Source organism: Sphingobacterium composti (assembly GCF_009829075.1).
Taxonomy (GTDB): Bacteria; Bacteroidota; Bacteroidia; order Sphingobacteriales; family Sphingobacteriaceae; genus Sphingobacterium; species Sphingobacterium composti.
On record NZ_WUQZ01000002.1, the window covers coordinates 230,687 to 279,380 of the forward strand.

Annotated in this window: 45 protein-coding genes and 1 pseudogene (1 of these 46 only partly in view); 22 read left to right on the forward strand and 24 right to left on the reverse strand. The window is 34.8% G+C overall.

Translation table 11 applies throughout. The features are described 5' to 3' along the window. The 5 genes from ffh to GOQ17_RS02425 form a co-directional block, all read right to left on the reverse strand. On the reverse strand, positions 1-538 hold the beginning of the coding sequence (gene ffh, locus GOQ17_RS02405; RefSeq protein WP_159634250.1) for a signal recognition particle protein. Its footprint begins 806 nt before the window's first position; the window shows 538 of its 1,344 coding nt (coding positions 1-538); its start codon is at positions 536-538; its stop codon lies off the left edge, out of view. A 134-nt stretch (positions 539-672) separates the two neighbouring features. After that, positions 673-1,359 (reverse strand): zinc metallopeptidase, encoded by a 687-nt coding sequence (locus GOQ17_RS02410; RefSeq protein WP_159634253.1) that lies wholly within the window; start codon positions 1,357-1,359, stop codon positions 673-675. Between the two features lie 205 nt (positions 1,360-1,564). Then, entirely contained in the window at positions 1,565-2,155 is a 591-nt protein-coding gene (locus tag GOQ17_RS02415) for an RNA polymerase sigma factor (RefSeq protein WP_159634256.1), read from the reverse strand. Positions 2,156-2,417: 262 nt separating this feature from the next. Then, on the reverse strand, positions 2,418-3,689 hold the full coding sequence (gene glyA / locus GOQ17_RS02420) for a serine hydroxymethyltransferase (protein ID WP_159634259.1): 1,272 nt from the start codon (positions 3,687-3,689) through the stop codon (positions 2,418-2,420). A gap of 162 nt (positions 3,690-3,851) precedes the next feature. After that, positions 3,852-4,379 carry a DUF7935 family protein gene (locus tag GOQ17_RS02425; protein ID WP_159634262.1) on the reverse strand — a complete coding sequence of 176 codons (528 nt, stop codon included), beginning with the start codon at positions 4,377-4,379 and terminating at the stop codon, positions 3,852-3,854. A 100-nt stretch (positions 4,380-4,479) separates the two neighbouring features. Here GOQ17_RS02425 and GOQ17_RS02430 point away from each other — a divergent pair, with 100 nt between their 5' ends. Beyond that, complete coding sequence (locus tag GOQ17_RS02430; RefSeq protein WP_159634265.1) at positions 4,480-4,833, forward strand: HesB/IscA family protein; 354 nt, start codon at positions 4,480-4,482, stop codon at positions 4,831-4,833. A 59-nt stretch (positions 4,834-4,892) separates the two neighbouring features. On the opposite strand, the gene GOQ17_RS02435 is transcribed toward GOQ17_RS02430, so the two are convergent. From GOQ17_RS02435 to GOQ17_RS02445, 3 genes are all read right to left on the reverse strand, one after another. Then, positions 4,893-5,384, reverse strand: coding sequence for a hypothetical protein (locus GOQ17_RS02435; protein WP_159634268.1), 492 nt, complete (start codon positions 5,382-5,384; stop codon positions 4,893-4,895). Between the two features lie 3 nt (positions 5,385-5,387). Then, complete coding sequence (locus GOQ17_RS02440; RefSeq protein WP_159634271.1) at positions 5,388-5,675, reverse strand: hypothetical protein; 288 nt, start codon at positions 5,673-5,675, stop codon at positions 5,388-5,390. Positions 5,676-5,772: 97 nt separating this feature from the next. Continuing rightward, the gene (locus tag GOQ17_RS02445) at positions 5,773-6,876 is read right to left on the reverse strand and encodes a hypothetical protein (protein ID WP_159634274.1); all 1,104 of its coding nucleotides are present in this window, start codon (positions 6,874-6,876) and stop codon (positions 5,773-5,775) included. 194 nt (positions 6,877-7,070) lie between these two features. On the opposite strand from GOQ17_RS02445, the gene ileS reads away from it, so the two are divergent. The 6 genes from ileS (at position 7,071) to GOQ17_RS02475 (ending at position 14,042) form a co-directional block, all read left to right on the forward strand. Further along, entirely contained in the window at positions 7,071-10,484 is a 3,414-nt protein-coding gene (ileS, locus tag GOQ17_RS02450) for an isoleucine--tRNA ligase (RefSeq protein WP_159634276.1), read from the forward strand. A gap of 3 nt (positions 10,485-10,487) precedes the next feature. Next, on the forward strand, positions 10,488-10,874 hold the full coding sequence (locus tag GOQ17_RS02455; protein ID WP_132776186.1) for a TraR/DksA family transcriptional regulator: 387 nt from the start codon (positions 10,488-10,490) through the stop codon (positions 10,872-10,874). Positions 10,875-10,943: 69 nt separating this feature from the next. After that, positions 10,944-11,594, forward strand: a complete 651-nt coding sequence (locus GOQ17_RS02460) for a lipoprotein signal peptidase (protein WP_159634279.1) — start codon at positions 10,944-10,946, stop codon at positions 11,592-11,594. Positions 11,595-11,658: 64 nt separating this feature from the next. Next, entirely contained in the window at positions 11,659-12,600 is a 942-nt protein-coding gene (locus GOQ17_RS02465) for a M20/M25/M40 family metallo-hydrolase (protein WP_159634281.1), read from the forward strand. Positions 12,601-12,602: 2 nt separating this feature from the next. Beyond that, entirely contained in the window at positions 12,603-13,514 is a 912-nt protein-coding gene (locus tag GOQ17_RS02470) for an SDR family oxidoreductase (RefSeq protein WP_159634284.1), read from the forward strand. Further along, positions 13,515-14,042, forward strand: a complete 528-nt coding sequence (locus GOQ17_RS02475) for an acyl-CoA thioesterase (protein ID WP_159634287.1) — start codon at positions 13,515-13,517, stop codon at positions 14,040-14,042. A 194-nt stretch (positions 14,043-14,236) separates the two neighbouring features. On the opposite strand, the gene GOQ17_RS02480 is transcribed toward GOQ17_RS02475, so the two are convergent. The 5 genes from GOQ17_RS02480 to GOQ17_RS02500 all read right to left on the reverse strand — a co-directional run bounded on the left by GOQ17_RS02480 (position 14,237) and on the right by GOQ17_RS02500 (position 20,736). Continuing rightward, positions 14,237-17,416: a sensor histidine kinase gene (locus GOQ17_RS02480; RefSeq protein WP_159634290.1), complete on the reverse strand. Its 3,180-nt coding sequence runs from the start codon at positions 17,414-17,416 to the stop codon at positions 14,237-14,239. Between the two features lie 8 nt (positions 17,417-17,424). Beyond that, entirely contained in the window at positions 17,425-18,165 is a 741-nt protein-coding gene (locus tag GOQ17_RS02485) for a LytR/AlgR family response regulator transcription factor (RefSeq protein ID WP_159634293.1), read from the reverse strand. 158 nt (positions 18,166-18,323) lie between these two features. Further along, the gene (locus tag GOQ17_RS02490; protein ID WP_159634308.1) at positions 18,324-18,731 is read right to left on the reverse strand and encodes an EVE domain-containing protein; all 408 of its coding nucleotides are present in this window, start codon (positions 18,729-18,731) and stop codon (positions 18,324-18,326) included. A 47-nt stretch (positions 18,732-18,778) separates the two neighbouring features. Further along, complete coding sequence (gldC, locus tag GOQ17_RS02495) at positions 18,779-19,129, reverse strand: gliding motility protein GldC (protein ID WP_159634311.1); 351 nt, start codon at positions 19,127-19,129, stop codon at positions 18,779-18,781. Between the two features lie 242 nt (positions 19,130-19,371). After that, positions 19,372-20,736 (reverse strand): DEAD/DEAH box helicase, encoded by a 1,365-nt coding sequence (locus GOQ17_RS02500; protein ID WP_159634314.1) that lies wholly within the window; start codon positions 20,734-20,736, stop codon positions 19,372-19,374. A 131-nt stretch (positions 20,737-20,867) separates the two neighbouring features. Between GOQ17_RS02500 and GOQ17_RS02505 the strand changes: the two genes are divergently transcribed. Next, positions 20,868-23,009 carry a S46 family peptidase gene (locus GOQ17_RS02505; RefSeq protein ID WP_159634317.1) on the forward strand — a complete coding sequence of 714 codons (2,142 nt, stop codon included), beginning with the start codon at positions 20,868-20,870 and terminating at the stop codon, positions 23,007-23,009. 123 nt (positions 23,010-23,132) lie between these two features. Then, positions 23,133-23,312, forward strand: a complete 180-nt coding sequence (locus GOQ17_RS02510; protein ID WP_159634320.1) for a BF3379 family histone-like protein — start codon at positions 23,133-23,135, stop codon at positions 23,310-23,312. A gap of 80 nt (positions 23,313-23,392) precedes the next feature. Here the strand turns inward: GOQ17_RS02510 and GOQ17_RS02515 are convergent, their stop codons facing one another. Further along, positions 23,393-24,181 carry a GLPGLI family protein gene (locus GOQ17_RS02515; RefSeq protein WP_159634323.1) on the reverse strand — a complete coding sequence of 263 codons (789 nt, stop codon included), beginning with the start codon at positions 24,179-24,181 and terminating at the stop codon, positions 23,393-23,395. A gap of 14 nt (positions 24,182-24,195) precedes the next feature. Then, positions 24,196-26,916 carry an outer membrane beta-barrel protein gene (locus GOQ17_RS02520; RefSeq protein ID WP_159634326.1) on the reverse strand — a complete coding sequence of 907 codons (2,721 nt, stop codon included), beginning with the start codon at positions 26,914-26,916 and terminating at the stop codon, positions 24,196-24,198. A gap of 251 nt (positions 26,917-27,167) precedes the next feature. Between GOQ17_RS02520 and GOQ17_RS02525 the strand changes: the two genes are divergently transcribed. From GOQ17_RS02525 to GOQ17_RS16295, 10 genes and pseudogenes are all read left to right on the forward strand, one after another. After that, complete coding sequence (locus GOQ17_RS02525) at positions 27,168-28,538, forward strand: dipeptidase (protein ID WP_159634329.1); 1,371 nt, start codon at positions 27,168-27,170, stop codon at positions 28,536-28,538. Positions 28,539-28,642: 104 nt separating this feature from the next. After that, positions 28,643-29,389 carry a lysophospholipid acyltransferase family protein gene (locus tag GOQ17_RS02530; RefSeq protein ID WP_159634332.1) on the forward strand — a complete coding sequence of 249 codons (747 nt, stop codon included), beginning with the start codon at positions 28,643-28,645 and terminating at the stop codon, positions 29,387-29,389. A gap of 111 nt (positions 29,390-29,500) precedes the next feature. Beyond that, on the forward strand, positions 29,501-29,722 hold the full coding sequence (locus GOQ17_RS02535; protein WP_002996718.1) for a DUF2795 domain-containing protein: 222 nt from the start codon (positions 29,501-29,503) through the stop codon (positions 29,720-29,722). Positions 29,723-29,842: 120 nt separating this feature from the next. Further along, positions 29,843-30,784: a hypothetical protein gene (locus tag GOQ17_RS02540; RefSeq protein ID WP_159634335.1), complete on the forward strand. Its 942-nt coding sequence runs from the start codon at positions 29,843-29,845 to the stop codon at positions 30,782-30,784. Between the two features lie 40 nt (positions 30,785-30,824). After that, positions 30,825-31,277, forward strand: a complete 453-nt coding sequence (locus GOQ17_RS02545) for a hypothetical protein (protein ID WP_159634337.1) — start codon at positions 30,825-30,827, stop codon at positions 31,275-31,277. Positions 31,278-31,523: 246 nt separating this feature from the next. Beyond that, a complete protein-coding gene (trpD, locus tag GOQ17_RS02550; RefSeq protein ID WP_159634340.1) occupies positions 31,524-32,510 on the forward strand; it encodes an anthranilate phosphoribosyltransferase in 987 nt (328 codons plus the stop codon). Between the two features lie 37 nt (positions 32,511-32,547). Further along, on the forward strand, positions 32,548-33,168 hold the full coding sequence (locus GOQ17_RS02555) for a phosphoribosylanthranilate isomerase (RefSeq protein WP_159634343.1): 621 nt from the start codon (positions 32,548-32,550) through the stop codon (positions 33,166-33,168). Next, positions 33,165-34,349, forward strand: a complete 1,185-nt coding sequence (trpB, locus tag GOQ17_RS02560) for a tryptophan synthase subunit beta (RefSeq protein WP_159634346.1) — start codon at positions 33,165-33,167, stop codon at positions 34,347-34,349. Before GOQ17_RS02555 ends, trpB begins: the two co-directional genes overlap by 4 nt. Positions 34,350-34,351: 2 nt before the next feature. Next, complete coding sequence (gene trpA, locus GOQ17_RS02565) at positions 34,352-35,107, forward strand: tryptophan synthase subunit alpha (RefSeq protein ID WP_159634349.1); 756 nt, start codon at positions 34,352-34,354, stop codon at positions 35,105-35,107. A 335-nt stretch (positions 35,108-35,442) separates the two neighbouring features. Beyond that, a pseudogene (locus tag GOQ17_RS16295) lies at positions 35,443-36,026 on the forward strand (DUF5694 domain-containing protein). 40 nt (positions 36,027-36,066) lie between these two features. On the opposite strand, the gene GOQ17_RS02575 reads toward GOQ17_RS16295, so the two are convergent. Beyond that, positions 36,067-37,140, reverse strand: coding sequence for an endonuclease/exonuclease/phosphatase family protein (locus GOQ17_RS02575; RefSeq protein WP_159634352.1), 1,074 nt, complete (start codon positions 37,138-37,140; stop codon positions 36,067-36,069). An 81-nt stretch (positions 37,141-37,221) separates the two neighbouring features. Then, the gene (locus GOQ17_RS02580; RefSeq protein WP_159634355.1) at positions 37,222-37,722 is read right to left on the reverse strand and encodes a GNAT family N-acetyltransferase; all 501 of its coding nucleotides are present in this window, start codon (positions 37,720-37,722) and stop codon (positions 37,222-37,224) included. Between the two features lie 156 nt (positions 37,723-37,878). Here GOQ17_RS02580 and asnS point away from each other — a divergent pair, with 156 nt between their 5' ends. Both asnS and GOQ17_RS02590 read left to right on the forward strand, forming a co-directional pair. Next, a complete protein-coding gene (gene asnS / locus GOQ17_RS02585; RefSeq protein WP_159634358.1) occupies positions 37,879-39,324 on the forward strand; it encodes an asparagine--tRNA ligase in 1,446 nt (481 codons plus the stop codon). 101 nt (positions 39,325-39,425) lie between these two features. Continuing rightward, positions 39,426-40,046: an L-threonylcarbamoyladenylate synthase gene (locus GOQ17_RS02590; RefSeq protein WP_159634360.1), complete on the forward strand. Its 621-nt coding sequence runs from the start codon at positions 39,426-39,428 to the stop codon at positions 40,044-40,046. A gap of 42 nt (positions 40,047-40,088) precedes the next feature. On the opposite strand, the gene GOQ17_RS02595 is transcribed toward GOQ17_RS02590, so the two are convergent. From GOQ17_RS02595 to tilS, 7 genes are all read right to left on the reverse strand, one after another. Next, on the reverse strand, positions 40,089-41,210 hold the full coding sequence (locus GOQ17_RS02595; RefSeq protein WP_159634362.1) for a lipid II:glycine glycyltransferase FemX: 1,122 nt from the start codon (positions 41,208-41,210) through the stop codon (positions 40,089-40,091). 144 nt (positions 41,211-41,354) lie between these two features. Then, positions 41,355-42,248, reverse strand: a complete 894-nt coding sequence (locus GOQ17_RS02600) for an EamA family transporter (RefSeq protein ID WP_159634364.1) — start codon at positions 42,246-42,248, stop codon at positions 41,355-41,357. A 231-nt stretch (positions 42,249-42,479) separates the two neighbouring features. Next, positions 42,480-42,797 carry a DciA family protein gene (locus GOQ17_RS02605; protein ID WP_159634366.1) on the reverse strand — a complete coding sequence of 106 codons (318 nt, stop codon included), beginning with the start codon at positions 42,795-42,797 and terminating at the stop codon, positions 42,480-42,482. After that, positions 42,787-43,893: a DNA replication/repair protein RecF gene (recF, locus tag GOQ17_RS02610; RefSeq protein WP_159634368.1), complete on the reverse strand. Its 1,107-nt coding sequence runs from the start codon at positions 43,891-43,893 to the stop codon at positions 42,787-42,789. Before recF ends, GOQ17_RS02605 begins: the two co-directional genes overlap by 11 nt. 94 nt (positions 43,894-43,987) lie before the next feature. Continuing rightward, complete coding sequence (locus GOQ17_RS02615; RefSeq protein WP_159634370.1) at positions 43,988-44,305, reverse strand: DUF4834 family protein; 318 nt, start codon at positions 44,303-44,305, stop codon at positions 43,988-43,990. An 84-nt stretch (positions 44,306-44,389) separates the two neighbouring features. Then, entirely contained in the window at positions 44,390-44,869 is a 480-nt protein-coding gene (locus GOQ17_RS02620; RefSeq protein WP_159634372.1) for a hypothetical protein, read from the reverse strand. Next, positions 44,866-46,203, reverse strand: coding sequence for a tRNA lysidine(34) synthetase TilS (gene tilS / locus GOQ17_RS02625; protein WP_159634374.1), 1,338 nt, complete (start codon positions 46,201-46,203; stop codon positions 44,866-44,868). Before tilS ends, GOQ17_RS02620 begins: the two co-directional genes overlap by 4 nt. Positions 46,204-46,297: 94 nt before the next feature. Here tilS and GOQ17_RS02630 point away from each other — a divergent pair, with 94 nt between their 5' ends. Further along, positions 46,298-48,523 carry an OstA-like protein gene (locus GOQ17_RS02630; protein ID WP_236537026.1) on the forward strand — a complete coding sequence of 742 codons (2,226 nt, stop codon included), beginning with the start codon at positions 46,298-46,300 and terminating at the stop codon, positions 48,521-48,523. Positions 48,524-48,694 lie beyond the last annotated feature (171 nt).

Genomic DNA, 48,694 nt, shown 5'->3' on the forward strand with positions numbered 1-48,694 from the left:
TTTTACCTTCTTCGATCCCTGCTTTAGCAATAGCAATAGGGTCGGTAGAATTACGGTCTGTATATACAGGAACGCCTACTTGACCACCTAATACTTCCAATTGGTCAATAGCCGCAGGACGATAAACGTCTCCCGCAACCAATAATGGCTTTTTACCTTTAGTTGCTTTTAGATAGTTAGCCAATTTTCCAGTGAAAGTAGTTTTACCCGCACCATTCAAACCAGCGATTAAGATCACAGTAGGATTTTTGGATAAATCAAGATCTGTTACTGTACCACCCATTAAAGCTGTCAACTCATCATTCATGATTTTTGTCAACAATTGACCTGGAGAAATACTAGTCAATACATTTTCACCAAGCGCTTTTTGTTTTACTTCATCAGTAAAGCTTTTGGCAGTTTTATAATTCACATCGGCATCCAATAAAGCCTTGCGAATTTCCTTCATCGTCTCAGCGACGTTGATTTCTGTAATATTTCCTTGTCCTTTTAATACCTTAAAGGCTCTGTCTAATTTATCCTGAAGATTTGAAAACATAGTTAATCTTTTGAAATTCTTATGCTAAGCAACAAAGTTACAAAATTGCTTCGAAAGGATATTCATGCAAAACACAAATCACCAAAAAAGGGATAAAATATTTATCCCTTTCTATTATTTATTTACAAAATGTATTAATCTCTACGACCTAGCAATATACTTGCATAGTATAATAAAGTAACTAAGGCTGATAATGCTGCAATTACATACGTCATCGCTGCCCATTTCAACGCATCTTTCGCGCCATCATGTTCTTCTACGTTATGTGTGATATTTGCTGTGTTCAACCAAGCTAATGCTCTTTTAGATGCATCAAACTCAACAGGGAGAGTTACAAAACTAAATGCTGTATTGACCGCTAATGCCGCAACACCTATCTGTAGCAACAAATAATTCTCAGCAGAAAAAGCCAAAATAACCCCAATCATTAATGTAAAGGATGTAATTTTTGAAGCAATATTCACCATTGGAACCATTGACGAACGGAATTGCAACCACGAATAGGCTGTAGCATGTTGGATTGCGTGACCACATTCGTGCGCAGATACCGCAGCAGCAGCGACACTACGTCCGTGATACACTTCTGGACTTAAATTTACGGTACGATCTGCTGGATTGTAATGATCTGTCAATTGACCTTCTACCGAAATAATCTTTACGTCGTATATATTACTATCGTGAAGCATTTTTTGTGCAATCTCTGCACCCGAAAGACCCGAAGACAGGGGCATTTCTGAATACTTCTTAAACTTATTCTTAAATCTTGTTTGGACAATCATACTAATGATTCCAATACCTATTAATAAAACCCAAATTCCCATATCTTTTTCTATAATATTAGTGTTTCTATTTATTTACTTACCTCTATCAAATGCAATTCCAAAGCTAGCAAACAGCATATATGCATGTCATATTGACAAAAATCAATCTCAAATATAAAAAATTCAGTCAAAAATTCCACAAAATTAAAAGGCTTCTCTACATTAAATAAAGAAACCTTTTATATAACGAAAGTCAAACTTATCTCTATGTGAACTGAAAAGTAAGATTGTGCTCTTCGATCAATCTGCGCAAATTGCTTAATGCATATCGCATTCTACCTAATGCTGTATTGATACTTACTTCTGTCACCTCTGCTATGTCTTTGAAGCTCATATCACAAAAATGACGCATTATAAGCACTTCCTTTTGGTCATCTGGTAATAATTGAATTAATTTTTTCAAATCTACATCAATCTGATTTCTCACCATTTTACGCTCTGCATCATCATCCGCAAAATCCATTACCTCGAAAATATCATACCCATCACCAGTCACAACTGTAGGACTACGCTTTTCTTTACGGAAATAATCTATAACCATATTATAAGCAATACGAACTACCCAAGGCAAAAACTTTCCTTCTTCGTTATATCCACCAGATTTAATTGTATTGATTACCTTGATGAAGGTCTCTTGAAAAATATCTTCAGCGACAAATTCATCTTTTACACGCATATATATGGAGGTATATATCTTACTCTTATATCGATCTATCAACATCTTTAGCCCATTCTCGTCACCACTTGCGTACAGATGAATAAGTTGTTGATCGGTCATGTTATTTAAATTCTTCATAACAATTTCCTATTTAAGTTACAGCAAAAATTAAATTTAGAGTAAGCGTGTTTCGATAGGCGTTTATTTAATTTATCTTATGTAATTATTTATTAAAACTTATTTACCAATGGTATAAAATTACTGCAAATCCTACACAAATTCAAAGAGGTTAATATAGATTTAACATTTATTCACAACCAAGTTTTTGTATAATGAGAACAACAAAAAAAGCACCAAAGTTGACTTTGGCGCTTCAAAAAATTATTTAATTACAATATTCTTAATTATATAAAGGAAACTTAGCCATTAATTCTTTCACTTTATCGTGAATAGAATTTAACTGCGCGTCGTTACTACGATTTTGTAATGCTTCGTCGATTAATTCACCGATTTGAACCATTTCCCCTTCTTTGACACCACGAGTTGTAATCGCAGCTGTACCAAAACGAACACCTGATGTTACAAATGGTGAACGTGTATCAAAAGGAACCATATTTTTATTAGTAGTTATACCTGCTTTTCCTAATACCGCCTCTGCTTCTTTACCAGAAATATCTTTATTACGCAAGTCAACTAACATCAAGTGATTATCTGTACCACCCGAAATGATTTTGTAATCACGGTCAATAAAGAATTTCGCTAAAGTCTGCGCGTTAGCTTGTACTTGTTTAGCATATTCTAAGTATTCATCAGTCAACGCTTCCCCATAAGCAATCGCTTTTGCTGCAATTGTATGTTCCAATGGACCACCTTGTGTACCTGGGAATACGGCTAAATCTAACAATTGTGTCATAGTACGGATTTCACCTTTAGGTGTTTTAATACCCCAAGGGTTTTCAAAATCTTTACCTACCATGATCATACCACCACGAGGACCACGTAAAGTTTTGTGGGTAGTTGTAGTCACAATATGACAATGAGGAAGAGGATCAGACAACAATCCTTTAGCAATAAGACCTGCTGGATGAGAAATATCAGCCATTACTAATGCACCTATTTCGTCTGCCACTTTACGAATACGTGCGTAGTCCCAATCACGAGAATACGCAGAAGCACCACAAATAATCATTTTTGGTTTTTCGCGTAATGCAGTTTCTTCTAGAGATTCGTAGTCGATAAGACCAGTATCCTCTTTTACACCGTAGAATAATGGTTGGTAAATTTTACCAGACAAGTTTGCTGGAGAACCGTGAGTCAAGTGACCACCATGAGATAAATCAAGACCTAAAATCTTATCACCTGGTTTGATTGTAGCTAAAAATACAGCTGCATTCGCCTGAGCACCTGAGTGAGGCTGTACGTTCACCCATTCCGCACCAAATAATTGTTTTGCTCTATCGATAGCGATAGTTTCAATTTCGTCAACTACTTCACAACCGCCATAGTAGCGTTTTCCCGGAAGTCCTTCTGCATATTTGTTTGTTAACACAGAACCTGCAGCTTCCATTACTTGTTTACTTACAAAGTTTTCCGAAGCAATTAATTCGATACCTTCTTCTTGGCGTTTTAGCTCGTCAGCGATTAGATTAAAGATGGCTTGATCTCTTTCCATTTTACTTATATTATTGTGGATATGCGTAATATTTTATTTTGACGCAAATATACGATTATCTTATCTTTTTGATGAATTCTTTAACACTTCTTTTTAAAATGGAAGTAGAGTCAAAAAAATCCTCATTAATATGATTCAAATATTTAAAAAAGTAAAATTTAATTAGGCAGAAAGCTCTTTTTTAAGAATAACTTGCGCAGCTTCATATGGATTAACGTCCAATTCAGACACATGCTTGAGCACTATAGCCACATATTGATCGATTAAGGCATCCGAGGCTATGACTCTACTTGAATTTTTCAACAAAGAAATAGTACTATCTTTCAAATCCTTTATGATTGTCCAAGATGCATCCGTAACATACAGTTGTTGTGTAAAATTATGTTGATATTCATTTTCTATATCTGCAATTAACAATTGCTTGAATTGATCTATAGAAATATTTGGATTGTGATTACGTAGCATCACTTGGTATGGAGAGATTCTATGCGCAAACAAGATCAGGCGTTCGTAAGCTGCAAACTTAAGTTGTTGGTTGTTTTTTAATAATTCTTTATTCTGACCTATATCATTTACTTTAAGAAATAGATATTCGACTTTAGGCCATATGACATAGAAAGCCAAAACTAAAGCAACTAACACCCCAAATGTGATTACAAACAATTGTTTTAGCAACTCAACAAATTCCATATATTTATGTGTTTATAAATTGTCAAAAAAATTAAGGTTCTATTTAAACGCCTAAAAATATGTAATTTTGTTTAACAATCAATTCGGAAAGGATATTACTATGAGTACTGAAAATATAATAGCAACAGCGCCAGTTACTTTAACTAGTGGTGCAGTAGCAGAATTAAAAAAATTAATAGATCAACAAGAGTTAGGTCCAGATTTCGGTTTACGTCTAGGTGTAGAAGGCGGCGGCTGTTCGGGCATGAGCTATATTCTAGGGTTTGACCAAAAGAAAGAAGGCGATTCAGAATATGAAATCGAAGGCATTCGTGTATTTATGAATAAAGCGCACGGAATGTATTTAGCTGGGATGGAAGTAGATTTCAAGAATGGTCTTGATGCACGTGGATTTACATTCAACAACCCTAATGCAACGAGTACATGCGGTTGCGGATCTAGTTTCTCGGCCTAATTATTTTTATTTAACATACAAGAAAAGCACTTCGATTGAAGTGCTTTTCTTGTATATGATTAATTCAAAATTTGATTATAATAAACCAACTTACCTGAATTTGTAACGCCTTGAATGTTTATACGTTTACCTTTAAGTTCAAAAGGCAACTTTATTTGGGTCGTTCCAGTTTCTCCGTTCACAATCAAAAAAGGACTCCACCAGAGTGTCATTTTTCCAATCTGATCAAAAGTTTTCGGTTCTATATAACCCTCTATTTTTTCGTCAATAGCGTGATATTTCTTCAATTCATCTGGGGGAATTTCAACTAGTTGAATTCCTGCTATATGATCTGAATAGTTCTGATCATTAATAAGTCCCCCTATAGCACTCAAGTTATGGTACACCCGAACATACGCGATATTACTCATGAATAAACGGCTTACCTCTTCATATGTAGCCTGTCTACTATTTATAAAATAAAGCAGCCGATTAGGATAATTTCCAATAGCACCTCTTCTTGTATTAATCATCGGTAAATAATCAGCAAAAGAAACACTATACTTTCTCACACGTTAATCTTCCTGTAAAGCTATAATTTCAGAATCATTATTGAGATATTGATTCATTGGATCATATTTACGCACCAAATTAAGATTTCTTTGTCCCTTTACGGTCACTGTATCTATTGTATTTTCAAGATAAGAAGCATAATCATCGTATATAGGCAACCATTTTGCCTTTAATTGCTTACTTATCGAGAAATCTTCCCAATTGGGTTTATATATAGAATTTGGTGTAGTTATCTCTTTAAACTTATATGCAGTCGTAAATTTTAGTTTGTCCAATTCAGGATCTGCCATTCTTGTCTTGAGATACAAGTCACCAAAAAAAAGACATATTAGGAATTACGATTTCAAAATTATCATTCAGAGGAAATAATGCATATTTAGGATCATTTTAATTAGCTGCCTGTGAACTTACTGAAACGCCACGAATTATCGATCCACTGGACAAAATACCGGCCTTTCTTTTGTCATACCTTTTCTTATCGGAGGGCTTCATATCAATTTTTGCCTTCAGTGTCAGCATGTCTTCTTGTTTTACTTCAAGTAAGTTCGCTGGAATATTTTCCCATCGCCACTCCACTTGATTCACTTTGTCGGCCGAAGCCTTTACAGTATTAGGATATTTTCCTACAGCATTATTTTTTAAAACAATATCATTCCAAATATTGTGTACGGTATCGTAGGGTAATACCTCTTGGACTACAGAAAATGACAATGTAGCAACTTCTTCAGGAGGAAGCTGAATAGATAAACTTTGGTTTGAAACAGAAACTTTAGGCTCCAACAAAATATTATCTAAACCAATTAATGTTGATGCTCTTTCTATTTCATTATCAATCATATCGTAAATTCGAACCTGAAAAACTCCACTTCTAATATCATTTGTTGGAATAGGTATTTTCAACTTTTTATTTGATTCCAACATTACTTTTTGTTCAAATAAATTATCATTATTAGTCCGTGCTTTTATAACCAACTCCTTACTATCTGCACCATTCAGTATTACATTAAGAATATCTGGATTATTTTGATCGATCTTAATAATTCTATTTATTCTTTTTGAGATATGATCTACGTTTTCTGGACTATCATTACTATCAGGAGTATAAGAACTTTGAGCTACCGCAAAAGATCTATAATAAGCCAACTCTCGATTATCAACTAATGGTGCTGGATATACATTTAGCAATAAATGATTAGCTTTTGATTCTATAGGCAAATCAAAATCACCAACACCACCCCCCTCTGCTACAAGCACTACACTGGATTTAATTATTTTTCCACTCTCGTCAGCCCAGTCGAAATATAGATTCCGGTCGGAATGATCCAACAATCCATCTCTTAAAACATAGACTTTATACCAAACTATATCTCCAGGAAAATAGATATCACGATCAGTATGCACATAAATTTGAGGAAATGATTGCGCCAACGACTTATTCAACACAACAAATAACAGCAGCAGGATAGATAAAACACTTTTATAAAGATTCATTTATTACTTTAGGTTTATTTTATTTAACATAATTAAAAAACTTATTTAACCTAAAATTAATTAAAAATATTTAACAATGCATAACAACAAACCAATATTAATTTCCACTCACTTTGAACCACTATTTTCACCTTCCATTTTCAAAGTTATTTCGTTAAATTAGCGACCTTTGAAAAATTGATATAAAATACGTGATGTACAAGGAATATAAGCAGTTAAATTTACCGGAAATCGGCAAGGAAGTTTTAAGACGTTGGGGTGCGGAGGATATCTTCGCGAAGAGTATTTCGAATCGTCCTGCAAGCAAACCATACACTTTTTATGAGGGTCCGCCTTCGGCGAATGGTATGCCAGGCATTCACCACGTAATGGCTCGTACGATTAAGGATATTTTCTGTCGCTATAAAACCTTGAAAGGATACCAAGTAAAACGTAAAGGTGGTTGGGATACACACGGTCTTCCTATTGAGTTGGCTGTAGAGAAATCTTTGGGCATAACCAAAGAAGACATCGGCACAAAAATTTCTGTTGAAGATTACAATAATGCTTGTCGCAAAGAAGTCATGAAATACACAGACGTATGGAATGACTTAACAGAAAAAATGGGTTATTGGGTTGACTTAGAAAATCCATACATTACTTATCAAAACGAATACATCGAGACATTGTGGTTTTTGTTAAAGGACCTATACAAAAAAGGTCTTTTGTACAAAGGATACACCATCCAACCGTATTCACCTGCTGCGGGTACAGGTTTAAGTTCGCACGAATTGAACCAACCGGGCACCTACAAAGATGTGAAAGACACGACTATCGTCGCTGAATTCCGTCTGGACAAATCGCAAGTTCACCCGTTGATAAATACATTGGTCGAATCAGCTGATGAAGATGTGGCATTTATCGCTTGGACGACTACGCCTTGGACACTACCAAGTAACTCGGCTTTGGCTGTAGGTCCTAAAATCGAATACGTAAAAATCAAAACTTTCAACCAATACACTGGCTCTCCAGTTTCAGTTATATTGGCGAAAAACCTAATCAGCAAACATTTTAAAGCAGAAGGACAAAACGCTTCATTCCAAGATTACAAGGTAGGCGACAAAATCGTTCCTTGGGAACAAGTAGCTGAATTCACTGGTGCTGAATTGGTCGGATTACGTTACCACCAATTGATGCCTTATATCACTTCGGAGGAATTATTGGAAAAAGCTTTCCGTATAATCCCTGGTGATTTCGTGACGACAGAAGACGGTACAGGTATCGTACATATAGCACCTACTTATGGTGGTGATGACTTTAGAGTAGCTAAAGAAGCTGGTGTTCCGGCTATTCTAGTAACTGATGAAAACGGTAAAGAAATCCCAACAGTTGATCGCACAGGTCGCTTTGTAAAAGAAGTAACTGACTTCGCAGGTCGTTTTGTAAAAGAAGAATACTATTCAGCAGAAGAGCGTGCAGATAAAGAGTTCCGTCCGACGGATGTATTAATCGCTATCAAATTAAAAGAAGATAACAAAGCGTTCGACGTTAAGAAATACGAACACACCTACCCACACTGTTGGCGTACAGATAAGCCAGTATTGTACTATCCTTTGGATAGCTGGTTTATCAAAACTACGGCAGTGAAAGAACAATTGGTAGAATTAAACAAAACTATAAATTGGAAACCAGAAGCGACAGGTACAGGTCGTTTCGGCAACTGGTTAGAAAACCTAGTTGATTGGAACTTATCACGTTCGAGATATTGGGGAACACCACTACCAATCTGGAGAACCGAAGACGAGAACGAAGAAATCTGTATCGGTTCAATGATAGAACTGAAAGGATTATTAGAAGCTTCTTTGGAATCTGATGTACTTTCAGCAGAAGAAAAAGCTGTTAACAAAGAATATTTAGACAAATTCGGTTCGGATAATTTAGACCTTCACCGTCCTTATGTAGACCATATTGTATTAGTATCCGAATCAGGACAAAAAATGTTCCGCGAACCAGACTTAATCGACGTGTGGTTTGATTCAGGTGCGATGCCATATGCACAATGGGGATTAGATTACGACAAATTAGCGGCTGGCGATCCGCTTCCATTTAAATCTGATTACGATTCAGCATTTCCTGCTGACTTCATCGCCGAAGGTGTTGACCAAACTCGTGGTTGGTTCTTTACCCTTCACGCAATTTCGACAATGGTTCGTGGTTCTGTAGCTTTCAAAAATGTTGTTTCTAATGGCTTGGTATTAGACAAAAATGGTAATAAAATGTCTAAACGTCTTGGAAACGGTGTGGATCCATTCGCTACAATCGAAAAGTACTCAGCCGATGCAACTCGTTGGTACATGATCAGCAATGCATCTCCTTGGGACAACTTGAAATTCAACGAAGAAGGCTTGGACGAAGTTCGTCGTAAATTCTTCGGCACATTATATAATACGTACGCATTCTTCGCTTTATACGCGAACATTGATAAATTCAGCTACGCTGAACCAGAAATTGCACTTGAAAATCGTCCGGAAATCGACAGATGGATTATCTCATTGTTAAATACGTTGACGAAACAAGTGGACGAATTCTATGCCGATTACGAACCAACTAAGGCAGCTCGTGCTATTCAAAACTTTGTAGATGAGCACTTGAGTAACTGGTACGTACGTTTGTGTCGTCGTCGCTTCTGGAAAGGTGAATATACAGAAGATAAAATTTCGGCTTATCAAACTTTATATACTTGTTTGGATACTATTGCTAAATTAATGGCTCCAGTTTCACCATTCTTTGCAGATCAATTGTATTTGGACTTGAACAAAGCAACAAATAAAGAAAACTTCGAATCAGTTCATTTGGCTGACTTCCCAGTATATCATACAGATTTAGTTGACAAAGAGTTAGAAGAAAGAATGGCTTTAGCACAAGATATTTCTTCATTGACTTTGTCACTTCGTAAAAAAGTAGGAATTAATGTACGTCAACCATTGAGCAAGATATTGGTTCCTGTGTTGGATGCTGCTTTCCAAGAGAAAGTAGAGAAAGTGAAGGATTTGATTTTGTCGGAGACTAATATTAAAGACATCGAATTTATCACTGATACAACTGGTATTATCAAGAAAAAAATCAAACCTAACTTCAAAGCTTTGGGCGCGAAAGTAGGTAAAGATATGAAAGTCGTGAGTACGGCTATTCAGGCTCTTGGTTCTGATGATATTACAACATTAGAAAAAATAGGCACTTTAGAATTAGCAGATACGGGCTATACAATCGGATTAGAAGATGTTGAAATCATCGCTGAAGATGTAGCGGGATGGCAAGTGGCTAATTTGGGCAATCTGACAGTAGCTTTAGACATCAATATCACAGCAGAATTAAAGCAAGAAGGTATCGCTCGTGAGCTTATTAATCGTTTACAAAACCTGCGTAAAGACAAAGATTTTGAGGTAACTGACAGGATCAAAGTACAAGTAAGTAGAAATAATGAGATCGAAGAAGCTGCCAAAAATAATTTATCGTATATTTGCACCGAAATACTAGCTGATTCAATTGATTTCGTGGATATTGTAAACAATGGAGATTCAATTGAAATAGACGAAAATAAACTTGAGGTATTAATCGAAAAATATTAGATTATGGGAGAAAACACAGAGAAAACACGTTACAGTGACGTTGAGCTTCAAGAATTCAAAGGTATTATTCTTGAGAAATTGAGAATTGCTAGAGAAGAACTTGATGCATTAACCAAAACATTGAGTGGAGGTAATGCCAACGGAACAGATGATACCGCAGGTACTTATAAGACCCTAGAGGATGGTTCGGCGACTTTGGAAAAAGAGCAAACAAACCAATTAGCTGCTCGTCAAAAGAAATTTATTGACAACTTAGAAGCTGCTCTTGTACGTATTGAGAATAAAACTTACGGCATCTGTAGAGAAACTGGAAAATTAATTCAAAAAGAACGCTTGAAAGCAGTTCCTCATACTACCTTAAGTATTGAGGCAAAAAACAAACAATACTAAAACGAAATTTAAAAGCGACAGATAGCCTTTGCAATGCTTATATTGTAAAGGCTATTTTATGAAAATAATATGAAAGGCTACACGAAACCCTTAATTCTAATAACGATAATCCTACTAATAGACCAGATCTCTAAGTTTTGGGTAAAATTGAATATGACAATCGGCCAAGATTTTAAGATAATTGGCGAAAAAGTCATGATTCATTTCATTGAGAACCCAGGGATGGCATATGGCATGGAGTTCGGTGGTGAATATGGTAAATTGTTCTTAACACTTTTCCGCATTATTGCTGTCTGTGGGATCGGATACGGCTTACATTACATGATTCAAAACAAATACAATCGTGGTTTTATTTTAAATGTAGCTTTAATATTAGCTGGAGCTGTTGGAAATATTATTGATTCGGTTTTTTATGGTATAATTTTCAGTGAAAGCACTTATTTTGAAAAAGCTGTTTTATTCCCAGAGGCTGGAGGATATGCTTCTCTGTTTCATGGAAAAGTAGTGGATATGCTTTATTTCCCATTAATTAATGGTACATTTCCCACTTGGTTTCCAATTTGGGGTGGTGAAGATTTCTTATTCTTTAGACCAGTATTTAACGTAGCTGATTCTGCTATTTCGGTGGGTGTATTTTTAATTTTAATCTTTCAAAAAAGATATTTTAAAGAAGAACACCAAGAAAAGGAAACACCGCATAGCGAAATACGCGAAGACTAAACAAAGGGCTAGACATTGAAATCTAGCCCTTTGTTGTTATATTTACGACTCACTACATAATGTTATGAAAAGACATATTCTTCTATTCACATCACTCCTATTCCTTTTAAGTTTCAGACTTAGTGCGCAAGAAATTGAGATAAATCGTCTGAAAAAACACATTTACTTTCTTGCCGATGACAAGATGAAAGGACGCGTTACTGGCTCAAGAGAATTAGCGAAAGCAGCTACGTATATTGAAAAAGAATTTAAGAAATACAGGTTAAAGCCAGTTGGGACGAAAGGTTATAGACAAGCTTTTGAAGCAAAAGTAAGACGTGTGGTAGTACCCGATAGTATCCGTCAAGCAGAAAATATTATTGGATTTTTGGATAATGGTGCTCCATACACAATCGTTGTGGGTGCACATTACGATCACTTGGGACACGGTGATTTTGGTGGTACTCGGGATACTTCTCATATTGGTCATATTCATAATGGTGCAGATGACAATGCTTCTGGCGTTGCCGGTCTTTTGGAACTAGCAAGATATTATAGCTCCAACAAGATTAAAGAGCAGTTTAATATACTTTTTATTGCCTTTTCAGCGGAAGAATTAGGATTAGTTGGATCCAAGTATTGGACAGAAAATCCTACTCTTCCTTTGGACAAAATTCATTGGATGCTCAATATGGATATGATAGGGAGATATAATCCTGAAAATGGTTTAGCAATTATTGGCTATGGAACAAGCTCTAAGTTTCCAGCCATTTTTCACGGCATTACTAGCAATATTAAATTTAACACCAGTAGAGATGGCAATGGCGGCTCAGATCAGACTTCTTTCTACAAAAAAAACATTCCTGTTTTATTCTTTCATACTGGAGGACATGATGATTACCACAAAGCTACAGATGATGCAAACAAAATTGATTATGAAGCTTTAAAAGCAATTTTAGAATTAGAAATCAAAGTCATAAACAATTCTATGCTGAAAGATAAAATGGATTTTATTTGGACAAACTAACTATGCGCATACTACTTACTGGTTCTAATGGATTTTTAGGACAAAAATTTTGTGAAAAACTTTCGGAATATCCCAAGATAAATGCTGTTTTAGGCATTTCAAAATCTGAAAATAGAAACCCTTATTTGCATGAGAATACTTTCCAACAGCTTGATTTGATGAATTTCGAGGCTTTGGAAACAGTTATATCTAATTTCCAACCTACTCATATTTTACATACCGCAGCCATTACTGCTGTAGAAACTTGTGAAGAAAAACCTGACTTAGCGCAAAAAATCAATGTTGATTTATCAGTACATATTGCGAAAATAGCCCAACAAAAAAATATCCATTATACTTTTCTATCTACAGATTTTGTGTTTGATGGACTACATGGCCCATACCAAGAAACTGACGAAGTCAATGCTACAAACAATTACGGTCGAACAAAAATTGATGCAGAAAAATTAATATCAGCTAGCAATCCTGAATCGGCTATTTTACGTACCATCCTCGTATATGGAGCAATCCCAGATAAGAACAGAAGTAATTTAGCACTATGGGCGAAGAAACAATTAGAAAATGGTGCTGCCATAAAAGTTGTTTCTGACCAATGGCGTATGCCGACTTGGGTTGATGACTTAGCTGATGCTTGTTATTCAGCTATGCAAAAACAAGCATCAGGAATTTTTCATATTTCTGGCAATGAAATGATGAGTATTTTAGAAGCAGTAGAAGTAATAGCTGACACGTGGAAGTTAGACAAATCGCTTATCAACCCTATATCGGCAGGAGAAATTGGGCAAGCGACAAACCGTCCACTTAAGACAGGTTTCATCTTAGACAAAGCCGAACAAACATTAAACTATAAGCCAACTCCTTTTATTGTATCTTTGCAAAAGATTGAAGAACAATTAAAAAAATACAATAGCTAGATGGAAGCAAAAAAAGCACACGAATCCTATACCGAAATGAATGAGTTGGTATTGCCAAACGATACGAATACTTTTGGAAACTTGATGGGAGGCAGATTATTGTATTGGATGGACATTTGTTCGGCGATGGCAGCACAAAAGCATTGCAGCAATGTGGTCGTAACAGCTTCTGTGGATAATGTGTCCTTTAAGCGTTCCATCAAATTGGGCGAGGTCGTAACCATTCAAGCACAAGTAACTCGTGCTTTTAATACTTCGGTTGAAGTTCGTATGGAGATTTTTGCGCAAAACCTACCAAAAGGTACAAAAGAAAAAAGTAACGAAGCGTATTACACTTTCGTTGCGCTAGACGCTGAAGGAAAGCCTAAAGCGGTTCCTCAACTTATTCCTGAGACAGATAAAGAAAAACAACTTTATGATGAAGCACAACAACGTCGTGAACTTCGTTTAATTTTGGCAGGAAAATTAAAACCTGAAAACGCCACAGAATTGAAAAATGTAGTTGGTCTTTTCGACCATAAAGGATAAAATACTAGGGACATCATCGATGTCCCATTTTAATTGAAACCAACCGAAACAGATTCTGTGTTTAAAATTTCATAAAGAATATCGTTCATTTCCACGAATAATATGTCTGAAATCAGCTTTACCTTCGTTCAAAGCAGTTGCAACACGAATTGTCTACTCATATAACTGATTACTTTGTATATATTTATCATTCATTAAGAAAATGAAGCTAAAGGAAAGACCATGGTAATAACGGTTTTAAATTCAGATTCATCAGAATTATGCTTAATAAATATTCCATTATGAATATTATACCCTTCCTTATTCATCATTTTAAGCCTATTTTCTACACCTTTGATCCCAAATGAAGTCTTTTTAATAGATGAATTGGATTGATAATCAAATCCTACGCCATTGTCAGATACTGAAATAATGATATTTCCCTGCGATTCTTCTATCCGAATTTTGATGAATCCTTTTTTATCACTTAAGTGCCTAATTCCATGGTGAATAGCATTCTCAACGATTGGTTGTATAAGCATTGAAGGTATTTTGTCGCGATAGGTATTAATATTATTTTTTATTTCGATTGTATAATCAAACATATTGTCAAATCTTTCCCTCTCCAAATCCAAATATAATTGAACAAGCCCAAGTTCAGAATCAATGTTTACTCGCGCATGTTGAGAATTCTCTAATACTATTCTACTTAATGCTGCAAATTTATGAATGAGCTTGCTGGCTTTAATCTTATTATTTTCCACTACATAGGCTTCTATTGAGTTGAGAATATTAAAGATAAAATGTGGATTCATCTGAGATCGAATAGCCTTCAATTCACTTTCATAGAGTTTTTTCCTAAAATCTGCTTCAAGCTTTTCCTGCCGTTCAAATTCAATTTTCTCTGTTTGCTCCATTATCTTTTTCTCATTTTCTCGCAGCTCCTGCTTTAGCTTTTCATTAAAATCATGATGTAGTTTATTTACTTTTTTATGCTGAATAATTCGATAAAAAAGAAATCCTATGATTAACATAAATATAATTAATGCAACTAAAACTCTAAACAGCTTAGAATGATACCAAAATGCTTTTACCTCAATTGTGTATGAAGATGTATGATCGGACCAATTACCTTCCAGATCACCTATTTTGTATTCAAATTTATACTTACCTTCGGCAATATTGGTAAATATCGCTTGGTGAGAGTCATCGGCAATAACCCAATCACTATGTATTCCTACTAATTTGTAAGCAAAACGAATATTAGCATTTTTGAGGAGATCTGGGCATGCAAAATAGAATGCAAATGAATTTTCATCTGGCTCAAGAACAATATTTGATGAATTTAATTTATAACTGTAATCTTTGTTAAGAATTCTAAACTGACTTACTATAGGTTTTAGCTTTTTAATGTCTACTAAAGGCAATTTTTCTATAGCAATTTTTATCAAACCTAATTTTGTAATCCAGATTATTTGATTATCATGCAAATAGAAAGTTTTAGGCTTGTACTTATTTATTGGAAATATCATATCACCTTCTTCTAAATGTACAAATCGATTAACTGAGGTATTAAAAATCATTACTCCATCAGCAGTCTTCATCCAAATTCTGCCAAAAGAATCCGAAACTAATTCCGTAGGATATAACTTTTTTAAAGGATGAGGATCATGATAATGTATGAATTGTGGAATATCCTCTGTTATTATTTTGCCTATACCATTTGTACTACTCCCATACCAAAAATTATTGTTTTTGTCTAAGAGAAATGAAAGTATAGAATTAGAGCTAACAGTCTTTGAATTAGAAGGATCATGATGATAGTTTTCAAATACACCATTGATTTTATCTTTGACTTTGATCAAACCATATCCATCCATACCAAGCCACAGGGTATCATACTTATCCTTCCCGATGGTAATGACTTTATTATCAATTAAGCCATTAGATGTATTAAATAATTGCAATTCCTTAGATTGAACATTGTATTTATACACCCCTGAATTCCATGAACCTATCCACAAGTATTCTAAACCTTCAATACTATCTCCCAATATCGTATTACAATCTGCATAATCGAAGTTATATCGATTTCCCAAGATGAGTAAAGGATGTATGCGCTTACTTTGTATATCGACTGTATAGACTCCATTATCATAGGTAGATAAATATAATCTATTATTAACTACATTAACTTTACTAATATTAAGTCCTTTGGTCGAAATAGTATATAGTATTGATTTTAAGTCTGCGCTCAAACGACCTAATTGATTTTTACTTCTATACCACAGTTCATTATTTAAGGTAAATATTTCTTCTACCTCAACACTTAAGCGAATTAATTCATTAACAGAATTTAATTCATCTGCATAAAAATATAAGCCATCATTGGTAGCAATATAAGCACCATTAGAGGTAGGAATTATACGATTGATCTTAGTGGGCCGAGGTAGGTCTGGAGATATATCTTCCCATCTAATGTTTTTACTAGTTCTAGAACTTATATCATACTCATATAAACCTTTAGTAATATGTCCAATTAGTAGTTTATTTTTTCTTTCTAAATAACAAATATCCGATATAGCATTGTCAAAATGGGTATTATTCGAACCTATTCCTAACAAGTTTACATTGGAGATTTTATCCAAACTATATTCTAGACTTGATAAATTATGATCATAATAATTTAAAAAAACTTTATTTCCGACAAAAGCAAAGCTTGTGGCGCTGTTCTCTCCTTTATTGTACAGATTTATATTTCTTATGTTCTTCGTTTTGGGATCGTACACATAAAATCCATCATACCTTGTCCCTATCCAGATTAATCCCTTATTATCCTCCTGAATACTATATATTGTCTCATAGATATTTCTAGAAGATAGTCTTACATATTGTACAGAATCTGCTTTTGGATCATAATACTGTAATCCAGTCTCTTGTCCTCCAAAATAGACAATACCATTTTTTGAGGCAAATACTGCATACAATTCATTTTTAATAAGCTTTTTCACCCCCACCTTTGCCTTAAAGACACGTATACTTTCAGAAAGAGGTTTATTTCTATCATAGCAAACTAATCCTTCATTATGTGTCGCCAACCAAATTTTTGAGCTATTTGGATCTAAACTTATCGCTTTAAGGTCATTTATAAATTGATTATGAGGAGGTGAAAATTGCATATGATGAAAGCGAAATCCATCATAATTTATCAATCCTTTGTCGGTTGCCATCCACAATATTCCACGTGAATCTTGAACTGCATCACGTATTTTCTCAACAGGTAACCCTTCCCTTTTACCAAAATATTTGAAATTATAAATAACTTCTTGTGCAAAAACTTTAGGTGTATATAGCAGACATATCAAATAGATTATTAGACGAGATAATAGTGACATACTACATTTTATTGGGTGTAAAGTTTATCCAATAATAATTTTTTTTTTGACGGTGAAACCTCGATCTCTGATCCATCTACCAATTCCAATGTTCCGCCATCTCCTTTTTTATATCTAACGATAAAATCAAGATTGACTATAGAACCTCTATTCACGCGAAGAAAATTACCATCTTCTAAACAAGACTCAAATTCCTTCAACGTTTTGGAAACTATTATTTTCGATGAGTTTTCATCAAGATGAAAAATAGAATAATTACTCATTGCGACCACTTTTATAATATCCGTTTTTCTTACGAAATAAATGCCTTCGGCAGTAGGGAGTGCTAATTTAGAGCTTGAATTATTGTTCTCTCTGAGTAGATTGCTTTTACGTATCAAATTCTTTTGATTAATTCTCCTTTTCAATTTATCAATTGCAATTTGTAGTTCGTTAGGATTTACGGGCTTTAATAAATAGTCTAATGCATTTGCACGAAGTGCTTCAAGTACATATTCATTGTATGCTGTCACAAAAATTACCTCAAAATCAAAACTCCCCAATCGTTCTAAAAATTCAAAACCATTGATTTTAGGCATTTCAACATCCAAGAATAATACATCTAACTCAATTACTTTGATCTCATGCAAAGCCAATTCTGGTTGGTTGAATATTCTGACTATTTCAATCGACTCATTTAATGCATTAATTTTATGTGCGAGCAAAGAGCTACCCTTGGTTTCATCATCTAATACGACAGCTCTTATCATAATTGGTTAAATTAAAGTATACATCAATATAAACTTAATATTAATTTAAGAAATTATAAAATTGAATTAGCAAGCAAATACACTGAATGAGTGAACAGTATACTGGGGAGAGTAAACAAAAAAATCCTTAGTCTATACAACTAAGGATTTTTTTATGATTATCCATTGCCTAATTCGACAATACGGTCAAATTCTTCTGGCTTCAGTGGCATGACGGATAATCGACCTTGTTTGACTAAAGCTACATCTTGCAGTAATTCGTCTGCTTTAACCATTTCTAATGTAACAGGTCTTTTGAAAGTTTCGACAGGAGCTAAATCAACCACCACCCATCTTGGGTCTTCGGTCGTAGGATCTTGGTAAAATTCTTTCACGACTTTGGCCATTCCCACTACTTCTTTACCTTCATTACTATGATAGAATAAAACCAAATCTCCTTCTTTCATCGCTTTCATATTATTGCGCGCTTGAAAATTGCGAACTCCATCCCAAAATGTCTGTCCATCCTTATTGAACTGTTCCCAGCTATATTTGAATGGTTCTGATTTTACAAGAAAATAATTCATTTCAAAAAAGTAAAAAGTTAGAAATCAAAATTAGAAAATACTATGAATTAACCTTGTTGTTCCAAAACTTCCATTTTTTCGGCAAAATGCGCGCAGTAATCACGCAAATCACCGATTACTTTATCTGCCATTGGGTCACCTCCTGAAGCACGCAAAAAAGAATCGCCCATCGTTTGTAATGTCTCATAAAAGAAACGCTTCATTTCGTCATATGGCATATCTTTCGTCCACAAATCTATACGCATAGAGTTTTTATATTGCGCATCCCATAAAGCCAAAAACATTGCCTTTGCTGGTAAAGATTCTTCATTTTGACCATCTGTAGACGACCAGTTAATAGTATCAGGAACATTGTTTTCATCCAATGCTACATTCAATTTTATTTCTGCTGTTTTCATTTACTGTAATTTCAATATTATCATCAACATTCCTACAATCAGTATAAAAGCGATTTGTAAGAACCAAATTTGTTTCATCTCCTTAAAAATCAGCCTAAAGGCCAAATCAACCAAACTAATTACCACTACCAGCAACAATAACCATCCCAAGGAAAATATCCTTTCTTCGTCAGATTGCCATTCTGAAATGACCCAAACCAATATGACAGCTAGTGTGATATTTAGTGGAGTAAGTTTCAAGACTATGTGTTTTTAAATTTTTTACCCTTTTTCTTCACACCATCCTTATTTACAGGTTGACGCTTTAATTTACCTGCCTTTTTCTTTGCATTGATACGTCTAGTTTCCTCAATCTTAGCGGCATGCTTTTTCTCGTGGAAAGCTCCTTGGTAATCTGGATTATCCTTTTTCTTTTGGTTATCAATCTCACGAGCCATAGCTTGACGCTCTTCATAAGGTGTCTTTTCTACAAAAACATCCTCAGGCAATTCTGCTACAGGAATTGATTGTCTTATTAATTTTTCAATTTTAGCGACATAGTACAACTCACTTTCATTAGCAAATGTAATGGCATCGCCTTTTTGGAATGCGCGTCCAGTTCTGCCAATTCTGTGTACATAATCTTCGATAATAATCGGCACATCAAAGTTAATCACATGGCTCACATTCGATACATCCAATCCTCGTGCAGCCACATCTGTAGCGACTAAAAAGCGAATTTCTCCAGATTTGAAAGCATTAATAGAATTAATTCGAGTATTTTGACCTTTATTAGCATGTATTACTCGCACATTTTCAACACCATATTTTCGTTCTACAAAAGCATACACATTGTCCGCAACTTCTTTTGTTTTACAAAATATAATTACACGATGAAACACTTCATCATTTTGGAACAAATGCTGTAGAAGATTAATTTTAGTCTTGAGATTTGGTGCATGATACAAAACCTGAGTAACATTTGTAGCAGGGGTAGCCTGTTCCGTCACTTCTATTACAGTCGGAAAAGCTAAAAAGTCTCCCGCTATCTTGCGAACCAATTCACTCATGGTAGCGGAGAACAGTAAATTCTGACGTTTGCGCGGTACAACTTCCAAAATACGGTGTATCTTAGAAATGAATCCCATATCCATCATTTTGTCCGCTTCGTCCATCACCAAAAATTTCAGCGATTTCGTATTGATATGACCTTCTAAATACAATTCTAGAAAACGCCCTGGGGTTGCCACAATAATATCACAGCCTTTTTCCAATTGCTCTTTTTGTGTTTTAGGACCTAATCCACCAAAAAGTAATACAGTACGCAAATCAAGATAGGTAGAATAGGTATTGATACTTTCTTCGATTTGCATGGCGAGCTCACGTGTCGGCGTCAATATCAGTGCACGTGGGTCATTTCCTTGTGCATATTTCAACTTCATCAACATAGGCAACACAAAAGCGGCAGTTTTACCTGTTCCTGTTTGTGCAATCCCCATCACATCCTGCCCCGCAAGGATTGGTGTAATAGCTTTTTGCTGAATTTCGGTAGGTACTTCATACCCAGCCTCGGCTATTGCATTAAGTATTTGTTTATTGAGTTTGAAATCTTCGAATGATGCTTGCATTCCACAAAGATAGGCAAAAGCTCCGACTATGTGAGTTATTGAAAATCTACAAAAAGTAAAGTTTCACATAATACAAATTTTGTTTTACCAATGATTAAAACCAATTTTGTTGTTATAAAATGAAAAATTCGATGAAAAGATTAGTAGTATTAGTAGTACTATGTGTGTCGAGTCTGGCTACTATGGCAGATGAGGGCATGTGGTTCTTGATGCATTTGAAACGTCTCAACGAGGCCGACATGCAGAAAAAAGGGCTTAAATTAACAGCTGAAGAAATTTATAGCATCAACAACTCCAGTTTGAAAGATGCTATTGTGCAATTCAATGGTGGCTGTACAGCAGAAATCGTATCAGCGACAGGTTTGGTTTTCACCAATCACCACTGTGGATATGGAGCTATCGCTGAATTGTCAACTAAAGAAAATGATTATTTGACAAATGGATTTTGGGCAAAGAATCATGCCGAAGAATTAAAACCAAAATCTCTTTATGTAAGATTTTTCGTTCGCATGGACGACGTTTCTAAACGTATTTTGAGTTTAGTAAACGATAATATGTCGGAGAAAGAGCGTAACACCATTATTCAACAAGAAATTGCCAAAATTGAAAAAGAAAATTCAGAAAATGGCAAATACGCAGTTAATGTACGTTCGTTCTATAATGGCAATGAATTTTATTATTTCGTATACCAAGATTACCATGATGTACGTTTGGTAGGAACACCTCCAAATAGCATTGGTAAATTCGGTGGTGATACAGACAACTGGGAATGGCCTCGTCATACAGGAGACTTTGCTGTATTCCGTGTATATGCGGACAAAGACGGTAATCCTGCTGCCTATGCAAAAGAGAATGTGCCTTTGAAACCTAAATACCACTTACCTATCAGCTTGAAAGGATTTAAAGAAGGTGATTTTTCAATGATATTAGGATACCCAGGTCGTACAAACCGTTGGATGCCAGCTGCTGGTATTGACCAAAATGTACAATACGCATATCCAGCGTGGGTAGAAGCATCTAAAGTTGGAATGGATGCGATGAAGCGCCATATGGATAAAGACCAAACAGTAAATATCAATTATGCTTCGAAATATTCTGGCGTAGCCAATTATTGGAAAAATCGTCAAGGAATGATTGACGCTTTGACAAAGCACAAAACAGCTGCTACCAAACGTAAGGCTGAAAATAAATTCAAAAAATGGGCGAATAAAGCTGCAAACAAAGCACAATATGGTGATGTCATCAAAATCATCAACGATTATTATGCAGCGACTAATCTAAAAGCTAGACACGATAACTACTTAATCGGTATGATTCGTTCTTCTACTTTTGCTATGCTTCCATATACATTAGGTAACGGTTTATTGCAATATGCAGATGCAAATGAGGCTAAGCGCAAAGATATTGCTCCTCGTTTAGAAGCATTCATTGCGGGCAATTATGAGAAAGTGTATATGCCATTAGAAATTGATGTATTGGCTGAAGAATTAAATCTTTATGCGACTAAAGGCGGCAATGATATAGCTCCATATATTGCTGAATTGGCAATAGCTAATAATAATCAATTTGGTAATGTTGTGAAATCAGCTTTTGAGAATAGCATTTTTGGTTCGAAAGATAAGTTAGAAGCATTTATTGCAAACCCAGATGCTGCTACATTAAAAAATGACCCATTGTACAAAATTTCTACTTCGTTAGCGACTAAATACCGCGAAAAAACAGAAGCACAACAATTATCAGAAGATAATTTTCAAGCGGCTCACCGTAAATACATTGCTGGTTTCTTGGCTCAAAATCCAAAAACTAAATATTATCCAGATGCGAATAGTACGTTGCGATTGACATACGGAACTATTCGTGCATTACCTAAAGATCCTCGTAATGATGCCAAAATCAACAACTACACGACATTGGAAGGAACTATTGCGAAGTACAAGCCAAATGATGAAGAGTTCGATTTACCAAAAAGATTAATGGAGCTTCATGAGAAAAAAGATTATGGTCGCTACGCCGATAAAGCTGGTTATATGCCAGTGAATTTCTTGTCTGACCAAGACATCACAGGAGGTAACTCTGGTTCGCCTGTATTGAATGGAAATGGCGAATTAATAGGTATTGCATTTGACGGAAATATAGAAGCTATGGCAGGTGATGTTATCTTCGATCCGAAATTGCAACGTACTATTTCAGTAGATATTCGTTACGTGTTATTTATCATTGATAAGTACGCAGGCGCTCAAAATATCATAAATGAGTTAACAATAAGTGAATAAAGCACTACAAAATCACCTTTTTTTTGCTAAAAAGTGTGATTTTGTTGTTATTATGTTTTTTTGTTTTGTATATTTATTACATCTTAGTAAGATATAATAGAAACTAAATTATATTTAATAAAAATGGAAAACTACACTAAATTAAAAGATCTAGTAGCTTCGATCGAAGCTGATGCTGAAAAATTTTACAACAACGGTAACTCAGCTGCAGGTACACGTGTACGTAAAGGTTTACAAGAAATTAAAACTTTAGCGCAAGATATCCGTAACGAAATCACAGCTAAGAAAAACGAAGGTAAATAATCTTTATCTTTGTATACTGTTTTAACAGAAAAGGCTCACATATTGTGAGCCTTTTTTAATTATTGATATAATCAACTCTATTACATTAAGGCTAATTTCACCACGTAATCTACAGTAGCTTTATTCAAAAAATTACCGAATGCATCGGTCATCATCTTAGCAATTTCTGCACGACTCATCTTTTTTACCTTTGGATTTTCAACAGCCGCTTTATTTAATACAACATTATTCGAAATTTCCACTTTTGTTGCAAAGAATGAAACATGTTGACTTGGTACAACTAATCCCAAAATCAATCCTGGTAAACCGTTAATTGATTCAGGGCCACCATCAATTGGAATTTCATTTGCATAAAATCCTATCACATACGTTGAATCTTCAGTAATGCCGTTAGCTCTTCTACAATTATACCCTGCGATTTCGCGATATTCATCTGTAATAGTCCATTTGATTTTCTTCAATGTATCTTGTATAATGATTTTTTGCCCCACTAAATCATTATAACGTTTATACTCATTTGTACTAAGATTAGAATACGTTGAGGCTTCAAAATCTAGTGCCAACATTTGTATTATTTGCTTAATATTGGGATCTAGGTCTTGCTTCTGAGATTCAAATAATGTCTCATTTCCTTTAAATTTCATCGTCTTTTTCAAAACTACATTCTCAGGAGTTCTTGGCAACATTCCTTGCATAAAACCCTTTTGTGCCTCTTCAGCCTTTTCAATAAATTGTTTGCGAAGAATATTTTTAGTGTACATTGTCTTATCGTAATGCACAGTACCTTCTTCAGCGAACATAGCATATTGTGCGCTAGCTGTAAAACTCGAACCAAGTATTAATAGGGTGATGATATATAAATATTTCATTTTTCTTCTTTTAATTATTTAACGAGCATTTTGGTAAAATCCCACGACAATTTCAACATATAATATCGACGAATCGTATCGTAGCGTCTCTGCATGAAAATAGAATTTGTCTGCATTCTTGAATAACCTATGTTTTTATTAAGTACATCATTTATCACGAAATCTAAAATCAATGATTCATTTTTCAAGAATTTCTTACTCACACCTGGGTGTATCAAGAAGCGTTCAATTTTTTGGTCAAAAGCTGCTGTTGGTGCCTCATAAGAATAATCATAGTTCGTGTAAACTTTAAATGTCTTTGTGAAGAAATATTCTACACTTCCACCAGAAGTAAAGACAAAACCGTTATTATCTTGATCTGGACTTAGGTTCGAAGTCATTTGACGATATTGCGGGGTGAAACGTGTAGAGAAGTTAAATCCTGTTTTTGTTTCTCTCTTGATTTCATACGCCAAAGAATAATTTTGCGAGTTTATTTCGTTGGCTTCACCATTCACAAAATTATTATTTCTAGAGATGGTGAATGCTGGAGAAATAGAATTTTCTACGGCAAGTTCTTTATGCAATCTGAAAAAGTATCCTGAATATACGCTCCAATTCAAATTATTTTTTCCATTAACATTATCCCAACGGTAATAATTTACGCCACCATCTGTAGTAATATTTTGTACTATGGGATCTTTGGTCAAGCTAAATGAACTTCCCAAATACTTAAATTGATTGGACAAAATATTGAAACTATGGTAAAATGCATCAATTGAATTAGTAAAAGCAGGATTCAAATTTTCATTTCCAATATATTGATTTAACAGATCCGAGTTATTCAGAATTGGTTGGATCTGATTTAGCGTTGGTAATTGATTTTTACCATTATATGTTACACGCAAGCTTTTAGAATTCGAGATTTTATAACGTGTCTCCAAACTAGGATTATAGGTAAAGAAATTTCTTTTTATCGAGTTGTTAGAATAATTATTTACCTGTTGCAACTGATCGTCATTAAAATTGTTAGTCAAATTCACATTTAACTTTTCTGTATTATAAATAAGCGCAAGTTTATAATTATTACTAAATCTGGTATAATCGTAATTGCCACTGAAACTCTCATCCAAATCATTATATGCATTAGCCACACCTTTATTGAATGACTCTATCAACGATTCATTAGAAATACGATTCAAATCATAACCAATAGCCATATTAAATACTTTGGAAAGCGGCTCTGTATACGTAATACCTCCTAAAATATTACTCAAGCGTTGATCTGTTACTTTAAATTGATCAGTATTGATTGTATCCTTAATACCATTATCCGTATATATTAATGTAGAATTTAAAAACCCTTGTCCTGTTGTTTCTTCATTATTTGCACCTATATTCAAAGACAAAGATCTTCCTGCCTTTAGGAATTTTTTAGTATAAAGCGCAGTAAAGCCCATGTCATTTATCTTATGATCTTTATCTTCCTGGCTCATATTACTTGATAATAGATCTTGATTTGCGGTGAAATTTTGTGAATTAACAATATCATTACTCCATAACATTTTCTTGGCTGCTCTACCTGTCACAAGTAATTGATTCAATGAATCAATTTTTGTATCCAATCTGAAATTGATGCGATGTTGATCGTTATCTGTGTCTACTTTTTTATTTGTAATACTATTAATTACTCCTGACATGATTGTCTCTTCATTACCATCGGCTTGCAACTTCCCATACTTGTAACTTAGATTCAACTGGTATTTATCCCTTTTCCAACGATCATTAAAATTTACACCCGAATTAATTACACGAGGAATACCTACGACTCCTTGACCAGAAAATGGATCATTCACAACCATTCTTCCTCCATCGAAAGAAGCATCCACATCCACACCAAATTTCTGTGCGTCTTCCCAATTCAATGAAGTAGTTCCATTATTTCCAAATAAACCATATAAAGAGATTTTTTGCGAACCTTTGAATCTATTCAACATCAACTGTCCCATATAATACTCGTCTGTACCAGCTCCAGCCAAAGCCTTACCAAACATGCCATGCTTAGCGTCTTCTTTCAACTGTACGTTAATCGTTTGTTCTCGCACACCGTCATCTACTCCGGTACGTTCTGACTGATCAGACTTTTTCTCATACACCTGCACTTTGTCCACCATATCTGATCGGATATTACGTGTAACTAATGTTGGATCATTGCCAAAAAATTCCTCCCCATCTACTAATACTTTTTGTACAGTTTTTCCTTGTGCGGTAATTTTTCCTGAGGCATCGACCGTAATACCTGGTAATACTTTCAACAAGTCCTCTACTTTCGCATTCTTTTCTACGGTAAATTGCGAAGCATCATATTCTGTTGTATCCCCCTTGATAGTAATAGCTGCACGTCTTTTCACTACCACCTCTTCGATCAAATGAGCAACACTAGAAAGTAATATTTCACCTAAATCAGTGTTACTATCAGAGGCATTAATCTCTTGAAAAAAATCTGCATATTTAGGATAAGATACCATTACAAGGTGATCGCCCTGTGAAGGCTTTTTAAATTCAAAATAGCCATCTCCATCCGCACGCGTATAATCAACCAATAATGAGTCTTTAGCCTGCACAAGCATAATCGTAGCGTTTTTTAGTTTTACTTTATCAGTAATATCAAGTACGCGACCCGAAATTTTACTTTGTGCATAACTATTGAAGATGAATCCAAAAAACGTCAATAAAATAAGGAATGTACCCTTCATAGAATAATTAGTTAGAAAAATTTACTATAAAATAAAAAATTAGGTGTTTTTGCATATTCTTTACAAAGAAAATATTCTTAATTGACTTATTTGCATGAAATTTTGTTAATTAATTATAATCATCGGTAAAACCCGAATTTCAATCGGTAAAAGAAACCTTTTTAATTGTTGAATACCATTTAAGTTATTAGACTTTGGCAATGAAAGGTTATTACGCAAATATTCCCTACTTTTGTAAAAACGTTTTTATAATGCAAAACATCAAAGAATATGTAGAAGCGAACAAAGATCGCTTCTTAGAAGAATTATTTGAATTATTGCGCTTTCCATCAGTAAGTGCTGACCCTCAATATAAAGAAGGCGTGTTAAATACGGCTGAATTCGTAGCTCAAAAATTAAAAGATGCTGGTGCGGATAATGTAGAAATCTGCCCTACAGCAGGCTACCCTATTGTATATGGGGAGAAAATTTTTGACGCTTCTTTACCAACTGTATTGGTATACGGTCACTACGACGTACAACCTGCAGACCCATTAGAACTGTGGGATACCCCTCCATTCGAACCTACAGTACGTGATGGCAAAATCTACGCACGTGGTGCTGCGGATGACAAAGGTCAATTCTACATGCACGTGAAAGCTTTTGAATACATGGTTCGTGAGAATCAATTAGCTTGTAACGTGAAGTTCATGATCGAAGGTGAAGAGGAAGTGGGTTCAGAAAACTTAGGAATATTTGTAGCAGCAAATAAAGAGCGTTTGAAAGCTGACGTAATCGTTATTTCTGATACATCAATGATCAGCTTGGAGAATCCTTCATTAGAAACTGGTCTTCGTGGTCTTTCTTATGTAGAAGTAGAAGTAACAGGCCCAAATCGTGACTTACACTCAGGTGTATATGGTGGTGCTGTGGGTAATCCAGCTACAATTTTAGCACAATTGATTGCTTCTCTTCACGATGAAAACAATCACATCACTATTCCTGGTTTCTATGATGATGTGTTAGAATTGACTCCAGAAGAGAGAAAAGCATTAAATGAAGCTCCATTTGATATTGAAGAATACAAATCTGATTTAGGTGTTGGTGAATTGTGGGGAGAAAAAGGCTTTACACCAATCGAACATACAGGTATACGTCCTACTTTGGAGGTAAATGGTATTTGGGGTGGATATATTGGCGAAGGTGCTAAGACGGTTTTACCTTCAAAAGCTTACGCTAAAATATCAATGCGTTTAGTACCTAATCAAAATTCAGAACGTATTACACAATTATTCAAAAATCACTTCGAAGGTATCGCTCCGAAATCGGTAAAAGTAGAAGTAAAACCGCATCATGGTGGCGAACCTGTTGTTACGCCTACAGATAGCATTGCATACAAAGCGGCTGAGAAAGCTTTAGAAGAAGCTTTCAATAAAAAACCTATTCCTACTCGTGGTGGTGGTTCGATTCCAATCGTAGCATTATTCGAAAAAGAATTAGGAATCAAAACTGTATTGATGGGCTTTGGTTTAGATAGTGATAATTTGCACTCTCCAAACGAGAAATACGGCATCGAAAACTATTTGAAAGGTATCGAAACTATTCCATTGTTTCACAAATACTACGCTGAATTAAGCAAATAGTAAACAGCACACAATATTATAAGCAATAGGTCTAGAAAATTTCTAGACCTATTATTTTTCTATATATTCGTTTATAAATCCAAACTTGAAGTTTAAATTTTTATATGATAAGAATTCTTAGAAAAGCGCATACATACTTATACTTAGGTGCAGTTCTTCTGTTTTTTATCCCTTTCTATCCCTTTCTTTATTTTTTCACACAAAACCCTAATAAATATTTCAATCAGATTGTATTCTGCCGTAAATGGATTAGTTTATTATCAACTGGTATTGTAGGTATCCGTTTTCATGTGGAATATGAAGAAGAAGAAGTCGACTGGAGCAAACCCTATATCATTTGCCCTAACCACACCTCGATATTAGATATTACTGCGCTTACTTTTCTATGCCCCCAACCTTTTTCTTTTATGGGAAAAGTTGAACTTCTGGAAAATCCCGTAACAGCTGTATTTTTCAAAAGCATCGACATCACTGTAGACCGCAAAAGCAAAATTTCCGCATTCAAGGCATTTAAAAAAGCAGATGAAAGATTGAAAGAAGGTAAATCAATAGTCATATTCCCTGAAGGAAAAATTGATGACGAATACCCTCCTCGCCTACATGAATTCAAGTCTGGTTCTTTCAGATTAGCAATTGACAATAAGATTCAAATTCTACCTGTCGTCATAAAAGACGCTTGGCGAATTTTATGGGATGGCGGAATGACATATGGTTCAAGACCAGGCGTAGTACACATCAAAGTTTCAAAACCTATTGACACCGAAAAACTTACACCTCTACAACTTGATGAATTACAACATGTTGTCTTTGAAAAAATGCAACAGCATTGGCTTGAATCTAACGACGTGTAAATCAATAAAAAGCTTGTCTTTACAGATTAAAACAATTTGATAAATATTTGACTTGTTTATATTAAATATTATACTATTTTTGCGAAAAGTGAAATTTAAAATTGTAAGACTATGTATTGGACTCTAGAATTAGCATCACATTTAGAAGATGCACCATGGCCTGCAACAAAAGATGAATTAATCGACTATGCAATTCGTTCTGGTGCTCCTGTAGAAGTAATAGAAAATCTTCAAGCTTTGGAAGATGATGGCGAGCCTTACGAGAATATCGAAGAGATTTGGCCAGATTATCCAACGAAAGATGACTTCTTTTTCAATGAAGACGAGTATTAATCAAGTATAAAAATCGCACTCTTTAAGTAGTGCGATTTTTATTTTGTCCTAAACTACAGTATTTCATATTTCTGTTAAACGATTTTCGATTACCTTTGTCTCTATTAGAAAACAAAAGGTATGCAAAAGTCAGTTTGGATTAGCTTCTTCATATTATTGATTGCAAATAGTACGTATGCACAAAATTTTCCCATTAATGAAAAGCTCAACAATTCTACTCTTAGCATCCAACCCAAAGTAGGCTATTCAATTTCAAAGACTACATTTAATATTTCAGGTAATGAACTTGGCAAGAATCCTAATATACTTTCAGAACTGATTTGGGATCCTACAAATGCTTTGGAATTTGGGCTAGAAATGAAATTATCCCATAAAAAATTCGTTTTAAACGGGGAAATCCTTTTAAATAAAAACTTGAGTGGCAACGTAACAGACTTTGATTACGATGGTGATAACCGTACACAACCTTACACACAATTATACCTAAGTAATCATAAAGGCACAGGTCTTTCCATCAAAGTTCAGCCTGGGATTGACTGGAGTACGCAAGAAAACCTATCCTTTGTTACCTACTTAAGTTTTAATCATACCAGTCGTAGTTTGTATTTATTAAACGATAAGAATCGGAGAAGCAATGATAGAAACTATTTACCTGGACTCAATTCGTATTATAAATATAAATTCCCTAATTACGGTGTAGGTATGGCAATGGATTATGGGATTAACGAAAATTGGTCTACACAAATAGCCGTTGAAGGTTATATTTCCAAATATTACGCATATGGTAACTGGAATTTGATTGAAGATTTCGAGAAGCCTATTAGTTATGAACATAAAGGGAATGGGCAAAAGTTCTTCGCAACTGCTGGTTTTGCCTATGCACTATCGCCAAATTTAGGAATAGGTATGCAATATAGTTTTGGACATTTCAATTTACAAAATGGTAAAGACTATCTTTATACATATTCGGAAGGTACAAAAAGAACAAGACTAAACGATGCGAATGAAACAAAACATTCTTTTCTCTTGAACTTACGCTACAGTTTGCCATTTGGCAATTAATCTTTTCACCATTATCTAAGTCGAATCCAAAAAACAAAATATGCGCATACTGTTTATACTGCTCTTTTCTTTTCAAAGTATTTTTGTTTTTGGACAAGATTCAACCTCTATCAAAAAAGATGATGTAGAGATCATAAAAGAGTTTATCCAGGACTTGGCTAATGATGATATTAGAGTTGATGTGATCTTGAGTAAATACGTGATTATTGAAAATCCTAATGAAGAATTGTACGATTACCTAGAAGTAAGTTTGGATGAAATACGCATCAATCTGATGAGTAAAAAGATTGAAGATATCCAATATATTCCTTATGCTAAAATGCCACGCAAAGATGTACGTGATATTGATTTGGAAGATTTTGACAGTTCACGAATTTACTTTTTGTATTATAGAAATCGGCAAGTAGCGGCCATCTACTTAGAACAAGATAAAATCGCGTCATTTACGCTGGTTTCCAAAGGAAATAACAAAGCACATTTTGTGTTGTATTAAAATTAATTTTTCACAAAAACTCTTGACATTATTAAAAAGATAATATAGATTTGTTAGCAACAATTTAATAATGAATAAATTTGTATCAAATAAAGCATGGTGGTGGCACAACAATTAACGTTGTGGCAATCCCCTATTGCATAAATTTGTATACAATCAAAATATAATAGGCTTGCCAATAAGGTGAGCCTTTTTATTTGGCAATAACCTAAACTTATAAAAAACAAATATTCAGACCGAATCAGTATGAAAGAAATATTAAGGCATTTATTTGAATACAAATCTTTCTCACGTAAGGAAGCATACGAGATCCTAACGAATATTGCGACTGGAAAATACGACACACACCAAATTGCTGCATTTATGACGGCATATGGCATGCGAAGCATACGTGTAGAAGAATTGGGTGGTTTTCGCGATGCGATGTACGACCTGTGTCTGAAAATGGATTTTCAAGGTTATGATTTGATTGATATGTGCGGTACAGGTGGTGATGGCAAGAATACCTTTAATATTTCGACTTTAGCTTCTTTTGTTGTGGCTGGGGCAGGTTATAAAGTCGCCAAGCATGGTAACGTAGGCGTATCATCGGGTTGTGGTTCTTCAAATGTGATGGAATATCTAGGTTACCAATTTACTAACGACAAAGAAACCTTACAAAGACAATTGGACGAAGCAAATATTTGTTTCTTGCATGCTCCACTATTCCATCCTGCGATGAAAACGGTAGCGCCGATTCGTCGTGCTTTAGGAATTAAAACGTTCTTTAATATGTTGGGACCTTTGACTAATCCAGCAAATCCGAAATTTCAATCTGTTGGGGTTTTCTCGTTAGAATTAGCTCGTTTATACGGCTATTTATTTCAAAATACTGAAAAACAATATAGTATAATTCATGCTTTGGATGGTTATGACGAAATATCTTTAACAGGAGACTTTAAAGTCATCAATAATCAAGGAGAAAACTATTATTCGGTAGATGAAATTGGTTTTGAAGCTGTAAAAGCAGAAGATTTAGCTGGAGGTGATAATGTAGAAGAAGCATCGAGAATATTCAGAACAATCATTGAAGGTAAAGGAAATACCGTTCAAAATAATGTCGTATTGACGAATGCAGCTTTTGCAATTAAAACTTTCCATCCAGAAAAATCGTTTGGAGATTGTTACTACGAAGCCGAAGAATCTTTGTTAGGATTAAAAGCTTTGGATAGCTTGAAGAAATTGACAAAATAGCTTATTCTTAGACAGGCTCAGCATGACAGTTAAATACATGAAAAAAGATTTAAAAATAAAGGTTTGTGGAATGCGAGATGCAGATAATATCCGTCAACTTGTGACCTTCCCTATTGATTATATTGGTTTTATATTTTATGCTAAGTCTGCAAGATTTGTTTCAGAAAACCCTGAGATTAATATCCCCCATTCTATCAAAAAAGTTGGTGTTTTTGTCAATTCTTCTAAGGAAGAAATAAGAGCAAAAACTAAAGAATTTGACTTGCAAGTTGTACAATTACATGGCGATGAGTCGCCAGAATTCTGTCAAGAAATAAAAGATTTAGGTATTGAAACTTTCAAAGCTTTTGGGATAGATGAAGATTTCGATTGGACAACTATCGCTGCTTATGAAGACAAAGTAGATTATTTTCTTTTTGACACCAAAAGCAAACAATATGGCGGCACAGGTCAAACCTTCAAATGGGAGAAATTAAAAGATTATCCTTATCAAACACCTTACTGGTTAAGTGGTGGAATTTCGTTAGACAATATCGAAGAAGCTGCAAGTTTTGAAGACAACAGATTATATGGTTTGGATTTAAATTCTAAATTTGAAATCGAACCTGCATTAAAAAATATACAATCGTTAACACAAGCAATCTCTATTATAAAATGAGTAAATATCAAGTAGATAGCAAAGGATATTATGGTCCATTCGGCGGAGCTTACATCCCTGAGATGTTGTATCCAAATGTTGAAGAATTGCAAAATCAATATCTGCAGATTATGGATGCCCCTTCTTTCAAAGAAGAGTTTGAGCAATTACTAAAAGATTATGTCGGCAGACCTTCACCATTATATCACGCGAAGCGTTTGTCGGAACGCTATGGCGCTACTATCTTCTTGAAAAGAGAGGATTTGAACCATACTGGCGCACACAAAATCAACAATACCATTGGACAGATTTTGCTAGCACAACGCCTAGGTAAAAAACGTATTATCGCTGAAACTGGAGCTGGACAACACGGTGTGGCAACAGCGACAGTATGTGCGTTGAAAGGTTTGGAATGTGTGGTGTACATGGGTGAAATCGACATTCAGCGCCAAGCACCAAACGTGGCACGTATGAAGATGATGGGTGCGACGGTAGTTCCTGCGACTTCGGGTAGTAAAACATTGAAAGATGCTACAAACGAAGCGTTACGCGATTGGATCAACAATCCCGTAGATACGCATTATATCATTGGTTCGGTAGTGGGACCGCATCCGTATCCCGATATGGTTGCTCGTTTTCAATCTATTATTTCTTTCGAAACAAGAAAACAACTCTTAGAAAAGACTGGAAAAGAAACACCTGATATCGTGATGGCATGTGTAGGTGGTGGTTCAAATGCAGCGGGTATGTTTTATCATTTCTTGGATGAAGAAGGCGTAAAAATCGTTGCTGTTGAAGCCGCTGGTCATGGTGTGGATTCTGGGGAATCTGCAGCTACGACAGCTCTAGGAAAAGAAGGAGTTTTACACGGATCACGTCAGATATTGATGCAAACAGAAGATGGTCAAGTTATTGAGCCTTATTCAATTTCTGCTGGATTAGATTATCCTGGAATTGGCCCTCAACATGCTTGGTTGTTTAAATCAGGTCGAGGTGAGTATGTTTCGGCGACAGATGATGAAGCAATGCAAGCTGGACTACGCTTGACAAAATTGGAAGGTATTATTCCTGCTATTGAAAGTTCGCACGCGTTAGCGCATTTGGAAAAAATGAATTTCAAAGGTGATGAAACTGTTGTGATTTGTCTATCTGGACGCGGAGACAAGGATTTAGATAATTATATGAAGTATTTCAATTTATAATCATGCAATTAACAAAACATTCAAACGGATTGTTATCTATATATTTTACTGCAGGATACCCAACTTTGGAAAGTACCGTGCAGATTGCCAAAACTCTGGAAGAAGCTGGCGCAGATTTCCTAGAAATTGGATTTCCGTATTCTGACCCAGTAGCCGATGGTCCAACCATCCAACATGCTTCTGAAGAAGCGTTGAAAAATGGCATGACGCTAAAAATTCTTTTCGAGCAATTGAAAGATTTACGCAAACATGTGTCTATTCCTGTGTATTTAATGGGGTATGTAAACCCTGTATTGCAATATGGCGTGGAAAATTTCTGTAAAGCGTGTAAGGAAGTTGGCGTAAACGGAACGATTATTCCTGATTTGCCGATGTATGAGTACGAAGAATTGTACCAAACGGTTTTCGAAGAATATGGCATCAGCAATATTTTCTTAGTGACACCTCAAACATCGGAACAACGTATTCGCAAAATCGATGATTTGTCTACCAATTTCATTTATTTACTTTCGTCGAATGCGACAACTGGTAAAAACCTAGAAGTAAAAGATCAAGCTGAAGCGTATTTCAAACGCATAAAAGATATGGATTTGAAAAATCCATTTATTATTGGTTTTGGTATTTCAAATAAAGAAACCTTCCAAAAAGCTACCACTTACGCTAACGGCGCAATTGTCGGAACTGCTTTTGTTAAACTTCTAGCCGAAGAAAATTATTTAGATAAAATTCATGGTTTTATAAAAAGTATTAAAGGGTAATAAAAAAACAGTTTATTACTACTAAGTTAAACCTACTTAAAAGGATCAAGTCAAATTTTTTAATTGATCCTTTTTTTATTAAACCTTTTATAATTATGAAATATTTATTTACAATAGTCTTCATTGCTTTTATCAGCAATAATTCTCTTGGACAACAAGTCTTCAATTTTAAAACTAAATTTGACAATGCAATTCCAGTCTTGAATCTTGGTACTTTCCATATGGGGAATACATCAGATGCAAGCAAAGTTGAATTTGATGAAAATGACCAAAATAATATCAAACAAATTCATGAAATTGCCAAGCAAATTGCTGCCTTTAAACCAACAATTATAATGGTCGAGCAAGAGCCTAGATTTAATCCTACTTTAAAAGAAAAATACAATACTTATTTAAAAAACCCCAAACATAACTTTAATAATCCATCAGAAATTGAGCTCTTAGCTTTTGAAGTAGGTAGATTGAGTAATTCGCAAAAGATTTATGGAATAGATTACAAACTAGATTATTTTTATTCCATAGCCAATTACTTAAAGAATCAACAAGACTCTTTAACGTTGAAAAAATACAATGCGTTAGTAAACGAAAATTTATCTTTAAATAACATTAATCCAAATAACAAGAATGTTAAAGAACTCTTGTATTTAAATAATCAACCAGAATATTTAGACTTTTTAATAAATATTAATGCTGATTTGCTGACAACCATATCAGTCAGTAATTATAAAATTGGTGCTGACAAGCATCAAAATTTTATAACAGAAATTTAATGATGTTCGCAAATATGAATAATATTGCTGTTAATAAAGATGATAGAATTTTTGTTTTAATGGGAGCTACGCATACCGCATTTTTTAAAGATTTTTTAAGGCGTTCACCAAAATACAAAGAAGTAAGTGTTTTTGAGTATCTCAAATAATAATGACAAATAAGCCGAGAAATTCTCAGCTTATTTGTTCCTATTGATCTCTATTTTCACTTTCCTCTTCTTTACCTTCTTCGATTAATTCCTCAACTTCTTTCTTTTCTTCTATATCCAATGTTTTAACATCGTCTTCTTGGTCATCATTATTTTTATCGATATAGAATGTACAACACATCGGAAAATGATCGGAACCTATTGACGGTAAAATCTTCAAGTCATCAATAAAAACATCTGGGCTGTGGTACAATAAATCCAAAGGAATACGGAAAAACCAATAATTCGCATGAAAAGTAGCTAGATATCCGCGACCGTATCGTGCATCAATTAAGCCACTTGCTTTTTTGAATAAAATAGAAACTCGCGACCAAGCAACTGTATTAAAATCTCCAGTGATTACAACAGGTAGTGAATGTTTCTTCGCACGTTTAGCTACGCTTAATAAATCACCATCCCGTTCTTTGGAAGTTTCTTCTTCAGTCGGACTTGGTGGTGGTGGATGCACACCAAAAAAAATAAACCGATAACCATCCTCTGTTTCTAACTCAGCTTCTATACTTGGCAAATCATCTGAAACAAAATAATGTACTTTGATGTCATGCACTTTCAGCTTAGTATAAAAATGCATACCATAGGTGTTTTCTAAGGCGATTTCCTTGAAATTGGTGTATTCATCTTTTAATTCTTGAAATGCATTTTCCCAGTCTTTATTACTTTCCATTGTGAGAAAGACATCAGGTTGTTCTCTGCGTATCATGTCGACCAATCGATGATATTCATTATTAAATTGGTAGACATTTACAGAAATTATCTTTACATTTTTTGAGTGCTCGGCTGATACTTCGTACTTATTGTTGCGCCAAAATTTAGTGAATCGTATAAAAATATAGCAATTGTATGCAATACATATTAGCAACGCGAATAGAATAAAAATGGGGTAAGAAACATCCTTCCAGCAAATAATAGTTGCTATCAAAGTGAGTAATTGTAAAAACAACAATTGTGGACGTACAAAATCAGGAACACGAAATACCCAATGCTGATTTCGAATAAATGGTAAAATACTAAGTATGACTATTATTGATGTAACAACCCAAATTGTAGAATTCATATAGGAAACTTAAAAATGTATTACTTGCTGATTTTATACAATGTATCTTATTCTCCGAAACTATCTTTCACTATGCAAAGATTAATCCAAACATTTTTCAAAAGCCATACGCGCTGAATCTCTAATTATCACGTCACCACAATATTGATAACCTAATTTTTCTAAAATTCGCAACATGGCCATATTGTCAAAGTTAGTATCTACTCTAATACTAAAGATGTTTCTTGATTTTACTAAAGTCTCTATATGATGAAATAGTTGCGTGGCAATGCCCATACCTTTGGCGCGTGCCGCAGCCGCAACGCGATGAACGACCACATAATCTCGCTCCGTAAGCCATTTGCCTGTAATAGTTGCGTAATCTGGATCATCTTCAAAAATCACCGCTCCGTATGCCAATACCCCCTTTTCATCAGCTAACACATAAGCCCACCCCTTAGCAATATCATGATGAATGGTATCAGGATTTGGGTATCCATCTTGCCATTGCTTACTGCCATCTTGTTTTCGTCGCTCTATTGCGTATTGAAGAATTTCCCAAATTTCTTCCACTTCAGATTCTAATGCTTTCCTAAATTCCATGGTAGATTTTTATCAATTAAATTTTCCTGTTTTCTCCTGCTTTGAAGTTAATTAAAAGTTATTTGAGAACAACGAAAATTAACCTTTTATTACACGATGGAATAGCGTATTTTTGTAACTCTAAAAATAGCATTATAAAATTCCTAATACATAAAAATGGAACATACACGAATTAAAGAATTATTAAAATCCGAAGAATTTGGAAAAGAGGTTATCGTAAAAGGCTGGGTTAGAACTTTTCGTAATAATCAATTTATAGCGATTAACGATGGTTCTTCAATTAATAATATCCAGGCTGTAGTAGATTTTGAAAATACTCCAGAAGATATCTTAAAAAGAATCACTACAGGTGCTGCAGTTCGTGTAAAAGGAAACTTGGTAGAGTCACAAGGTAAAGGGCAACGTGTAGAAGTAAAAGCTACAGAAGTGTCAATTATTGGTGATTCAGATCCTGAAAAATACCCATTACAACCTAAGAAACACAGCTTAGAATTCTTACGCGAAATCGCACATTTGCGTGTTCGCACCGGAACTTTCAACGCGATTTTCAAAGTACGCAATGCCTTGTCATTTGCTATTCACAAATTTTTCCAAGAGCGTGATTTCTTATATTTCCACTCCCCTATTATTACGGGTTCGGATGCCGAAGGTGCTGGTGAAATGTTCAGAGTAACAACTTTAGATCCTATTAATCCACCGTTGACAGAAGATGGTAAAGTAGATTTCAAAGAAGATTTCTTTGGCAAATCAACAAACTTAACCGTTTCTGGTCAATTAGAAGGTGAATTAGCCGCTTTAGCATTTGGAAATATCTATACATTCGGACCTACTTTTCGTGCTGAAAACTCCAATACTACGCGTCACTTAGCTGAGTTCTGGATGATTGAACCAGAAATGGCGTTCTACGAGTTGGAAGATAATATGGACTTAGCAGAAGATTTGTTAAAATATGTTATCAAATATGCTTTAGATACTTGTCCAGAAGAAATCGAGTTCTTGAAAAACCGTTTATTGGATGAAGAGAAATCAAAACCTCAAGCCGAACGTTCGGAATTGAACTTAGTGGAGAAGTTAAACTTCGTATTGGAAAACAACTTCGAGCGATTAACTTATACAGAAGCTATTGATATTTTGAAAGCCTCTAAACCAAATCAAAAGAAACAATTCAAGTATTTGATTGAAGGTTGGGGAGCAGACTTGCAATCTGAACATGAAAGATATTTGGTAGAGAAACATTTCAAAAAACCAGTTATTCTAACGGATTATCCACGTGAGATAAAGTCATTCTACATGAAACAAAATGAAGTAGATGCACAAGGTCGTCATACGGTACGTGCGATGGACATTTTGTTCCCAGGTATTGGCGAAATGGTTGGTGGCTCTCAACGTGAAGAAAACTTAGAAAAACTATTGGCTCGTATGGCTGAGGTTGGAATCGAGCCAGAAGAAATCGAATGGTTCTTAGACACACGCCGTTTTGGTTCGGTACCACATTCTGGTTTTGGTGTCGGATTTGAGCGTTTGGTGTTGTTTACAACAGGTATGACGAATATTAGAGACGTGATTCCTTTCCCACGTACACCGAAAAACGCCGAGTTTTAAAAAAGAACATTATACAGAGAGAGTTGTTATTATAGCAACTCTTTTTTTATAATTGTAAAATAGGATTTTTACTTTTAATTTTAACTTTTTTACTTTAGTACATGCTTGTAAAAATATATAACGATAATCCGAATCCAAAAGCCATTGAACAGGCTGTTGAAGTACTCAAAAAAGGTGGAGTAATCATTTACCCTACCGATACGGTTTATGGTATTGGATGTGATATTACGAATCAGAAAGCTATAGAAAAGGTTTGTCAAATAAGAGGTTTAAAACCTGATAAAGCTAATTTGTCTTTTATCTGTTATGACCTTACAGACATTTCACAATATACAAAACCATTTGATACGACAGTTTTTAGGGTATTAAAAAAGGCTTTACCTGGACCTTTTACTTTTATCTTCAATGCAAGTGGGCAAGTTCCAAAGTTATTGAGTTCTAAAAAGAAAACTGTTGGTATTCGTGTTCCGGACAACAATATTGTTCGCGAGATCGTCAAACAATTAGGAAATCCAATTGTCACAGCATCAATTCATGACGAAGATGAAATCATTGAATACTCTACAGACCCAGAATTGATTTACGAAAAATATCAAGAAAGCGTGGATTTAGTAATTGATGGTGGTTATGGAGGCAATGTCGCTTCTACCGTTGTGGATGTCACCAACGGTGACTTTGAAGTAATCCGTGAAGGAAAAGGTGATTTAGATCAATATTTATAAAGAAAAATGGCTTGTAGAATTGTAGACTGCAAGCCATTTTCTTTATATGTGATAACTTTGATTTTGAAATTCCATAGCCGAATAATATTCGTATTTACGCTTATCTAGCGGGTAATCCCAACACCCCATTCGATGAAATATCTGGCCTCCAAAGCCAGACTTAAACCGATACAATCCATACATAGGATGTGCAGGGTCTGCATCTGGCGAAATGCCAAAAAAGTCGTATTCTGTACAACCTTTTTCTCTTGCTACTTGCATAGCTTTCCATTGCAACGCATACGTTCCCATATAGTTGCGGTTCTCTGTCGAAGAGGCTCCATATAAATATGTCGCTCTATTTGCAGAAATTACTAGAAACATAGCTGCCAATGGTTCATCTTCCATATAGGCCACTAGCATATACACATCAGCAGGAGAATCCGAATTATTAGCCCTTGCAGAAAGAACTATTTTGAAATAGTTAATATCATGCAGAAAGAAATTGTTGCGTTTAGCCGTTTGCCTATAAAGTTCATACCAAATTTCCAAACTTTCTAATCCCAGAGATTCAATTCGCACACCCTTACGTCTAGCCAAATTAATGTTATATCGGGTTTTTGATTTCATATTACCCAACAATATATCATCACTTTCACGCAAATTCATAAATATGGTATTCGATGGTAGAATATCAGTATTAGCTTTCCTTAAATTTCCAAATTCTGTATTAAAATTAACGCGCATTTCTTGCACTCTTTTAGAAGGAAGTCCAATCCAATTTCCGTGCAAATCATAGCAATCGTCTTCATTTGCCCACTGTGATTGCCACGACAAATCATAACGAATCATAATGCAACTTTTAGGTAGATAATGACGAAGCGCTTCGGAAAGCTGCTCTAAAAAATAGCCTTGTTGTTCTTCTGAAGGTTCAGTTTCAGGACCATAAGGCACATAAGCGATACAATTCTCCTTATCCAAATATTGAAGCATAATGAGAAAATCACCAACAACGAATACTTCATCCGATTCCTGACAATATATATCCTCTGCCTTTGTTCTAAAATTATAGGCTAAAGAATCTATTCCCTGTAGTTTCTTGACAGCTGACCAATAGGCGGTCTGTTGAATTATACCCGTTTTATAAAGATGACTATTGTCCTTTTGTTCCAAATTAGCAATCATGATAAATCACTTATTTTCAATATTTTAATAAAATTACAAATGGCACAAACATAGGAAATATATGCACACTAAAACAGCCCTAATTGTCATAATCGAGCAACAAGAGAATATTAGAAGTGTTCTAAATAATTATTTTAATGTTGATTATGATATTGTTTTAGATTTTCTTTGCAGATAAGCTACATTAAAAACAATAACCGCCAAAAAGATTAAGCCATAAGCTAATCCTTGCAAAAGCGTAATATCTTCTTTAAAGTAAAATACAGCCAACAAGAAAGAAATAATCGGATTAATATATAATAATACGCCAACAACCGATGAATCCAAACCTTTCAGTGCGTACATATTCAAGAATAAGGGTATAATGGTAAAAAATACGGCAATCAACAACACGTACTGATAAAATAGCATAGAATGCTCCACTAATTCACTAGCAGTCATTCCCAATGGAAGTAAAAACATTGCACTAATCAGAATGTGAAGAGTCAATGTGAAAAACTTATCTAGCTTTGTACTGGCCTTCTGAACCACCAAATATATGGCATAAGAGAATGCTATCACAACGCTATACAGCATATCCATAAAATGTCCATAAGACAATATCAAGCAACTTACCACAGACATACCTACCGCTATCCATTGCCCCATATTTAATCGCTCATTCAAAAATAAACTCGCCAATACAGTGGTGAGAATTGGACAAATGAGATAAGCCAACGAAGTAGCATTTACACTCACCGCATTCAGCACATAGATATACAAATACCAATTGAGAGCAAGTATTACAGCACTAAAAACTGTCGCTGAAATGATTTTTAAACGTTCTTTTGGGGCTAAAGAAACGATAATATTTATATTTTCCTTTGTAACCTTATATCGAAAAATAAAACTTATAAAGGCAATAATGATAGCAGCAAAAGCTATTCGATAAGTAAGTATATCAAGTGCTGCATAATCACTTAATGGTCTAAGCACTAAACTGAAAACACCCCATATTATAAACGAAAATAGTGCAGCAGCGTAATATTTGAATTGCATGAAAGTAGGTTATTCAGAGTGGATAAGAAAATGTGTTAATGCCCTCTTGCCGAGCAGGCAATTACTTTTTTCTGAAAAAAGTAATCAAAACCTCGTCGCTGAAAAATTTTGCACAACGTTATATCATTCCTTCCAATGCAAAATTTTATTAAGCGACATTTGAAGAAGGAGAAGTGATTGCATTCATTTCAAATTTAAAAACTTTGATCTTAAAGAAGCCTTATTATAAAGTTAAAGTATAACAAACTCTTCAACTATCACATGCCCGACATGTTCGTTGACACGACCGATAATTTGTCTACGGTTGATAGCTAATTCGTGTTTTACGACTGCAGATTCCACCTTCACGTACAGTTTCCTGTCTTTGATATAGATATGTTGCGTTCTTCTTGCGATGTATGGACCAATAATATCTTCCCAGAAAGTTACGACCGATGATTCCTCATATTTGCGACGCAAGCGGTATACTTCCAACCACTTTTCTACCGCTTGCTTCATGCTGATATCATCACGGGTCGGTATTTCATCCACTTTCTTCTTATATAACATGCGCTTGTCCTCCTTCGATATCAAATATACGGATAGGTTGTTGGATTTCGTCGAATATCTTTTGAATTCTGCTAGCGTCTGTATCGGTAATAAATATCTGTCCAAATTCATCGTCCGACACCATCTGCATCAGTTTTTTGGTACGTTTATCATCCAACTTGTCAAAGATATCATCCAATAACAACAAGGGTTTAAACTTATTTTGCTCCTGCAAATATGTGTATTGTGCTAATTTTAAGGCTATCAAAAAAGACTTTTGCTGTCCCTGCGAACCAAATTTCTTCAAAGGCATTTCGCCGTGAATCGTAAATAGCAAATCATCTTTATGAATACCCTGTGTTGTACGTTCTAGTATTCTATCCTTTTCTAAAGAAGATTCCAATAGTTGATTGAAATCAGCTCCATCCAATTGAGAATCATACAACAAAGTAACCTCTTCTGCGCTTTCTGAGAGGTACTGATAATGACGTTGGAAAGAAGGTGTAAAATTCTCCATAAACTTTTTACGTTTGTGGTAAATAACCTCTCCTACTTCCACCAATTGCATATTCAAAACTTCCAAAAGTCCAATATCGAAAACACCCTTTTCTTTGATGTTCTTCAACAAAGTATTACGCTGCAATAAAATCTTATTATAAGAAATCAGGGTATCTAAATAACGGTTATCCGTTTGTGAAATGACATTATCAACAAACTTTCTACGCTCTTCCGAGCCTTCTAGGATAATCAACGTGTCATTTGGCGATATCATCACCAATGGAAATTGACCGATGTGGTCTGCCAAACGTGGATAATCTTTCTTATTGCGTTTGAATTGTTTTTTCTGATTCTTTTTAAGGCTACAAGAAATAACATCTGGTCTTTCTTCCCGCTCGAATTCACCTTGCACCATAAAATATTCTTCACCCTTTTTGATATGTTGAGAATCAATCGGGTTGAAATAAGATTTGCAAAGCGATAGGTAATGAATCGCATCCAACAAATTTGTCTTACCTGCACCATTTGCACCCGTGAATGCATTCACTTCAGGCAAAAAAGTCAAATTCGAATCAGTGTAATTCTTAAAATTTAAAACAGAAAGTTGTTTCAACCACATGTTACAAAGTAAAAACTAAAAAAGTACAAGTCAAAAAAATAGGTTGATTAGTTTTAGACACTAACCAACCTATTCTCAAATCGAATATGAAAACCTACTTTACTTCTTCAAAATCAATAAATTCACCAGCATTAGAAGCTACTTTACGCTTTTCTTCTTTTGGTGGGACATAATCAACATGCAATTCACCAGTTGAATTTGTATTTCTTTGATTATTATCTTGATATGTCGATTGTGGACCAAAAGGATTACCTGAAGTATACGTATAAGTAAATGCGCCTTGTCCTTGCTGTGCTTTCTTCATCATGCGCTCCGCAAGTTTTTTCATTGCGAATGGTAATAATAAACGCATCGAAAATTTGAAAACATAGTAAAAGGTAATTACTCCTAAAATAAAATATAAAGCTGTCATCTGTATTATCTATTTAACCAAATATATTAAAAACGTCAAAAACTTAAGTCAACATAATGTCAGACTGAAATCTCTTAACATTATTTAAGACTTCGACTTTTGGATAGCGTTATACAATTCTTCTTGACGATGCGTACCAATGATGTACGTTAACCCATCTTTATCTGTCAGCCACACAGCGTCTTTTCCTCCCGAATAGAATCTTATTTTGCCATTTTTGTGTAAGTTGTACACTGGATTATTAAAGATATATGTGCTATATGGTTTCTTTTCGACAGAAACTATCGAAGACAAATCAATTTTTACCAATCTGGTAGACCACAATCCACTTAACACCACATTGCCATTGTATACATCAGTCTTGTAATGCACCAAGTACATCATCACGATGGACACCACAATAATACAACTCCCTACGATGAAGAAAAGTTGTCTCGACGGTAGATGGTCTACATTCAAGTAGTATACAATAAAACAAAACAAGGCCAAAGTCATGCGCACACTAATCCACGTCATGTCTCTTCCCAAAAATTGTCGCTCTACAAAATGCTTTTCTTGACTCATATCGTTCGTAAATTGCAAACTAATTTAAGGACTTTTTGTGTATTATCCCTAATCTTAAATCTTTCGTCCAAATGATAATTTACGACCCATATGATGCGCCCATCCCCATTGACTAATATAGGAACTTGCTTTTTATCCAAAATATTAATCTTTTTTTGAATAAAATAATCACTTAACTTTTTCTTCCCTTGCATCCCAAGTGGCTGAAAAACATCACCTTCTTCCCACGAACGGATCGTCAATGGATATATTACTTCATCAAAATCAACTTGCGCAACTCCTTTATCATATAAAACTTTTAAATCTTCGGAGATTTCAAAATTAAATTGATAATCATTCCACAAAACTTTAGTATCTGTTTCCTCAATTTGTATACCTTCATCCGTTTCGGATTTTTTTGATAGAATAACCGCCTCCCTATCCTTAACTAGAATATAATTTTCGGATTCAAATTGTCTACCCGATTCTTTATCTAAGCTACCCAATAAATCTTGTAGTACATTCTTTTTAAAACCGTATGGCTCTAACATAAAATACAATTCGTTCATAGAAAGCTTTTGAATTTCAGATTTCAGCATTTGCCAAGAATCTTTTCCACGCAGTATAAGTATCTCATTTCTCAAGCGACTTATGAAAGAATATAAAACTTGTTGGCTATCTCGAAATCGTTGGATGTTGTCATCCATAATGGTAACAAATTCGGGATTCAGCTTCTCAAATTCTGGTATAATATCTAACCGAATTTTATTACGGGCATACTTATTAGAAAAATTGGATGAATCATCTCGAAAAGGAATTCCTAGTTGCTGAACAAAATCGGTGATTTCTTTGCTTTGCAAAAAAAGCAATGGACGCACGACTTTTGAATCATTGCGCTTTGGAAGAATCCCTTGAAGCCCTTGCAAACCTGTTCCACGTGACAAGTTAAATAATACGGTCTCGACAGCATCATTTATATGCTGTGCTACCGCAATAACTTTACAGTTTCGTTTTGCTCGCAATTCCTCAAACCACGCATAACGTAATTCGCGAGCTGCCATTTGAATTGATATTTTGTTGGATTCAGCGTAATTGATAGTATCAAAATTTTTGACATGAAAAGCAATGGAATGCTCTTCTGCAAAATCACGAACTAATTTTTCATCAGCATCTGATTCATCGCCTCTAAGTTGGAAATTACAATGTGCTATTTCGATTGAAAAATTAGCTTTATGAAGCAACCATAATAAGAGCATAGAATCACGACCACCACTTACCGCAACAAGGATTTTATCACCCTGGCTAAACAGCTCATTTTCTTTCACATAACACTCAAATCGCTTGATAAGTTCCATCTACCAAAATTATGCATTAAAAATTGATTTTATTTAATACGAAAAATCAATGTCTTAACATTTTTTTGCTATTTAATTATCTATTTTTGCCTTCGTGAAGAAGTATATATCATTACTCCTATTTATCCTAACCGTACAAGTATTGTTCGGACAAATTCCTGCGCAAGTAAGTGAAGCGAACCGCATGAATCTAGTGTCGTCAAGCTCTGGTCGTATCAACGCCAAAACAGGGCATATGACATTCTATAACCCTGTTTATGAGCACAAAGGAAATACATTATCTGCGGACAGTGGATATATTTATGAGAATGAAATCAAACAACAATTTTTTGAAGCATTTGGTAATGTAGTCATTACACAACCATCTGGTACAGTAATATATTCTGACTACCTGCATTATGATGCGGCAGTGCAGCTCGCTAAATTGACTAAAAATGTGAGGTTAGTCGATAGAAATTCCGTTCTTACTACTAATTTCTTGACCTACAATATGCGTTCTAAAATTGGAACTTATACAGGCGGTGGAAGAATCGTAACACAATCCGACACTATTACTTCTCGTAATGCATTTTACTTCGAGAATACTGGAGATGCTTATTTTCGTCACAAAGTAATTGTACGAAATCCTTCCGTAAAAGTATACACGGACTCTATGCGCTACAACAGCATAAGCAAAGACACTTACTTTTATGGTCCTACGAATATCAAAGGAAATCAGCAAGAGAACCTATATACCGAGCGAGGCGTCTATAATACTGCAACAGGAATAGCAAATTTCAACAAGAACAATTTATATACAGAAGGAAGTCGTTTTCTTAAAGGTGATAGTCTACATTACGAGCGTGAATTTGGCATAGGCAAAGCGTTTCGAAATGTCGTATTCGTAGATACATTAGACAAGTTCTACGCATATGGCGGTAAGGGGGAATACCACCAAGGTGAAGAATCCATCTTGATGACTGATAAGCCATTTATCATTACAGTGGTGCAAAACGATTCGGATAGCATTGCTACAGATTCTACTGCTGTAAGACCTCCTATTATTGGCAAAGAAGGTAAAGAAGATAAAAAAGAAAAAAAACAAGAAGAGAAGAAATTAGCTCTTGATAATGACAATCTAGAAAGTAAAGCTAAGAATATTGATGAGGGATCAACGCTGACTATAAAACCTGAACCTAAAATAGATTCAGTATTTATGACTGCCGACACGCTCTACTCAAGAATGATCCTTGCCAAAGAATATAGGCCTTTGGACTTAAAATTAGATCGTAATGGTGGTCAAATGCTGGAAGAAGATGAACAAGACTATGGTGATGATGAAATAAGTGGGGACGAATTAGTTGATACAAAAACTAATGTCACGGGAAAAACTGAATCAGAAAGTGTCGGAAATACAGTTCAACAAAAACAGAAAGCAAACAAAACAACTTCCGAATCCACTCCAAAGCAGACGCAGAAACAGTCTATTAATAATAACGGTGAAGGAAGACACCACATAGAAAAAACTTTAAAAGCAGATTCAGTTCTACGTCAACGAGCTGTTGTTCCTATTGCAGGACATGCCGATAGCGCGATAAATAAAGCTTTAAAGATTGCACAGCAACCAAATATAAATGATGGACAAAATGATTCTACGCAACAAGCTTTATCTGACACTTCTCGCACTCGAATAGTCAAAGCCTACTACAATGTTCGTCTGTTCAAATCCGACCTCCAAGCTGTAGCAGATTCAGTATACTATGGTATGCAAGATTCGATGTTTAGATTTATGGGAAGACCAATGATATGGGCAAAAGATTCCCAAATATCTGCGGACACTATATTTATGCAAATCGTAAACCAAAAAATGGATAATGCATTACTGAAAGAAAATGCATTTATGGTGAATGCTTTATCAGATTCTACTAAGTTCAATCAATTGAAGGGGCGAAAAATAACAGCATTTTTTGCTAATAACAATATAGAAAGACTTTTTGTGGATGGTAATGCGGAAAATCTTGTTTTCTCAGAAAATGAGAAAACCAAAGTAATCACCGAAATGTTTCACGATCGAGGAGGACGAATCAAGGTTAGGATGGAGAATCGCAAGATAATTGATTATATAACAATTAAGAAAGTTGACCAAAAAGTTTATCCTTTTGCGATGGTGACGCAAGAAAATGAAATTCTTCCTGGTTTCATATGGCGACCGCAAGATCGACCAACTTCCAAAGAAGATCTGCTAAATCGAAAACGCGAAATTCCTAAAGAAAGTAATAAACAAGAAGATTCTAAAACTTTAGAAACTAAAGCTGAAGAAATAGAAACAGTAGACCAATAAATATTAAAAGCTTATCTATGATAAGCTTTTAATATTTATTGGTCTCTTGACTTTGGCTGTTTACTAGATATTTTAAAAAAATGCGGTGATTTTTGATTTATCGCATTTTTTTTATAACTTAACATCTAGTTAAACAACTAGATATGGGATATCCAACAAAAGTTCAAGTGA

Excerpts from the sequence above, each read along its gene's own strand:
- GOQ17_RS02410 (WP_159634253.1), bottom strand. The coding sequence starts at position 1,359 with ATGGGAATTTGGGTTTTATTAATAGGTATTGGAATCATTAGTATGATT.
- GOQ17_RS02415 (WP_159634256.1), bottom strand. The coding sequence starts at position 2,155 with ATGAAGAATTTAAATAACATGACCGATCAACAACTTATTCATCTGTAC.
- glyA (WP_159634259.1), bottom strand. The coding sequence starts at position 3,689 with ATGGAAAGAGATCAAGCCATCTTTAATCTAATCGCTGACGAGCTAAAA.
- GOQ17_RS02425 (WP_159634262.1), bottom strand. The coding sequence starts at position 4,379 with ATGGAATTTGTTGAGTTGCTAAAACAATTGTTTGTAATCACATTTGGG.
- GOQ17_RS02430 (WP_159634265.1), top strand. The coding sequence starts at position 4,480 with ATGAGTACTGAAAATATAATAGCAACAGCGCCAGTTACTTTAACTAGT.
- GOQ17_RS02440 (WP_159634271.1), bottom strand. The coding sequence starts at position 5,675 with ATGGCAGATCCTGAATTGGACAAACTAAAATTTACGACTGCATATAAG.
- GOQ17_RS02445 (WP_159634274.1), bottom strand. The coding sequence starts at position 6,876 with ATGAATCTTTATAAAAGTGTTTTATCTATCCTGCTGCTGTTATTTGTT.
- ileS (WP_159634276.1), top strand. The coding sequence starts at position 7,071 with ATGTACAAGGAATATAAGCAGTTAAATTTACCGGAAATCGGCAAGGAA.
- GOQ17_RS02455 (WP_132776186.1), top strand. The coding sequence starts at position 10,488 with ATGGGAGAAAACACAGAGAAAACACGTTACAGTGACGTTGAGCTTCAA.
- GOQ17_RS02460 (WP_159634279.1), top strand. The coding sequence starts at position 10,944 with ATGAAAGGCTACACGAAACCCTTAATTCTAATAACGATAATCCTACTA.
- GOQ17_RS02465 (WP_159634281.1), top strand. The coding sequence starts at position 11,659 with ATGAAAAGACATATTCTTCTATTCACATCACTCCTATTCCTTTTAAGT.
- GOQ17_RS02470 (WP_159634284.1), top strand. The coding sequence starts at position 12,603 with ATGCGCATACTACTTACTGGTTCTAATGGATTTTTAGGACAAAAATTT.
- GOQ17_RS02475 (WP_159634287.1), top strand. The coding sequence starts at position 13,515 with ATGGAAGCAAAAAAAGCACACGAATCCTATACCGAAATGAATGAGTTG.
- GOQ17_RS02480 (WP_159634290.1), bottom strand. The coding sequence starts at position 17,416 with ATGTCACTATTATCTCGTCTAATAATCTATTTGATATGTCTGCTATAT.
- GOQ17_RS02485 (WP_159634293.1), bottom strand. The coding sequence starts at position 18,165 with ATGATAAGAGCTGTCGTATTAGATGATGAAACCAAGGGTAGCTCTTTG.
- GOQ17_RS02490 (WP_159634308.1), bottom strand. The coding sequence starts at position 18,731 with ATGAATTATTTTCTTGTAAAATCAGAACCATTCAAATATAGCTGGGAA.
- gldC (WP_159634311.1), bottom strand. The coding sequence starts at position 19,129 with ATGAAAACAGCAGAAATAAAATTGAATGTAGCATTGGATGAAAACAAT.
- GOQ17_RS02500 (WP_159634314.1), bottom strand. The coding sequence starts at position 20,736 with ATGCAAGCATCATTCGAAGATTTCAAACTCAATAAACAAATACTTAAT.
- GOQ17_RS02505 (WP_159634317.1), top strand. The coding sequence starts at position 20,868 with ATGAAAAGATTAGTAGTATTAGTAGTACTATGTGTGTCGAGTCTGGCT.
- GOQ17_RS02510 (WP_159634320.1), top strand. The coding sequence starts at position 23,133 with ATGGAAAACTACACTAAATTAAAAGATCTAGTAGCTTCGATCGAAGCT.
- GOQ17_RS02515 (WP_159634323.1), bottom strand. The coding sequence starts at position 24,181 with ATGAAATATTTATATATCATCACCCTATTAATACTTGGTTCGAGTTTT.
- GOQ17_RS02520 (WP_159634326.1), bottom strand. The coding sequence starts at position 26,916 with ATGAAGGGTACATTCCTTATTTTATTGACGTTTTTTGGATTCATCTTC.
- GOQ17_RS02525 (WP_159634329.1), top strand. The coding sequence starts at position 27,168 with ATGCAAAACATCAAAGAATATGTAGAAGCGAACAAAGATCGCTTCTTA.
- GOQ17_RS02530 (WP_159634332.1), top strand. The coding sequence starts at position 28,643 with ATGATAAGAATTCTTAGAAAAGCGCATACATACTTATACTTAGGTGCA.
- GOQ17_RS02535 (WP_002996718.1), top strand. The coding sequence starts at position 29,501 with ATGTATTGGACTCTAGAATTAGCATCACATTTAGAAGATGCACCATGG.
- GOQ17_RS02540 (WP_159634335.1), top strand. The coding sequence starts at position 29,843 with ATGCAAAAGTCAGTTTGGATTAGCTTCTTCATATTATTGATTGCAAAT.
- GOQ17_RS02545 (WP_159634337.1), top strand. The coding sequence starts at position 30,825 with ATGCGCATACTGTTTATACTGCTCTTTTCTTTTCAAAGTATTTTTGTT.
- trpD (WP_159634340.1), top strand. The coding sequence starts at position 31,524 with ATGAAAGAAATATTAAGGCATTTATTTGAATACAAATCTTTCTCACGT.
- GOQ17_RS02555 (WP_159634343.1), top strand. The coding sequence starts at position 32,548 with ATGAAAAAAGATTTAAAAATAAAGGTTTGTGGAATGCGAGATGCAGAT.
- trpB (WP_159634346.1), top strand. The coding sequence starts at position 33,165 with ATGAGTAAATATCAAGTAGATAGCAAAGGATATTATGGTCCATTCGGC.
- trpA (WP_159634349.1), top strand. The coding sequence starts at position 34,352 with ATGCAATTAACAAAACATTCAAACGGATTGTTATCTATATATTTTACT.
- GOQ17_RS02575 (WP_159634352.1), bottom strand. The coding sequence starts at position 37,140 with ATGAATTCTACAATTTGGGTTGTTACATCAATAATAGTCATACTTAGT.
- GOQ17_RS02580 (WP_159634355.1), bottom strand. The coding sequence starts at position 37,722 with ATGGAATTTAGGAAAGCATTAGAATCTGAAGTGGAAGAAATTTGGGAA.
- asnS (WP_159634358.1), top strand. The coding sequence starts at position 37,879 with ATGGAACATACACGAATTAAAGAATTATTAAAATCCGAAGAATTTGGA.
- GOQ17_RS02590 (WP_159634360.1), top strand. The coding sequence starts at position 39,426 with ATGCTTGTAAAAATATATAACGATAATCCGAATCCAAAAGCCATTGAA.
- GOQ17_RS02595 (WP_159634362.1), bottom strand. The coding sequence starts at position 41,210 with ATGATTGCTAATTTGGAACAAAAGGACAATAGTCATCTTTATAAAACG.
- GOQ17_RS02600 (WP_159634364.1), bottom strand. The coding sequence starts at position 42,248 with ATGCAATTCAAATATTACGCTGCTGCACTATTTTCGTTTATAATATGG.
- GOQ17_RS02605 (WP_159634366.1), bottom strand. The coding sequence starts at position 42,797 with ATGTTATATAAGAAGAAAGTGGATGAAATACCGACCCGTGATGATATC.
- recF (WP_159634368.1), bottom strand. The coding sequence starts at position 43,893 with ATGTGGTTGAAACAACTTTCTGTTTTAAATTTTAAGAATTACACTGAT.
- GOQ17_RS02615 (WP_159634370.1), bottom strand. The coding sequence starts at position 44,305 with ATGACAGCTTTATATTTTATTTTAGGAGTAATTACCTTTTACTATGTT.
- GOQ17_RS02620 (WP_159634372.1), bottom strand. The coding sequence starts at position 44,869 with ATGAGTCAAGAAAAGCATTTTGTAGAGCGACAATTTTTGGGAAGAGAC.
- tilS (WP_159634374.1), bottom strand. The coding sequence starts at position 46,203 with ATGGAACTTATCAAGCGATTTGAGTGTTATGTGAAAGAAAATGAGCTG.